39 protein-coding genes and 1 pseudogene are annotated in these 42,460 nt (G+C 39.9%); 25 read left to right on the top strand and 15 right to left on the bottom strand.

Features of this window, described 5'->3' with window-relative positions; genetic code table 11:
- From H5187_RS16585 to H5187_RS16565, 5 genes and pseudogenes are all read left to right on the top strand, one after another.
- Positions 1–266, top strand: a pseudogene (locus tag H5187_RS16585) (hypothetical protein); the annotation flags it as partial.
- Positions 256–378 carry a hypothetical protein gene (locus H5187_RS16580; RefSeq protein ID WP_259401735.1) on the top strand — a complete coding sequence of 41 codons (123 nt, stop codon included), beginning with the start codon at positions 256–258 and terminating at the stop codon, positions 376–378. The pseudogene H5187_RS16585 and the gene H5187_RS16580, both read left to right, overlap by 11 nt.
- Positions 368–1,975 (top strand): restriction endonuclease subunit S, encoded by a 1,608-nt coding sequence (locus H5187_RS24375; protein ID WP_220493293.1) that lies wholly within the window; start codon positions 368–370, stop codon positions 1,973–1,975. The genes H5187_RS16580 and H5187_RS24375 overlap by 11 nt, the downstream gene beginning before the upstream one ends.
- A gap of 51 nt (positions 1,976–2,026) precedes the next feature.
- Complete coding sequence (locus H5187_RS16570; RefSeq protein WP_182798065.1) at positions 2,027–5,368, top strand: type I restriction endonuclease subunit R; 3,342 nt, start codon at positions 2,027–2,029, stop codon at positions 5,366–5,368.
- 94 nt (positions 5,369–5,462) lie between these two features.
- Complete coding sequence (locus tag H5187_RS16565) at positions 5,463–6,197, top strand: hypothetical protein (protein WP_182798064.1); 735 nt, start codon at positions 5,463–5,465, stop codon at positions 6,195–6,197.
- A 195-nt stretch (positions 6,198–6,392) separates the two neighbouring features.
- Here H5187_RS16565 and H5187_RS16560 read toward each other — a convergent pair whose 3' ends face one another.
- Positions 6,393–7,319, bottom strand: a complete 927-nt coding sequence (locus H5187_RS16560) for a hypothetical protein (RefSeq protein ID WP_182719082.1) — start codon at positions 7,317–7,319, stop codon at positions 6,393–6,395.
- A gap of 45 nt (positions 7,320–7,364) precedes the next feature.
- Positions 7,365–8,006 (bottom strand): hypothetical protein, encoded by a 642-nt coding sequence (locus H5187_RS16555; RefSeq protein WP_182719081.1) that lies wholly within the window; start codon positions 8,004–8,006, stop codon positions 7,365–7,367.
- A 225-nt stretch (positions 8,007–8,231) separates the two neighbouring features.
- Here H5187_RS16555 and H5187_RS16550 point away from each other — a divergent pair, with 225 nt between their 5' ends.
- From H5187_RS16550 to H5187_RS16525, 6 genes are all read left to right on the top strand, one after another.
- Positions 8,232–10,253, top strand: coding sequence for an ATP-binding protein (locus tag H5187_RS16550; protein ID WP_182798063.1), 2,022 nt, complete (start codon positions 8,232–8,234; stop codon positions 10,251–10,253).
- 102 nt (positions 10,254–10,355) lie between these two features.
- Positions 10,356–11,123 (top strand): hypothetical protein, encoded by a 768-nt coding sequence (locus tag H5187_RS16545; protein WP_182798062.1) that lies wholly within the window; start codon positions 10,356–10,358, stop codon positions 11,121–11,123.
- 19 nt (positions 11,124–11,142) lie between these two features.
- Positions 11,143–12,117 carry a YafY family protein gene (locus H5187_RS16540; RefSeq protein ID WP_182798061.1) on the top strand — a complete coding sequence of 325 codons (975 nt, stop codon included), beginning with the start codon at positions 11,143–11,145 and terminating at the stop codon, positions 12,115–12,117.
- Between the two features lie 78 nt (positions 12,118–12,195).
- Complete coding sequence (locus H5187_RS16535) at positions 12,196–13,293, top strand: cell division protein FtsZ (protein ID WP_182798060.1); 1,098 nt, start codon at positions 12,196–12,198, stop codon at positions 13,291–13,293.
- 80 nt (positions 13,294–13,373) lie between these two features.
- A complete protein-coding gene (locus tag H5187_RS16530) occupies positions 13,374–13,700 on the top strand; it encodes a cyclic-phosphate processing receiver domain-containing protein (RefSeq protein WP_145242070.1) in 327 nt (108 codons plus the stop codon).
- Between the two features lie 25 nt (positions 13,701–13,725).
- A complete protein-coding gene (locus tag H5187_RS16525) occupies positions 13,726–14,442 on the top strand; it encodes a Sir2 family NAD-dependent protein deacetylase (protein WP_182798059.1) in 717 nt (238 codons plus the stop codon).
- A 204-nt stretch (positions 14,443–14,646) separates the two neighbouring features.
- Here H5187_RS16525 and H5187_RS16520 read toward each other — a convergent pair whose 3' ends face one another.
- Complete coding sequence (locus H5187_RS16520; protein WP_182798058.1) at positions 14,647–15,534, bottom strand: LysR family transcriptional regulator; 888 nt, start codon at positions 15,532–15,534, stop codon at positions 14,647–14,649.
- Positions 15,535–15,637: 103 nt separating this feature from the next.
- Here H5187_RS16520 and H5187_RS16515 point away from each other — a divergent pair, with 103 nt between their 5' ends.
- Together H5187_RS16515 and H5187_RS16510 are read left to right on the top strand one after the other, a co-directional pair.
- Positions 15,638–16,753, top strand: a complete 1,116-nt coding sequence (locus H5187_RS16515) for an FAD-dependent monooxygenase (RefSeq protein ID WP_182798057.1) — start codon at positions 15,638–15,640, stop codon at positions 16,751–16,753.
- A gap of 162 nt (positions 16,754–16,915) precedes the next feature.
- Entirely contained in the window at positions 16,916–19,837 is a 2,922-nt protein-coding gene (locus tag H5187_RS16510) for a TonB-dependent receptor (protein ID WP_182798056.1), read from the top strand.
- A gap of 62 nt (positions 19,838–19,899) precedes the next feature.
- Here the strand turns inward: H5187_RS16510 and dld are convergent, their stop codons facing one another.
- The 4 genes from dld to H5187_RS16490 all read right to left on the bottom strand — a co-directional run bounded on the left by dld (position 19,900) and on the right by H5187_RS16490 (position 23,596).
- Positions 19,900–21,588 carry a D-lactate dehydrogenase gene (dld, locus tag H5187_RS16505; protein WP_182798055.1) on the bottom strand — a complete coding sequence of 563 codons (1,689 nt, stop codon included), beginning with the start codon at positions 21,586–21,588 and terminating at the stop codon, positions 19,900–19,902.
- A 7-nt stretch (positions 21,589–21,595) separates the two neighbouring features.
- Positions 21,596–21,994 carry a ribbon-helix-helix domain-containing protein gene (locus tag H5187_RS16500; RefSeq protein ID WP_149981898.1) on the bottom strand — a complete coding sequence of 133 codons (399 nt, stop codon included), beginning with the start codon at positions 21,992–21,994 and terminating at the stop codon, positions 21,596–21,598.
- Between the two features lie 30 nt (positions 21,995–22,024).
- Entirely contained in the window at positions 22,025–22,582 is a 558-nt protein-coding gene (locus H5187_RS16495; RefSeq protein ID WP_149981897.1) for a DJ-1/PfpI family protein, read from the bottom strand.
- A 129-nt stretch (positions 22,583–22,711) separates the two neighbouring features.
- The gene (locus H5187_RS16490; protein ID WP_149981896.1) at positions 22,712–23,596 is read right to left on the bottom strand and encodes a LysR family transcriptional regulator; all 885 of its coding nucleotides are present in this window, start codon (positions 23,594–23,596) and stop codon (positions 22,712–22,714) included.
- Between the two features lie 114 nt (positions 23,597–23,710).
- Here H5187_RS16490 and H5187_RS16485 point away from each other — a divergent pair, with 114 nt between their 5' ends.
- From H5187_RS16485 to H5187_RS16470, 4 genes are all read left to right on the top strand, one after another.
- Positions 23,711–24,340, top strand: coding sequence for an NAD(P)-dependent oxidoreductase (locus H5187_RS16485; protein ID WP_182784700.1), 630 nt, complete (start codon positions 23,711–23,713; stop codon positions 24,338–24,340).
- A 474-nt stretch (positions 24,341–24,814) separates the two neighbouring features.
- Positions 24,815–25,741: a GGDEF domain-containing protein gene (locus H5187_RS16480; protein WP_182798054.1), complete on the top strand. Its 927-nt coding sequence runs from the start codon at positions 24,815–24,817 to the stop codon at positions 25,739–25,741.
- Positions 25,742–25,758: 17 nt separating this feature from the next.
- Positions 25,759–26,475 carry a Sir2 family NAD-dependent protein deacetylase gene (locus H5187_RS16475; protein WP_149981893.1) on the top strand — a complete coding sequence of 239 codons (717 nt, stop codon included), beginning with the start codon at positions 25,759–25,761 and terminating at the stop codon, positions 26,473–26,475.
- A 25-nt stretch (positions 26,476–26,500) separates the two neighbouring features.
- The gene (locus tag H5187_RS16470; protein ID WP_182798053.1) at positions 26,501–27,298 is read left to right on the top strand and encodes a response regulator; all 798 of its coding nucleotides are present in this window, start codon (positions 26,501–26,503) and stop codon (positions 27,296–27,298) included.
- Positions 27,299–27,342: 44 nt separating this feature from the next.
- Here the strand turns inward: H5187_RS16470 and H5187_RS16465 are convergent, their stop codons facing one another.
- Positions 27,343–28,935 (bottom strand): carboxylesterase/lipase family protein, encoded by a 1,593-nt coding sequence (locus H5187_RS16465; protein WP_182798052.1) that lies wholly within the window; start codon positions 28,933–28,935, stop codon positions 27,343–27,345.
- Positions 28,936–29,214: 279 nt separating this feature from the next.
- Here H5187_RS16465 and H5187_RS16460 point away from each other — a divergent pair, with 279 nt between their 5' ends.
- The 3 genes from H5187_RS16460 to H5187_RS24655 all read left to right on the top strand — a co-directional run bounded on the left by H5187_RS16460 (position 29,215) and on the right by H5187_RS24655 (position 30,432).
- Positions 29,215–29,631: a hypothetical protein gene (locus H5187_RS16460; protein WP_182740471.1), complete on the top strand. Its 417-nt coding sequence runs from the start codon at positions 29,215–29,217 to the stop codon at positions 29,629–29,631.
- Between the two features lie 129 nt (positions 29,632–29,760).
- The gene (locus tag H5187_RS16455) at positions 29,761–30,297 is read left to right on the top strand and encodes a hypothetical protein (protein WP_182798051.1); all 537 of its coding nucleotides are present in this window, start codon (positions 29,761–29,763) and stop codon (positions 30,295–30,297) included.
- Positions 30,298–30,432 carry a hypothetical protein gene (locus tag H5187_RS24655; RefSeq protein ID WP_259401734.1) on the top strand — a complete coding sequence of 45 codons (135 nt, stop codon included), beginning with the start codon at positions 30,298–30,300 and terminating at the stop codon, positions 30,430–30,432.
- 58 nt (positions 30,433–30,490) lie between these two features.
- On the opposite strand, the gene H5187_RS16450 is transcribed toward H5187_RS24655, so the two are convergent.
- A complete protein-coding gene (locus H5187_RS16450) occupies positions 30,491–31,171 on the bottom strand; it encodes an SDR family oxidoreductase (protein ID WP_182798050.1) in 681 nt (226 codons plus the stop codon).
- Positions 31,172–31,517: 346 nt separating this feature from the next.
- Here H5187_RS16450 and H5187_RS16445 point away from each other — a divergent pair, with 346 nt between their 5' ends.
- Positions 31,518–32,372 carry a mechanosensitive ion channel family protein gene (locus H5187_RS16445; protein WP_145242032.1) on the top strand — a complete coding sequence of 285 codons (855 nt, stop codon included), beginning with the start codon at positions 31,518–31,520 and terminating at the stop codon, positions 32,370–32,372.
- A gap of 253 nt (positions 32,373–32,625) precedes the next feature.
- Here H5187_RS16445 and H5187_RS16440 read toward each other — a convergent pair whose 3' ends face one another.
- The 5 genes from H5187_RS16440 to H5187_RS16420 all read right to left on the bottom strand — a co-directional run bounded on the left by H5187_RS16440 (position 32,626) and on the right by H5187_RS16420 (position 36,713).
- A complete protein-coding gene (locus tag H5187_RS16440; protein WP_182732116.1) occupies positions 32,626–33,159 on the bottom strand; it encodes a GNAT family N-acetyltransferase in 534 nt (177 codons plus the stop codon).
- Between the two features lie 3 nt (positions 33,160–33,162).
- Entirely contained in the window at positions 33,163–34,509 is a 1,347-nt protein-coding gene (astB, locus tag H5187_RS16435; protein ID WP_149981885.1) for an N-succinylarginine dihydrolase, read from the bottom strand.
- A gap of 64 nt (positions 34,510–34,573) precedes the next feature.
- Positions 34,574–34,804 carry a helix-turn-helix domain-containing protein gene (locus tag H5187_RS16430; RefSeq protein WP_182719062.1) on the bottom strand — a complete coding sequence of 77 codons (231 nt, stop codon included), beginning with the start codon at positions 34,802–34,804 and terminating at the stop codon, positions 34,574–34,576.
- A 362-nt stretch (positions 34,805–35,166) separates the two neighbouring features.
- Positions 35,167–36,177, bottom strand: a complete 1,011-nt coding sequence (locus H5187_RS16425) for a zinc-binding alcohol dehydrogenase family protein (RefSeq protein WP_182798049.1) — start codon at positions 36,175–36,177, stop codon at positions 35,167–35,169.
- Between the two features lie 104 nt (positions 36,178–36,281).
- A complete protein-coding gene (locus H5187_RS16420) occupies positions 36,282–36,713 on the bottom strand; it encodes a MarR family winged helix-turn-helix transcriptional regulator (protein ID WP_182798048.1) in 432 nt (143 codons plus the stop codon).
- 125 nt (positions 36,714–36,838) lie between these two features.
- On the opposite strand from H5187_RS16420, the gene H5187_RS16415 reads away from it, so the two are divergent.
- Both H5187_RS16415 and H5187_RS16410 read left to right on the top strand, forming a co-directional pair.
- Positions 36,839–37,267 (top strand): organic hydroperoxide resistance protein, encoded by a 429-nt coding sequence (locus H5187_RS16415; RefSeq protein WP_182719060.1) that lies wholly within the window; start codon positions 36,839–36,841, stop codon positions 37,265–37,267.
- A gap of 432 nt (positions 37,268–37,699) precedes the next feature.
- Entirely contained in the window at positions 37,700–39,820 is a 2,121-nt protein-coding gene (locus H5187_RS16410; protein ID WP_182719059.1) for a methyl-accepting chemotaxis protein, read from the top strand.
- Positions 39,821–40,089: 269 nt separating this feature from the next.
- On the opposite strand, the gene H5187_RS16405 is transcribed toward H5187_RS16410, so the two are convergent.
- Entirely contained in the window at positions 40,090–40,617 is a 528-nt protein-coding gene (locus H5187_RS16405) for a hypothetical protein (protein WP_182768099.1), read from the bottom strand.
- A gap of 52 nt (positions 40,618–40,669) precedes the next feature.
- Here H5187_RS16405 and H5187_RS16400 point away from each other — a divergent pair, with 52 nt between their 5' ends.
- Both H5187_RS16400 and H5187_RS16395 read left to right on the top strand, forming a co-directional pair.
- Positions 40,670–41,029 carry a DUF1294 domain-containing protein gene (locus H5187_RS16400; RefSeq protein ID WP_182740463.1) on the top strand — a complete coding sequence of 120 codons (360 nt, stop codon included), beginning with the start codon at positions 40,670–40,672 and terminating at the stop codon, positions 41,027–41,029.
- A 46-nt stretch (positions 41,030–41,075) separates the two neighbouring features.
- Positions 41,076–42,272 (top strand): iron-containing alcohol dehydrogenase, encoded by a 1,197-nt coding sequence (locus tag H5187_RS16395; protein WP_182798047.1) that lies wholly within the window; start codon positions 41,076–41,078, stop codon positions 42,270–42,272.
- Positions 42,273–42,460 lie beyond the last annotated feature (188 nt).

Genomic DNA, 42,460 nt, shown 5'->3' with positions numbered 1-42,460 from the left:
GAATAAATGATGGAATAAATGATGGAATAAATGATGGAATAAATGATGGAATAAATCATCAAACTGCTATTCCAAAAAATATTCAACCATTGTTAACGTGCATTAAGCACTCGCCTTCATTGCCTACAAAAGTATTTGCTAAGCAGCTTAATGTGGGCACGGCAACGGTTGAGCGTCATATTAAATGGTTAAAAGACCATAAGGTCATAAAGCGGATCGGATCAAAAAAAGACGGATATTGGCAGGTGTTAAACAATGAAAAATAATAAATATAAACAACTCGCATTTAGCCAAACGCTTTATAGCCAAATGAACCAAAGCGATGAGCTTGATAAAGCAATCCGTAAAAACGTGGAGGCACTGGGTTATGGGGAGTGATTGGGTTGAATACAAACTTGATGAAATAGCGATACTTAGAAATGGAGCCGGCATTAAACAGCAATTTTTTAGTGAGTCGAGTATTGCTATTCCATTAGTCAAAGTATCAAACTTTACATCTAACTCTGTTGATGTAAATGGACTAACGAAAGTTGATCATGAACATGCCAAGAAGTGGACCTCTCACACTCTTGATGTTGAAGACATTGTTGTCGCGACTGTCGGGTCTTGGCCACCAAATTGGTCTTCTGTAGTAGGCAAAGTAGTTCGGATTCCTCAGCTAGCCGCAGGTGCAATTCAAAATCAAAATACATGTGCAATTAATCCAAAAGATAATATGGATAAAGACTTTTTGTACTATGTATTAAAAACAGACTCATTTATAAATTATGTGATAAATGTTGCGCAAGGAAGTGCAAATCAGGCCCGAGTGCCTGTTAAAAAGCTGGGCGAGTTTAAATTTAAAGCACCATTTGATATTGATAAACAAAGAAAATTAGTTAATATTTTAGTTAATGCGGATAAAAAAATAGAGCTCAACCAAAAAACCAACCAAACCTTAGAACAAATGGCGCAAGCGCTGTTTAAAAGCTGGTTTGTTGATTTTGATCCTGTGTTCGACAACCTACTTGCGAGCGCTGATTTTAACTTAGAAAACCTTGAAACTAGTCAGCCTGACGAGCTAAAACAAAAAGCACAGCGCCGTTTGATGGCACTGAACAGCTTAGAAAATGCGGCCGAATGCAAAGCGTCACTCATTGCGCTCGCTCACGAGTTACAAGCACAGTTACCAACAAAAGAAGCAACACAATCAGCAGTGCAAGTATCAGAAAAAGCCGCTGAAACATCCGTTAAAGCAAACTTTAGCGCTAACCCTAACATATTAGCCCAACACGCCAACACCCACGCCCACTTCCCCAATGAGTTCGTACACAACGAACAACTAGGCTGGATACCAAAAGGCTGGGAAAAATCTCAAATTCAAGATCTTGCTAAAGTTGTAAAAGGCAAGTCTTACAAAAGTGCCGAACTTTCAGATTCATCGACTGCATTAGTTACTCTTAAATCTTTTAAGAGAGGTGGAGGGTACAGGCTAGATGGTTTAAAAGGATATACGGGTAAATATAAACCGGAACAAGAGGTTTTTGCAGGTGACTTAATTGTTGCATATACCGATGTTACTCAAGCCGCTGATGTTATAGGCAAGCCAGCAATGGTAATTAGTGACACTAAGTATGAGCATTTAGTGGTGTCACTCGATGTTGCTGTCGTGAGATGCTTTAATGAAATTCACAAGAATTATTTGTATGGTGTGATGAAAACAGATGCATTTCAAAATCACTCACGTTCTTACACATCAGGTACAACAGTATTACACTTGAAAAAAGAGGCCGTACCAGAATACTGTTTAGCATTACCTGATAACGAAATACTATCGGCTTTTCTTGGGGTTAGTGCACCACTTTATGAAAAAATAGATCGTTTAATAGATGAAAATAGAGCTTTAACTAAACTCCGTGACACTTTGCTACCCAAGCTCATTTCTGGTGAATTACAAATACCCGATGTAGCCACTGATGAAAAAGCAGTCGATTAATAAACTTAGCTAAGCGTTTAAAGGCCAATATAAAAAGAATAAGGATGTTTGATGAAATTTACTGAAGCCAAATTAGAACAAGCGGTGGTTGAGCTATTAGGCGAGCAAGGCTATCCGCATTTATTGGGCGGTGAGCTTAGCCGCAATAATAGTGATGTGCTGATAAAAGAAGACCTACGTGCTTTTTTAACTAAGCGTTACGCTAAAAATAATATTACCACCGGCGAAGTAGACTCAATAATTGCAAAGCTTGAAAAGCTGCCTGCCAGTGATTTATACGAGAGCAATAAAACCTTTTGTAAGTGGCTGAGTGATGGATTCTTACTAAAACGGGAAGTACTTACACGCGAGCGTGGCAGGGTAGCAGGTAGTGCAGCGCAAAAAGATTTGTATATTCAACTGCTTGATTACGACAACGTTGCACAAGGTATTAAAAGTAGCCTAATAGTAGGGAATGCTATGGCAGCTTTAGATAATATGGCTCTCGATAACGTGAATGAAGCCAGTGTGACTTACCAGCAAGACGACAATATTTATCGGTTTGTTACTCAATTAGAAATACAAAGCCCCACCAGTTACGACAACATTGAACTGCGCATTCCCGATGGTATTTTGTATGTAAACGGCTTGCCATTGGTGGTATTTGAATTTAAAAGCGCAATACGCGAACAAGCCTCTATTTTTGAAGCGTATGAGCAGTTAACTGTTCGCTATAGGCGCGCTATTCCGCAGTTATTTGTGTTTAATACCTTGTGCGTTATAAGCGATGGCGTAAACAACAAAATGGGTAACTTATTTGCGCCGTACCAGTTTTTTTACTCGTGGGGTAAGGTAACGGGGCAAGAGCTGACAGCGCAAGAGGGGATTAACTCGTTACATACCTTATTGCAGGGCTTGTTTGATAAAGCGCGCTTGCGCGATGTAATGCGCAATTTTGTATTCTTCCCTGATTCTGATAATAAAAGCGCTGGCAAAAAAGAAATAAAAATTGTGCCGCGTTACCCGCAATATTATGCGGCTAATAAGCTGTTCGAAAACATAAAACAGCATTTAAAGCCACAAGGCGATGGTAAAGGTGGTACGTACTTTGGCGCAACGGGTTGCGGTAAAAGTTACACCATGCAATTTTTAACACGCTTGTTGATGAAAAGCGTTGAACTTAAAAGCCCCACGATTATTTTAATTACCGACCGAACCGATTTAGACGACCAGCTTTCGCAGCAGTTTGGTAATGCTAAAACCTACATTGGCGATGACACGGTAAAAACTGTTACCAGCCGTACTCACTTACGTGAGTTATTAGAGGGCCGTAACAGTGGCGGTGTATTTTTAACGACTATTCATAAGTTTACCGAAGACACCCAGCTTTTAACTGACCGCACTAACGTTATTTGTATTTCTGATGAGGCACATCGCAGCCAAGTTAACCTTGATCAAAAAGTGGTGGTTGATATTGAAAAAGGTACGATTAAAAAAACCTTTGGTTTTGCTAAATACCTGCACGACTCACTACCCAATGCTACCTATGTTGGTTTTACTGGCACCCCAGTGGACGCGACTTTAGATGTATTTGGTGAAGTGGTTGACTCGTACACCATGACTGAGTCGGTTAAAGATGAAATAACCGTTCGTATTGTGTACGAAGGGCGCGCCGCCAAGGTGTGCTTAAATAACAGCAAGCTGGCAGAAATTGAAGCCTACTACAAAGAATGCGCCGAGGCCGGCAGTAACGAGCTGCAAATAGAAGACAGCAAAAAAGCCACCGCTAACATGAATAGCATTTTAGGCGATCCTGATCGCATTGCTGTATTAGCAAAAGACTTTGTTGAGCACTATGAAAAACGCGTTGAGGAAGGCTCTACCATTGCTGGCAAGGCGATGTTTGTGTGCAGCTCGCGCGGTATTGCCTATCAGTTGTATCAAGAACTAGAAACACTCCGCCCACATTGGTTTGATGTAATTGATACTGAAGATGCGCAAACACTATCCGATACCGAGCGAAAGCGCGCTATTAGCGAAGGCCGTATTGCTGCTCCTTCTGAAAAAGTCAAAATGGTAATGACGCGTGGCAAAGACGATGTTGCACGCCTATATAATTTACTTGGCAGTAAAGATGCGCGTAAAGAGCTTGATAAGCAATTTAAAAACAAAAATTCAAACTTTAAAATAGCCATAGTGGTAGACATGTGGCTAACCGGTTTTGATGTGCCATTTTTAGATACCATGTACATAGATAAGCCGCTGCAAAAGCACAGCTTAATACAAACTATTTCGCGGGTTAACCGCCAGTTTGAAGGCAAAGACAAAGGCCTTGTGGTTGACTACATTGGTATTAAATCGCAAATGAATAAAGCGTTAGCGCAGTATTCAAAAACTGACGAAACCAACTTTGAAGACATTACTGCCTCGGTTATTGAAGTAAAAAACCACTTAGCGCTACTTGCCCAGTTATTTCATAACTTTGACAGTAGCCCATACTTTAGCGGTGAAGCCGTAGCCCAACTAAACTGTTTAAACCACGCCGCCGAGTTTGCACTAATTACCGAAAAGCGCCAAAAGCGTTTTATGGATTTAGTTAAGCGGTTAAAAGCCGCTTACGATATATGCTGTGGTAGTGAAAAAATTAACGAAAACGAGCGTAACCACATTCACTTTTACCTCGCTATTCGCTCGATTATTTACAAGCTAACCAAAGGTGAAGCGCCAGATACCGCGCAAATGAACGCCAAAGTACGTGAAATGATAAGCGAAGCCCTACAAAGCGACGGTGTTGAGGAAGTATTTAAACTCGGCAATGAAGACGGCGGCGAAATCGACATTTTTAATGACGACTACATCGCCAAAATAGAAAAAATAAAACTCCCCAATACCAAAATAAAAATACTGCAACAAATGCTAGCTAAAGCCATTGGCGAGCTTAAAAAAGTAAACCAAACCCAAGGTATCGACTTTACTAAACGCTTTGAATCGCTAGTACAGCGCTACAACGAGCGAAGAGAAGATGACGTACTGGTAAGTAGCGTACTGGATGACTTTTCAGAAAGCATGGTTGATATGATTTACAGCGTACGCGACGAAATGAACGCCGGCGACGAGCTAGGCATTGATATTGAAGAAAAAGGCTTTTACGACGCATTAAAAATGTTAGCGTTTAAATACGACTTTGACTACCCCGAAGATAAACTCATTGAACTTGCCCAAGCGGTAAAAGTAATTGTGGATGACAAAGTTAAATTTGTAGATTGGCAAAACCGAGACGATATTAAATCATCACTTAAAGTAGAGCTGATTTTAGTGTTGGCTAAATTTAAATACCCACCAATCAGCCGCGATGAAGTATACAAAGAAATATTTGAGCAAGCGCAAAATGTGAAAGCGAATAAAGAGGCGTAGATCTTTATAACTTGAAAGGGAAATACTTTATAGCTAGGGCTGATTTTAGTATTAACTTTTTTACTACGTAATAAAAGAGCTTTGGAGATAAGTAATGTTGGAAAAAATAAAACCTTGGGTCTGTTCTTTTAGTGGCTGCGATGGTGGTAATCCAGAAGCTGATATTTGGTTATGTGGTATTGAGTGGGGTTTAGATTCGGCTGCTGCGAATGAGTACTATGAGCGACTGAAGCTGCAGATGCAAAGAGGAGTTGTACCAGTCAAAAAAACAGATTTTGACTGGGAAGATAGTATTAGTTATCCCTATGGTGTGCGATTTGCCAAGCTTTATCAGGCCATTCAACAACAACCAGTAGCGTCTTATCGTAATGTAAAGCAGTTATCTGGTCAGCGGCTGTTTAAACTTAATTTGTACCCTATTGCATTTAACTCTACCGCAGACGATTTATGGCATCAACATGGCTTTGATACTGTGACGGGGTTTGCTAGTAAATACCTATTTAATAATTGGTGTTTTTTCAATCGCTTTCCGTTTTATACTGCTCTTCGTAAACAATATCAGCCAAAATTAATTATCTGCACAGGAGTAAACTACCTAAAGGATTTCTTAATGTTCTTTGCAGGTGCTGATGGTGTTGACTCGATACAAAGTGAAATTATCAGTGTAGATACAGGAGAAAAGCGTACTTTATATTGGAGCAAAATAGGCAAAAGTTTACTAGTAGTAGTGCCTTTTTTTAGTGGCCGTTGGGGTTTAAATAGTGATGATCTGCTGCATGCATTCGGCAACAGAGTTACGCAACTACAACATGAAATAATACTGTCTTAATATTTGTACTGTAAGTACCACGAAAGTTTCTCAATACCGCGTACCTATTTTAAGCTTCTCATATATTTGCAAATACATTCAATATTTTTGGGGTATCCTCATCGGAGGCTGTTTTATAAAAGTATTTAGCTAATTTATATTAATTAGCTAAATACCAGGAGTGGTTTTTATGTGGTTGGATATTGATACTAGATATTAATCTTCAACGCTTAAAAAATCGTTCTTACCTTCTGACTCGTATAAGAAAGATAGAGGTAAGTCTAACCTTTCTTTAATTAGTTTAAGCCATTGAATATCTTCTTTTTCAGGAATGTTACCGGAAACTATCAATAATTCATCGCCTGGTTTTTGTGCTAATGGATACAGCTGATATCTCAGTAATTGGCCTATTGCGGCTTCAATGTCTTGTCTAGTTGAGCTTGTATGTTTTAACTCTGCAATTGTGTAAATATCGCCTTTTGTGAAAGTAACATCTCTGCGAAATAAGCCATCACGATCTTGAGCATTACATTTTATATTTTGACGTTGTAACCATTGTTGAAAACGTTGTTCCATTTGAGCTTCATTTAACACCATTGTATTAAATTCTGGGCACTTTCTTCTTATTTCTGTAGCAGTAATAGCATCTGTAATTGCCTCTTCATTAAGTTTAAGCATAGTGCTAAATTCTAGATTTTTTTTATCGAAGTCTCTGAAGTCAAAGTTATTAATAATCTGATCTATCATATTCAAAGATTCAGTTAATGATGTATGGTCAATTGGCGTAACTAATTCAATCGTAGAAAGATCTTTACTTTGACCTTTCGTAAGTGAAATATCAATAGATTGGAACCTAGCTGTATCAATGAATGAGGTAATTCGATCCTCTTTATTTAAAGGTACAAATCTTACTTTTATTTTATTTTGATTAGGTTTCGGAGTCACAGAAATACGACCAGCTTCTCCATTACTACCAAAGACTATTTTTACTGGTGAATCACGACGCCATTTTTTAGTACCTGCTTTATAGTAAGTAGATATATGAATAGCCAATAAATTACTGGATTTTTCAAAAGAAGGGTTAGCTCTAAACCAAGCTGCTGCTAATTCACTACTTGATAATTTTGATTCATCTATGTTCATATTTCGTGTCCTTTCATGTAATTCGAATAAAGTTTAAATACTTCCCTAAATCCAGATTTTTTCTAAGCATTTAGAGTTCATCCTATCGTTAATTTCTATAAATTTTAGGTATGCTTTTCCTTTTTTTAATGATTTGTCGTTGATGCCAAGCTGCGAGTTTTGATAAGTGATGGGCGTGACATTTATATAATGAAAGCTATCAAGTCTAATTAAAACCTTGTTTAAGCTGTCATTACTAATAATAATGTTGAGCTTTTTTGATATGAGCTCATGAAGCGGAATCAATTCAATATCGGCAGTGTCCATATTTGTGAAGTATACCTCTAAATTATCTTCACCATAATATTGATAGGCAAGCTCATTTGTACTACATATAAACACCAAGCCTTCACCTGCACTTATTTCATCCAAGATATGAAATAATCCTAAAGCTACTTTAATGTCAATTGGTTTCAAATTGGGGTTTGAAATCACATTATTAGTAAAGGACTCAAATCTATCGGGTGCCTTGTCGAAGGAAAATGCTTCCTCACCATTGTTATTTTTAGTATATTTTTGCAGTAGTGGTCTATGTATATAGATTTTACTATTTTTTAGGTGCTTTTGAGTGAGCTTAGTATTTTGATGCTTATTCTTTAAAACAATAGGGTTATCTTCCGAGCCTGGTTTTAAATTAACTTCTTCCATATAAAGTCCATTTCAACGTTATAGTCTATATGTTGCGATAATATTCATTATAAAACAAACACTTAGTTTTTTACGTTTGTTTTTCTAAATAAAAAAGAAAAACCTTTTTTATTTACTTTAAGTTCAATGGCTTATGCCGTTTTGTGTTTGCTTTTCTTACGTGATCTAAAAATATTTCACCCAGCTACTATGTACTCATTGATTAACAATAACTAGGTACATAGCATGAACACAACCCCCCAATTAAAACGTATTGTGGCACACTTTACCACTGAATTATTAGAAGAGTTCGACACAGAAGAGCTTTGGCAAGATAAGCTATTTAAAAAGGCTTTATGTAGCATTTCTGGTTTCAGCTATACAAATTTACAGGGCTTAGATGTTGATGATTTGATCACGCGAATAGATCATTTAGCAATCAACACAATGTCAAAAACGATACAAAAAAATGTGTATATATTTTGTAAAGCGTTTTCACTGCCAAAAGTGGTTACTCCTTTAGTTATTTTTTCGTGCTGTATGACGCTCAGTAAACCATTGCGCGAACTTGTTGAATACTTACGTGACGATTACGCGAGCGTTATTTTAGAAAAAATAGCTTACGTGCTTAGTATTGATGAGGCACTGCTTAACAAGCAAATTGGGTTAATTATTGAATCTGGCATGTATTCAATGGATATGGAGATATTTGCTGGGGAAGATGAGTTTTTAATATTACCAAACGCAATTGCTAAAAGCCTGCTCGAGGGTAAGTTAAATAGTGAAAGTGATATTTTATCTAACTTGGTCACTGCCTGTGAAGCTTCTGAACTTAGCGCTGCTGATTTATCGCACTTAGATTTAAATACTTTACTAAAAGCTACACAAAATGCGACTAAGACCGGTGGGCAACCATTGAGTATTTTATTTTATGGTGTGCCAGGTTCGGGTAAAACTTCATTGGCGAAATATTTAGCGCAAGCGTGTGACTCGCAGTTGCTTAAGGTGCAAGCTAAAGGTAGCAACTTAATAAACCCAACTAACGAGCTCGATAGTCGAAGCGCAAGCTCTGAGCTGCGTTTAGAGCACTTTAATGTGGTGAGTAAGTTGGTAGGTAAGCGTAAAAAAACAATATTGTTATTGGATGAGTGTGAAAACATTTTTGAGCGTGATTTATTCTCTAAAAGCTTCTCAAAGGAGCTACTTCATACTTATATTGAAAATCACCCAGTGGTTAGTATTTGGATAACTAATCATCTAGAAGATTTACCACAGAGCGTTATTAGACGATTTAATATTGTTTACGAAATTCCTGAGCTAAATAAAACGACTAAAGAAAAAATGATTGGCAAATATGTTAAAGGCTTAAGTGTTGGTAATAGTTTTATTAGTAAATTAGCTGCTCAACAAAATTTACTGCCAGCTCATATTGCTAAAGCAGTACATGTAGCTAGGTTATGCGGATTTAAAGCACAAACCGCGCGTCAATGCATAGAAGAGAATATTCAAGATACTTTAACTGCATGCGGCTTTTCGGCTCACGAGTTGACTTATCAAGCAGCGCAAAAGTTTAACCCTAAAATGGTAAACGTAGAGTCTGAGTATGCATCACTCGAGCAGGTGGAAGAGGCTGTAATAGAGTATTCAAGTTCACGCACATTGCTAACTGGCCCGCCAGGCACAGGTAAAACAGCCTTTGTGAATTATTTATGCGAAAAAGCTGACTTTAAACTTATTTCGATCAAAGCATCTGACTTACTAAGCAAGTGGGTTGGCGAAAATGAGCAAAACATTGCTCAACTATTTAAACAAGCTACACAAGAAGGAAGTGCAATATTTATTGATGAAGCTGATAGCTTGTTGTGTAGCCGTGAACAAGCAACGGCAAATTGGGAGGTACAAACAGTTAATGAATTATTATGCCAGATGGAGCAATTTCAACTCCCACTTTTTGCCGCAACTAACTTTGCTAAAAATTTAGATAAAGCGGTAATGAGGCGATTTGATTTTAATTTAAATTTAACCTATTTGACTCCGGTGCAGGCTAAGCAATTATTTAAAGATACATTAGGCCCTGGAGTGTTAAATAAGCATCTAATGCATGAGTTATTCGAGCTTACAAAGCTCACACCAGGTGACTTTGCGATTGTAAAAAGGCAAATGAAGTTTTCAAAAAAGCGAATGACACAAGAGCGAATGTTATCGATTTTACAAGAGCAAAACGACCTAAAAGAAGGTGGGAAGCAGAAGATTGGGTTTGTTATTTAGTTTTTAGAATTAGTTACATCTAATTATCGCTACAGAATAGTGGACTTCTCACAGCTTATAGCTTAGAAATAGTTAAAAGCTTTAATTCTTAAAAGGATATCTATGAAAGTTAATGAACAGTATGTCTATATATACAGAGACCCAAAGACTTCCAAAATTAAATATGCGGGGAGGGGCAAGTCTGCTACACGAGCCTCATCGCACCAAAAAAAGACACATAATAGTGAACTTGAGAATTGGCTGAAAAAAGCAAGCTATAAGCTCGAAATAGCAGGCCCGTATGAAAATGAACAAACAGCTATTGCTGTTGAAGAAGCATTAATTTCTACTCACCAGCCTGAATTTAATATGCGAAAAGAGTCTTCTAAGTACAGTTTTCGTCCTTTGGGTGTGCCAGAAAAATACATTACTAGGCTTGAGCAACAACCTTTAGAATATGACTGTTTGTTTAAAGGGAATACAGAGTCAATTATATTAGTTAAGGTCACAGATAAAACGCTAGGCGATAGAGTTGGGTATAATTTAGTAGACCCACCTAGTGATGATGCAATCGTCGAAAGAGTAGAAAAATATTGGCAATTAGGAAATGATAAATATCTAGGGACTTGGATTAAAGATAAAAAACTGTCTCCGACGTTAATACTTGGTATTACAGGGAGTCCTGGAAACCAAGTAATAATAGCCTCTCTTGAAGTTGATATTTCTGCATGGGATGCGGTTGAAGTTATGAAAAAAAAGCTCATAACAGTACCTTTAAAAGATCGATCAAAGTTAGATAAACATTATTTACGTGGGTATCGTATAGCTTTATCAGCTGACATAAAATTTGGACGAAGTATCCAAGAGCACTTTAGAGTAATTCAAAAATGACTACTTCCCACCTAATTTAATGATTTCACACCGTCATTTATCTATTCTAGAGCTTGTGCCAATTGCGCCAAGCTCTATCTCGATCCACCAGTTGCAGCAAAAATTGCTTGAACGTGGCTTTGATATTCCAACTCGCATGCTTCAACGTGATCTGCACTCGCTCTTCGAACAAGGTTGTTTTGGGCTTGAAAAAGACACGAGGAGTAAACCGTATGGTTGGTCTATCAATGCACAGTGGCGAGGTGGTAACGCAAAAGTAATGAGTAGCGAAATGGCTGAACACTATTTGTTGCTAGAGCAGTTACTACCGCAATCTGTCCCGAGTGATGTTAAGCAGTCAGTGCATATTAAAGCAGAGCAGGCGCTTAAACGTTTTAATGGGCATGTACCTGACTGGCTTGCAACCCTTCCTAAGCCTTCGTTAAAAGTAAATATTGATGCTCAGTTAGTGGCACAAATTGAGCATGCGATTAAGCATAAGCGTGCAGTGAGCGCTGAACTTTATAGGGTACTTTACGATGAAGCACATTGGTTGAAGTTTGCTGAGTTGAGTTTTTACAACTTAGTTGAGCAAGGCGGTGTTTTAATGGTGCAGTTTATGGTGGGGCAACTTCACGATAAATGCTACCAAATGCCGGTTTACCGTATTCGTAATGTACAGGTACTACAAAAAACACGACGTGGGCCAACTGCTGAGCAATTAAAATCGTTACGCAGTGCTATTAATAAAGGCATGAAGCAATCAGCTATTGAGTTAATTGTTAAAGTGCCCAGCCATTCGGCGGTTAATCAAGGTTTTATTGAACTTGGCGAGCTGATTGACAAGCAACATATTGACGATAAAAACGTATTACTCACCTACCAAACCATTGATACAGAGCAGTTAACTGATGAGTTGCTTAAATGTGCTCATTGGCTTGAGGTTATTAAACCTGAAAAGCTGCGGCAAAGAATTATTTCTAAGCTTAAAGCTGCTACTACAAACTACCTCTAATGACCTTAGCTAGTCTGGGTGCGTCAATTCTTGACGCACCTGTTTGCTATGCTTCTTTTAAAGATGAAAGGAGTGGTTATGTTTCAATTAATTGAGCAGCAAGATGGTTTATCTATTGGTGTATTTGGTATTGGTGGCTGCGGCTGTAATACGTTAAATAGTATTTATGAGCAGCGAGAGTCTGATCAGGCGCACTTGTACAGCGTTAATACCGACAAAGTGGTGCTTGAGCATACACAAAGTGATGAAGCAGTGCTTATAGGAGCTGAGCTCACTCATGGTTATGGCGCTGGGGCCGATCCTGAGGTTGGCCTACAGGCTGCTCAAGAGAGTAAAGAGCAACTGTTAGTATTAATAAATAGCTGCGATATTTTATTGTGTGCAACAGGGCTTGGTGGTGGCACCGGCACTGGCGCAAGCCCATTTATAGCGCAGCTTGCGCGTGAGCAAAATAAGCCAGTGATATTTGTAGCGACATTGCCTTTTAGCAGTGAAGGGCAGTTTAGAAGCAACATAGCGCAAGCAGGGCTGAATACCTTAAAAGAGTATGCTAATGCGGTGATCACGTTACCTAATGATCAACTTATTGAAGTGTTAGGTAATGATGTTGGCTTGTTTGATGCCTTTAAACACAGCAACCAAATATTGCATTCATTAATAAAATCGTTAATCGATATGCTGTGTTATCAAGGTTTGATTAACGTTGATTTAAACGACTTTGCTAAAATTATGGATTGCCAAGGCGATGCCGTATTAGGTGTAGGCAAGTGCGATCTTGAAGATGAACTTTCAAACGCGCTTGATGGGGCGCTTAATAATCCGCTGGTTAACCAAGTTGATATGTCATCAAGTACCGGCGTTATTGTGCAAGTAAACTGTAAAGATGAGATTTCACTGGGTAGTTATAATCTCATCACCGACACGGTTCGCCAGCAAGTTAGCCCTAATGCGTTAGTGATCTGTGGTGTGTCTAAAATTGAGAGCTTAGCAACTAATTACGAACTGTTGATCATAGCAACGGGCGCAAGCGCGAAGATGCTTGTTGAACCTAATGATAAAGCGCCTAATAGTGAACTAAAAAAGCCAGATGCTGTAATCTATAAACCTCAAGCTTCAGATATTTTTGATATACCCGCATTTATTCGTAATCAAGCCCCGCCGCCCTCCGGGAAATAACGGTTATTCACTATTTGTACTTAAAGGGTTGTTAGCTGTTGTTTTCAGAGTCTGAATACTTTTTTAAGTGGTATAAATCTATGAACGTATATTTAGATGATGAGAGGGAAACTCCAGCCGGTTGGTTACGAGCCTATTGGCCCGATGAAGTGATTAAACTTTTGAAGACCGGTAAAGTAAAGCAGCTCAGCCTTGATCATGATTTAGGAAATGATACTAAAGGCACTGGCTATGATGTTTTACTTTGGATTGAGCGGGCAGTGTTTATTGATGGCTTTGTACCACCAGCAATAACCGTTCATTCAGCTAATAGCTCAGCACGCATAAAAATGGAGCGCGCAATTACACAAATTAACTTACTGGCTAGAAATCAACAGGGCTCTAAACGCTGCTATAACGAGTCGTAAATCTTACAATTAAACAGGATTATTTATGACGATATTATATATCACTGGCGCAGGTGTAAGTGCAGCCAGTGACATCCCAACTTTCCGGGGGCAAGACGGTTATTGGACCATTGGCAGTAAAAATTATACACCGATGAAAATGGCCACTCGCGGGATGTATAAATTTAATCCTCACGAATTTTTAGCGTGGTATTACCATCGATTTACGACTTATAGAGATTATGGGCCAAATGAAGTACATAAATGGCTTAGTGATAAAAATGTGAACACCCAAAATATTGATGGGCTTGATGGCAAAGCGGGTAACAAAAACTACATCGCTATTCATGGTCGCCTTGATCAAATGACTCTCTATCAAAAAAATGGTTTGCCAGAACTAATAGCCGCACCGCGGTATAAAGTTGATGAAAGCCGCTTAAACGATTCGTTATTGGAGCTGTTTAACATTGAAAACAAAAATCCGAAGGTGAACCGTTCGTTTAAACCGTATGTGTTGTTATTTGATGAATACTACACTGAGCTTTACCGTTTTCGTGAAGCTAAACAACGCATGCTTAATGCAGATAAAATGGTGTTTATTGGTACCTCTTTTAATGTTGGCATTACCAATATGGCGCTTCAGATAGCTGCAGAGTATAACAAGCTAGTTGAAATTGTAGATCCTGATCCTGTGGCGCTCTCAATTGGAAACATCACATATAAAAAAATGGCGGCAATCGACTATGTACAAAAAATGGGATGATTTCTGTTCGTCGCACAGGGCAATTAATTAGTAAATGATTGCCCTGCGGTGAGGATAATCAAACCATTTAGTACTTTTTGGACAGAGGTTAAACGCCTCGATGATTTGAGTTTTAAAAGTTATCTTTAGCAAACCAGAGTATGAGGGCTTATACTTTCCTTCTTCTAGCTTACTTGTGCATCTAATTCTAATTGCATTGATATCTTAGGTAAGCTCAATGCAGTTAGACTTTAAGAATTCTAAAAATACTTTTACCTTTTCTAGCGGGTATTTTCTGCCTGCATAAAATGCGTATAACACCAGATCTTCTGGTTCATGGTCGAGTTTAATATTGATCAATGAGCCGTTGTCTATATCTTCTTGGCATGCATGAATGGGTAAAATGGCATAGCCGAGCCCTTTTAGTGCAGCGGTTTTGGCCATGTTGCCACTGTTTACTTTAAAATTAGATTTTACTTGCACTGCTTGTTGCTGTTTAAAACGCCAAGGCATACCTTGCAGTACTGATAAGCTAGTAATACAAGGAACTTTACTTAACTCATCTAGCGAGCGAGGCGGTGGCGCATTGTTGATCAGTTGTGGCGCGCCAACAATGCAACTGGGCCAGCGCAGCAGTTCTTTAGCAACCCAACCTGAATCGTCCAATGGACCACGGCCAAAGCGTAGCACCAAATCAAATCCCTCTAACAAGCCTTCGGTTGGATTTAGTTGCGTATCGCAACTTAGCTGTATTTGTGGGTGCACAGAGCAAAACTCTGCGCTTATTTCGGCTAAAAAAGGCAGATCAGGCATGATGATTTTAAGATGCCCGGCAAGAGAATCACCATACACAGACACCTCTTCTAGCGAGTCATTCATTGCTTGTATCAGTGGGGTGATAGATTGATAAAGTTGTTTACCTGCAGCCGTTGCAATCATTTTTCGGGTGGTACGTTGTAATAACCTTAAATTAAGTTGCTTCTCTAATAACGCGACATGGCGGCTAACATTAGATGTAGGCAATTGCAGTTGTTCGGCTGCGAGTTTAAAGCTCAGTTGTTCATATACGCACTGAAAGCTGAGTAACCACTGAAGTTCGATTTTATCAATCATTAATTAACTCAAAATATGGGATTAATAACGCAATTATTACTAATTTATCTTAAAAAATGACTTTGTGATAATGGTTATTCAGTTAATTATTGAGGTAAAGAATATGAACAGCAAGCGAATTGCCATTGTGGGTGCGGGCATGGGGGGGATAGCGCTGGCCATTCTTGCAGCACGAAAAGGTTATCAGGTGAACATATTTGAGCGCGATAGTGAGATTTCCTCTATTGGTGCCGGGGTAACGTTATGGCCGAATGCAATGTTTGTGTTACAGCAAATGGGCTTGGATAAACAGATCCAAGCGCTGGGCGGTATGCCTTTGTTTATGCGTCAGTGTGATCAGCATGGCACGGTGCAAAGTGAATTTGATATTGCAAAAGTAAATACACTCAGTGGTTTTTCTAGTATCAGTATATTGCGCCGTGATCTTATGAGTGTGTTGGGCCGCACATTAGCTGATTTAGGGGTAAACATACATTTTAACAGCGCAATAACCGTATCAGAGATTGCTCAACTAAAACAAGATTTTGATTTAGTTGTGGGCGCTGATGGGCGGATGAACTCGGTGGTAAGGCAATTTTTATATGCTGAAAAAATCACTCCTCAGTATCAGGGGTTTATTAATATTATTGCTATTAGCCAGTTAAAACCGGGCACTTTAGATAATGTGATCCATGATTTTCGCGGCCGTGGCGAGCGCTTTGGTATTGTGCCTGTTAAAGCAGACCTTTGTTATTGGGCTGCCGGGTGGAGTACAAATATTGATAAAGCGCGGCCGCTATCTGCTTGGTATGAAGAAATGCACCAACGCTTTTTAACTTGGCCAGATGCAGTACAGCAGGTGCTTAAGTCTTATGATGAAAACTCACTCAAACGAATATTTGTGCACGATATTGACCGTTTGCCATATTGGCATCAAGGTAATGTACTGATTATGGGGGATGCGGCTCATGCTCCTTTACCTACTTCAGGGCAGGGGGCATGTCAGGCGCTAGAAGATGCTTGGCATCTTGTACGGGTGTTAGAAAAGTATGATGATTTAGAGCACGCCTTAACGGCTTTTTATCAACAACGCATAGATAAAACCTCAGCCTCTCAACTTGTTGGTCGGCAAGTCGCGCAGAAAATTTTCACTACAGCAGCTGATACCAATGAGACACCAGCGCTAGGTATCTCTGCTCAGCAGTTAGTAACGTTATGGATGCAAGGCTTGAGTAATTAACCTATCGAGCTCTGTTATTTAGGTGCGAGCAAGGCTATTTATGAGGTGGTTATTTGCTCGCTTATTCAGTTACTTGTAAGTTGTGGTTAACAATCCATTAAGTCTGGCTGTGTACAATTGCCGCCTTTACAATTGTTAACCAGTAATGGACTCGTACATTCAATGTCAACCTCAACGTGTTACTCGCCTTTAGCAGCATCGCTGCGTTTTTCAGTTATTAGTTTATCGGTTTTTAGTGCTATGAATGCGGCGGCTGCCGAGCAATTAACAGGCACTCAAACAGAAAAAGATATGGAAGTGATTGAGGTGCGAGGTATTCGCTCTAGCATGGCTGAAAACTTAGCGGTGAAGCGTTTATCAAGTTCTGTGGTTGATGCCATTACCGCTGAAGACATTGGTAAATTCCCGGATAAAAACGTGGCTGATTCATTAGCCCGTGTGCCGGGTGTAGTGATTGAACGTGAAGGCGGTGAAGGATCAACGGTGAGTATTCGTGGTTTATCGTCTGATCTTACTTACACGCAGTTAAATGGTAATTTTATTGCCTCGTCACCAGGAGAGCCATCTCGTTCATTTGATTATGCTTTACTCCCATCAGCGATGATCGCAAGCGTTGAAGTATTCAAATCACCTGAAGCGCGACTAGATGAAGGTGGCGTCGGTGGTACAGTGTTAATGCATAGCCGCAAACCATTGGATATGGATGCTAATTCGGGCGTTTTTAATGTTGAAAGTACTTATGCAGATGTAACGGAAGATTATGAACCTCAGTTTACTGGTTTGTATTCATGGAAAAACGATAGCGATAGCTTTGGTTTTTTACTTGGCTATACCCGTCAAGAGCGCACCAACCGTACGCTCTCTGGTGGCACAGATGCCAATGTTTGGCGTTACACAGGTCAGCAAGCTGTTGATATAAATGGTAACGAGGTTAATAACAGTAATGACTGGGGCGCGGTGACTGATGCCAACGGGCAACGTTATGAGAATATGTGGTTTCCGCAGGTGGTGCGCAGCTCTGTTGTGAATGAAAAACGTGAACGTGAAGGCGTGCAGTTTTCGACTCAGTGGCGACCAACTAATCGCATTGAACTAGGTTTTAATTACTTTGGCTTTAGTTTAAAGCAACAACGCAGCGACTCGGTTGTTGATATGCCGGAATGGGCGTTAAATCCTGACTTTTTAACCGGTATTACACTTGATGAAAGTGGCACAATTGTCAATGGCATGGACTATAGTGCCATGGCCAGTGGCGTTGAAAAAGATATGCAATTGCCGTGGTTGCGCGGCAGTTATGTGGATGAAGAGTCAACCTCTGATACTTTTGATTTTAACTTAAGCTACGAAGGCGACAACTTTACAGCACGCTTTGTCGTTGGTAAAACTAAAGCTAAAGGCGGGCCAAAAGAAAGTTGGCAAGCAGCGTATAAAAGCTCAAACGCGGGTGAGGGGCAAAGTAATATTGAGAACGCCTCGCAAAGTGCCGCTTGGTCAATCAGTGATGACCGTATTTCGATGCTGATAGACCCAAATACACTCAATAACTTGCTCGCAGGTGTTGGCGGAGGTCGTGATGCAGGCTCATCGAACTCAAGTTTTGTACGTAGCACCTTAGCAGAAAAGTACTACCAAGCTGACGTTGATTTTTATGTTGATTGGGGCATATTGACCACCATTCGCACTGGTGCAAAATACCGTGATGCATCACTGCATCGCGAAACGGGCAACAACTTTTTCCTTGATCCAAGTTTTGATATTGCCGCAGGCGAGGCAAGCGCAGGGGGTATCACGCAATTTGATAGCTATCAATGGAATAATGGTATGCCACAGGCACAAGATGTGTTTAATGTGGAAGGTGAAAGCAATATTGCTGGTGGCTTTAATATCAATTTAATGCCAACTATTAATTGGCATAAATATCGCGATTATATTTACAGTAACTATGTGCCGTATACTCGAATTGAAGATAACTTTGTCTATGATATTGCCGAGCAGATCAGTGCGTTTTATTTACAAGGTGATTTTGAGTACAGAGATATACGCGGTAATTTTGGTGTGCGCGTTGTACAAACCAAGACTAGCAGTGCTTCAACCGATCTCTATACCTTTTTATTGGATGAAACCGATGACGAAACGGGCGAGCAAATCACCGGTGATGATCGTTTAGTTGAGCAATACCAGTTGATCACGCAGCAAACAGCAGACACCCACGTATTGCCGAGTTTAAATATTGCGTGGGATGCCAGTGATGATGTGGTGATCCGTGGTGCGCTTGCTAAAGTGATGTCGCGCCCCGATTACGGCGATTTGGGTAGTCAACAGCGTATTACTTATGTGTCGGACGAATGGGCAGATGATCGCGCCGCTTTTAATGAACAACCCGGTTTTAGTGGTAGTGGTGGTAATAAAAATTTAAAAGCGTTTGAGTCAGTACAAGCCGATTTATCTCTTGAGTATTACTACGCGCCAGGCTCTGCATTAGGTGTTGCGTTATTTCATAAACAGGTCGATAACTTTATCGTGCCACTGGTGATTGATTCACAGCGTGAATTTGCAGGGCAAGCAGGTCTTGTTGATGCTGGTACTATTAGTATTTCCCCGTATAGCACCGTAGGTAATGGTACTGATGCGGTATCAAAAGGGGTGGAAGTGTTTATTCAACACGCCTTTGATAGTGGCTTTGGTATTTACGCAAACTACACGTATAACAACACCAATCAGGCCGATGTAACAGTTGCAGGTGAAAAGTTAGCAGAGTCGCCATTAATAGGCAGTGCTGACTATCAATATAACACCTCCGTTTATTATGAAGGGGATAGTTTTAACATTCGCGCTTCGTACAATAAACGAGGTGAAACGGTGCTCGGTATTAACAGTGGTTTAAATGTCTACCAAGATCCATACCAGCAAGTAGATGTAAATGCAGCATATAACGTTACCGATAACTTAAGCTTTACCGCAGCGGTAATTAACTTAACGCAATCGGAGTCGGTAACACGTTTGGGTAAAGATACCGATGCGCGGCTACTTAATACTAGTTATTCAGGCCGCCGTTATTATGCTGGGATTAATTACAGCTTTTAAGTGTGCTAACAGCGCGATGTATAATCGCGCTTACTAGCTTACTAGCTTACTAGCTTACTAGCTTACTTAGCATAATCGCGCTTTTTAGACATGCCGCCAATGCCCGCATTAAAGCTATTGGTTGGATCTAAATTGCGATAGTTATCAGCAAGGGCTGGTTTTGCATCATAATGATGTCCTACATTATGCTCTGCGGGGTATTGCGCGCCGCGTTGCTCTAATAACTCAAGTAAGGCTGCTTTAATTGCTTTGCCGTCTTCACCTTTACGCACTAAGTAATCTTGGTGAAATACGTGACATAAAAAGTGCCCGTAATACAGTTTCCCTACTAATTTATTGCAGATGCTTGGCGGTAATTTTTCGAACCATTCGTTGTCGTTACGTTTTAAAGCGATATCCAGCGCGAGAATATCTTCGACTTCTTGATGATTTATTTTGGCATATTGCACAGCAGCACCTGCGGCAGCAAAACGTAGTAAGTATGCCGATTTAGCTTCTTGCTCACTACACTGAAAAAAATCAATTTGGTAGTCTTTTTGAACGTGTTCAAGCAATGCAAGAGTTTGTTGATGCGCCTCGCCTTTAACTGTCAAAATGAGCTGATGTTGATATTGACTATTCCATTGCTTGAGCTTATTGGGTGTTTGACTTGGGAACAGTTTTGCGAAGCAATAAACTAGTTTATCAATAGCATTTTTGGATATAAAAGGCAGTTTTTGACAGACGGAATCGAGCTGGCGCTTAATATTAAAAAAAGTAGGCAACCAATTGGTGCCAAGATGTTTAATTAATAATACTGTATCTCGACCATAATTATCAGCAAGCTCAAAAATATCACGGTGTAAATATTCGGCGTAAACAGGCAAGCTGGTGGCTTGCTCTAATAACGTTTTTCGTACCGCTTGCAACGCAGTGGAGGAATTAGTACCGAGGTAAAACGTCAGTTCTTGTTGATTTTTTGCGAAGGTATCTACTCGTACGGCAAATACAGCTAGTTTTCCCGCACAGCCGCTGGCTTGATGTAAACGCCGAGGATCGGCATTAAATCGTGCCGGGGTATCATCATCTGTTTTACGAACCCAATCGGCATATTCGCGATCAGATGCTTTCTTAGCTGTCGTTTTAACATCTTGGGTGCGGTATTTTTTATTTTGTAAATTAGTGAGTATTTGCTCTGGTGTATCGCCAAGTTCAATATCTAAATTATTAATTAAACTGAGGCTACCATTGCTATTTACTTGGGCGTATAAGGCAAGTTCAGTATATGCTGGGCCTCGCTCAACTAAAGCGCCACCTGAGTTATTACATACCCCACCGACAATCGATGCGCCAATACATGATGAGCCAATAACTGAATGTGGTACTCGGCCGTATGGGGCGAGGGCTTTTTCTAATGAGAACAAACTCGCCCCAGGGAACGCGACAATTTGTTGTTGCTCAGCTAATACTTGAATGTCGTTAAGGCGCGAGGTGTTGATGATCACCGTATTGCGATCGCAACCTTGTGTCGGTGTTGAGCCGCCCGTTAAACCGGTATTTGCGGCTTGCATAATAACGATGACCTTTGCACTTACACAGGCTTGTAAAATATGCCATTGTTGTAATAGTGTTGCCGGTTTTACTACTGCTAGTGCCGGACCGTGACCTTCTCTAAAGCCTTTACGGTAAGGAGCAGTTGCACGATCGCTCGTTAATACATAACGTGCGCCAACAATCTTTTTAAAAGATCGAACTAAGGAGGATTGTGACATGAAAACTCTAGTTAAGTGAAGACTTTAACGATGTATCTATATACTGGCTTTTGCGCACACTGGTACGCAATTTTTCTTGTTCTAAAACTTGTGTCGCGTCGATATCATTTAAAGGTATCGCATCTTCGCGGGTTAAGTTGCCATCGGCCACCAGCGATAAATAACGCGAACAACAGACACGTAAAAATGAAGTGAAATTACCAATGTCGTGATCAGCATCAAGAGATTCAAGGTACAGCTTAGTGATCATTTGATTAACGGTCATTTGATCACGAAATGCCACTTCTTCTAAAATATCCCAAAAAAACTCTTCTAAACGAATCGACGTAACAACGCCGTCAATCCGCAGTGATTTGGTACGACAGGTCCATAACCGACTGTCGGCATTAATAAAAAGTTGGCACATGATTAACCTCTTGATGCTGCTGAACTGCGATTATAGCAAGGCTACAAACTGTTTTAACATGGCAGGGTGTGCAGGCCATGCTGGTGCTGTTACTAGTTTGCCATCGGTAATGGCGCCATCCATTGGTAATTCAACGTACTCGGCACCCGCCATTTTCACTTCAGGTTGGCAAGCAGGGTAAGCGGATACTTTTTTACCTTCAATAACTCCTGCCGCTGTGAGCAATTGCGGGCCGTGACAAATAGAGGCAATGGGTTTATCCGCTGTAGCAAAATGCTGAATTATTTCAATTACTTTCGCGTTTAAGCGTAAATACTCAGGGGCACGGCCACCGGGTAAATACAGGGCATCGTAATCAGCGGCATTAATATTGGCAAATGTCGCGTTTAGCGCAAAGTTATGACCGCGCTTTTCAGTATAGGTTTGGTCGCCTTCAAAATCATGAATTGAGGTGGCGATAGTATCACCTGCTTTTTTATCAGGACATACAGCATCAACTTGGTGACCCATCGCCAATAATGCTTGAAAAGGCACCATGTTTTCATAGTCTTCTACAAAGTCACCGGTGATCATAAGTACTTTAGCCATGTTCTGCTCCAGATATTAATTGTGCGTAAACGTATCAGAGTGGAGATTAAGTGCACTCTAATACAATGAGCTCCTAGTAAAACATACACTAATCAGTAACGGGTAATATTCTAATACTACACAGTCATTTTATAGGATATCTTGTTGCCATCGCAGCGCTAAAAAATCAATAAACGCTCTGACCACATTTTGTTGATAATGACGAGATAAATACACAGCCCATAAATGCTGGCCAGGTGATGAAAAAGATGGATTCACTTTAACCAGTTTACCTTGCTCTAAATAGCGATTTGCCAAGTCACACGGCAAATTTGCGATCCCCATTCCTTTGATTGCTGCTTTTAGTAGCACAGACATATCATTAGCATTAATACTGCCTTTTACGGTGACTTTTTCATCCTCGTTATCACTAATAATATGCCATGTTGAACTACCGCTATGCACTAAACAATTGTGTTGCAATAAATCTTGCGGTTTAGTGATTGGACTGTTGTTCGCCAAATAAGTTGGGGAGGCGCAAATAGCCGTATTGATATACATAAGCTTACGCGCAATTAATTGCTCATCAGGCTCATGAGTATAGCGCAGTGCTATATCTACTCGCTCATCAACCAGTTGTGATAACCGATCTGAGAGTACTAGCTGAAAATGAGTATTTGGGTGTATAGCAACAAATTCTTCAATTGCATCAAACAACAGATTTTGGCCAAGTCCAATAGGGGCTGCGACTCTAATGGTACCAACCAGCTCGTTATTATGGTTATGTGCTCTACTTTGTAAATCCAATACGGTGCTGAGTATTTGCTTACAGTAGGCAAGCGCTTCTTCGCCCTGATTGGTTAAGCTGACTTTACGGGTGGTGCGGTGAAATAATCGCAAGCTCAGCCACTGCTCAATGTCTTGTACGTGGCGGGTGACTTGTAAGCGGCTGAGCTCTAAGTGAGCAGCTGCTTTTGTAAAGCTGCCACTGCGGGCGACTTCAACAAAGCTTTGGATTGCAGTTATCTTATCCATTAGCATCCTAAGGTGAACTAATGTGTATCTATAAGGTTTATTTATCATCAATTAATGAGCAAGTAAACTGATTACATCAACTCAGATGATTAATACTTTTTTAAGGATACAGACATGAATATTACTATTTTAGGCGCAACAGGTTGGATTGGTAGCCACATCATGGCGCAGGCAAAAGCTAATGGTCACAATGTGACGGCGGTTGTTCGTGATGCGGATAAGGTGACTGACGGTACAGCGGTAGAAGAGTTTGACTTACAATCTCAAAATGACATTGCAGAAGTATTAACGAACGCTGATGTGGTGATTGCCTCAATCGGTGGACGTGCAGCGGGTAACCATGAATTAGTTGCGCAAACGGCCAAGCGTTTATTAACTGCACTGTCAGGTAGCAGTACTCGTTTACTGTGGGTTGGTGGTGCAGGTAGTTTAGAAGTTGCGTCTGGTGTTACGTTAGTGTCATCGCCGGACTTTCCTGCTGAATATAAAGATGAAGCGTTGGCGCAAGGTGAGGCTCTCAGTGTATTTAAAGCAACAAACACAACCACACAATGGACGTTTGTAAGCCCTGCCGCGGTTATTTACCCTGGCGCAAGTGAAGGTCCGTATCGTATTGGTGGCGATGCGTTTTTTACTAATGAACAAGGTGAAAGCAAAATATCAGTGACTGATTACGCGATTGCTATGCTGGATGAAGTGCAAAATGCCGCGCATATTAATCAACGTATGAGCGTCGCTTATTAAGGGTTTTTCGCAGGGCTTACAAATAAAGTATGATTATTTAATGATACTTTTGAACCCACTTTTATCCTTTGCATTAACCAGCTTTAACCAGCTTTACCTGAGCCTTTTGCAACTTAGGTAAAGCTAAATCTAAAGGTTATTGCTAATGAGCAGCCGATTTTTTGAAGCAATGATATGGCAAAACCTATTTGCTCAGCTTAGTAATACCAGGATGTTATTCGCGTGTAAGCTTACTTTTAGCAACTATTTATTACTTTCACTTTTACAATGATCTCATGTCTAGACTATATTTGAACTGGTAACTGATTAATTATTTTAATTTTAGTGCAATCTTACAATCAGTTTTTGCATGCAAAGATTGCCTTTACTATTGATAAGTGATGCATTGTATTGATGATTAGCTATTCTGATATGGCCGAACGAAAACTTATTATTAGGTTCTTTTCCGTAATAGGTACGTTGACAACGCTTTGTATGGCAATAATCGCTTTGTTTAATAATCAATCTACTTTGGTTTACCCTCTATTAGGCTCATCAATTTTACTTGCTTCCCCTTTTTGCCTTGGTGATAGAGTCGAGATTTCCTCTTTAATTGTTTTGTATACTTTATATGCTTTAATGATTTATTTAGTACTTACAGGAGGGAGCCATGGTACTGGGCCTATTTGGATTTTTATTGTATCTCCGGTAACCTTTTTTGTGCGTGGTTTTAAACGGGGAATCATTGATTTAATTATTTTTGTAATTTGCGTAACTGGCGCCTTTTATTTATCGAGCTACTTTAAATTTTACAGCGGTTACTCGGTTTATTTTCCAATTCGTATTATTGCTTCTTTTATAATTGTTGCGTTATTGAGTGGCTTTTATGAATATTTTCGGCAAATGTATAGCCACCGTTTGATTGAACTTGTACATAAAAATGAGTATTTAGCGACTCGCGACCCTTTAACAAACTTGCCTAATCGACGTTATGCTATGGCGGAACTCGAGCAATTTGATGCCCAGCTGCAAACTGGGAGTATTATCATTGCGGATGTAGATAATTTTAAGGATATTAATGATCAATATGGTCACTCAGTTGGCGATGAAGTACTAAAGCACCTTGCTGATTTATTTGTTGCTCAGTTAAGTGAAAATGATATGGTGGCGCGCTGGGGCGGTGAAGAGTTTTTATTTTTTCTACGCCATAAAAATAAACAACAAGCGACACAATTTGCCAACGATATTCATTATGCTTTATCACAAAATCGTTTAGATATTGGTGTAAACCAGCTGGCTGTTACAGTGAGCATGGGGATCAGTAAACTAACTGCGGATGTGCCGATTGATAAAGCGATGCACAAAGCGGATGAATTGCTTTATCAAGCAAAGAAGCAAGGCAAAAATCAAACGTGTGTTTAGCGCTTATTGGGAACGCTATGAATACATTATATATAACCGGAGCCGGTGTGAGTGCCGCCAGCGGCATTCCTACCTTTCGAGGTGAAGATGGGTTTTGGACTATTGGCAGTAAAAACTATACGCCAATGGAAATGGCTACGCGTGCTATGTATGAAAACAACCCACGGGAGTTTTTAGCTTGGTATTATCATCGCTTTGCTACTTATCGCAACCACGGTCCTAACGAAGTTCATCAGTGGTTGAGCGATAAAAACCTGATCACACAAAATATTGACGGGCTAGATGGCAAAGCAGGCAATAAAAACTATATCGCCATTCATGGCCGGCTTGATCAAATGACTTTGTTTCATCATCAAGGCGATGATGTGAAAGCGCATACGACACCGTGGGATAATGTAGACGAAAGCCGCTTACATGAGTCACTGCTTGAGCTGTTTAACATTGAAAACCAGCAGCCAGTGGTGGATCAATCTTTAAAGCCTTTTGTGTTGTTATTTGATGAATACTACACTGAACTTTATCGTATTAGCGAAGCACAACAGCGGATGCTTGATGCCGATAAAATCGTTTTTATTGGCACTTCGTTTAGCGTTAATATTACCCAAATGGCGCTAGAAGTGGCACGCAATTACGATATCCCAATCGAAATCGTTGATCCAGAACCTGCGCATGTTATGTATAGTAATGTGAGTTATCATAAAATGACTGCATTAGACTATATTCAACGTAACTAAACATAGCAACACTGAAGAGATTTAAATGAAAGATTTAACAGCAATAGCCAATTTATCAATATTATTAGTAGAGCCTTCAGATGTTCAGCAAAAGCTTATTATAAAGTCACTTACTCAATGCGGTGTGTCACAAATTGAAACTGCTACTTCTCAAGCGCAAACGTTAACAATGCTGGAGAATTATCAGCCGGATTTGGTTATTAGCAGCATGTATTTTTCTGACGGTAGCGCTGACTCTTTATTGCAAAAAATCAGAGTAACCCCTGGTATTGAGCATCAAGCTTTTATGCTGGTATCAACAGAGCGCAATAAAACCTATCTTGAACAGTTAAGGCAGTCAGGGGTATTAGCTATTTTACCAAAGCCATTTAGCGCTGAGGCAATTACGCGTGCGTTAAAGGCAACCTTAGATATCATCACTGAAGAAGAAGTTGAGTTAGAGCATTTTGATGTAACGCTATTGCGTGTACTTGTGGTTGATGACAGTCGTTTTGCTCGTAAGCATATTATTAGGGTCTTGGCTGGAATGGGAATACCGACGCCTGTAGAAGCCGAAAATGGCAAACAGGCGATTGAACACCTTAATAGTCAATCATTTGATTTAATTGTTACTGATTACAATATGCCAGAAATGGATGGCAAAGAGCTAACGGAGACCGTAAGAAGCTCGAATGCTTACTCGCATATTCCTATTTTGATGGTGAGTTCTGAGGCAAACGACACTCATTTAGCTAATATTGCTCAAGCTGGTGTAGATGCCATATGTGACAAGCCATTTGAACCTGCCACAGTAAGAGAGCTGCTATTTAAAATAATGTCTTAGATATTCACCTAAATGACTTAATAGCAAGCTGAGTTACTTCAACACTATTTTATTGAGGCTTTAGCTTGTGTTACATCAAGACGAGCTTCAAGAGGATCTGGTGAAAAAGTCGCAGTACCTTGTTTATTCAGTTGTAGGATATAGCGCTCATCTTCTTTAAATGCGCGCCAAGCAGATAACCCCGGCCCATTGGGTGTGCCGTATTTAATAAAATTAGTAACGTAACGATGCATTGTTTTAGCCGTTTGTTTGTCTTGCTCGGTGGTAATATGGCCATACTTAGTTGTTACTGTATTGAAAAAGTAAGGTATTTCAGTCGCGTGCGCTGCGCCTTGTGCAGTAACTGTTTGTGCTACATAGCCAAATCGGTAAATAAACGCGGGCTGTGAAAATTTACTCACTTGTTGAGCAACAAAACGAGCAGGTTCTTGCATTAAGAGGTCTTGACCAGTTTCATAATTAAGTATTGCGAGATCTGTGTTGCCTTTACTGTCATAAGCTTGTTGGGCTTGCTCAGCGCGTGAGCCAAAACTTTTAAATAATGCTTCCTTTGTGCTGTAAATTGCAAAGCCAATATCTTTATCTGTGGTGCCAACCATAGTGGGAACATGGCTAAAGTTACCTTCGTTGAATGCTTCTTCGGTCGATGAACTAACTAATATACCGTCTAAAATGGGCCCGCCAACATAGGTGGGCGCTTCTGGGGAAGGGGTCATATTTGCTAAGTTAAGGCCATCAACAAGCTGCTCGGCGGTTAGCGCACGCAGTGCGTTTAATGCTGCTTTATTATCGCCTGTTATACCGTGCTGAGCTGCAAAGTTAACTCCCACTTGCTCAGCTGATAGGATATTTTTATTATCACTGGTTAGTGGCAGTTGATTAAAAAGCTCTCTGCCACCACCAGACATTATAATAGCTTTATTGAATAATCCTTGTGCAGCAGAGGTTTGCATCATTGCATGCACCGACTTACCGCCCGCAGATTCGCCCATCAGTGTGACTTGCTGAGGATCACCACCAAATTGGCTGATGTTACTTTTGACCCAGTTTAATGCTGCAATTTGATCCATGAAGGCATAATTGCCAAGAGCATCATTTTCAAAGCTACTCAGTGCTGGATGAGCAAAAAAACCAAACCGGCCAAGTCGATAATTAAAGCTGACAAACACCACACCTTGCTTTGCAAAACTTTCACCGGAATACACACCAGGAGATGAACCGCCATTGACAAAGCCACCCCCATAAATCCACACCACTACTGGGTAAGGCTGTTTACTCTGTTTTGCAGGCTTAAACACATTCAAGTATAAACAATCTTCAGCTGGTGGGGTTCCCAGTGGTGCAGCATCGCCTGCAAATGGTTTTTGCATGCAATCTGCTGCGAATTCGGTAGTACTTTTTACACCTTGCCAGTGAGTTACTGGTTGCGGTGCGCGCCAGCGCTTATCATTTATCGGCGGAGCAGCAAAAGGGATCCCTTTAAAAGAAATCACTTTACCCGAATCAGTACCTTGAATTTTGCCGCCAGTTACATCAGCAATGGTATTTTGGGATGGCTCGGAGCAAGCTTGTAGAATAAAAATAGTAGCGATCAGTGATGGAATAAAAAGCAGAGATTTAAGAGAACGCAATACCATTTTTAAGCCCTGTAATGGTTGTTTTAATGTCTATAGTTATCAGATAGTAGCATCTAGACTCGTATAATAAAAAGTGGCTATACAGAGAATAATCAAATGCTATACCGAGAGACTCGTTGTATTTATTAGATTATTAATTCATCAATGCTAGACTTATTGCTACATAAAAATACTTTCGTTACTCAAGCAAATAACTTACCCAAATGTGGGTTATAAAAATGCTAGCATTGCAGTGCTGCCAATAGCTAGATCCAAGTGTATGTAAAGGAATACGTTGATATGCAATACATTGAGTATATTACAATACTTGCTGTGATATCTATCAGTGGTTGCAGTGATATTAAAATAGAGAAGCAGTGCTTTGAGCCCATTCATTATCAAGCAAATAAATTATTTCAAAGTAGTGAAATTCGTGTCGAACCTATATGGGTTGGCCATCCTCGAAACGACTACTTAAAAGATCACAACGTAGAGGGTCATCTCAGCCCTTACGGCGGGTTTGAAAAGATATCAGCCTCTAGTCAGCTTACTCTTACCGGAAATATATATAAGATAACGCCAAATATAGGTGAGCGTTATATTGGCAGAAATTCAGAGTATCTTTTATTTGAAGTCACAGTTGATGCAAAAAAGTATGTGATCTCTGATCAGATCCCTGAGCATATCCAGCTACCTTTACGGTGTTTTTTTAATTAATGGCGTGTCTATATAGATAATGTTATTTCGTTGGCTGCTAGTGGTGCTTATCTTGTCACCTACTTGCATAGTTAAAAACATGGAAAGTCGTTGTTCAAAAATTTAATTTAAATAAGGAAATGTTTAACAATGAAGTATTTTAAAACCCCTGAATTTTTGCATGAAGTGTTTGGCGAAAAACAATCGATTTTAGAGATCACCGGTACTATTTTGTTTGCTTTAGTCGGCAGTTGGGTTATTTATTCGGTTGCGGAGATTGAACTCGATAATTGGCGAGCAATCTTAGCTTTTATATTAATTGCTGACGTATTAGCAGGATGTATTGCTAATTTCACTCTTGGTACCAATGAGTTTTACACAAAGCGTCCTAAAAATAGGCTGATTTTTATTGCCATTCACGTTCATATAATAGTGATTGCGTGGTTACTTTCACAGCCACTAGATACTGCACTGCTTATGTGGGCATATACGATAGTGGCAGCATCTGTTGTTAATGCGTTACATGGTAAATCAATACAGGGTTTTATTGCTGCAAACTTAATGTGTTATGGCATCTTTTTGTTGATTTACTTATCGCTGCCAACGTGGTTTTTGATGGTGAGTCTATTTTTTATGATCAAAGTTTTATTTAGTTTTGCTGTTGATCACTATCGGCAATCAGCCTAGATGAATCCACTTAGGTATAAAAACCAGTACAGCTTAATTGTTGATGCTCTGCAAAATAAAGATGCGTTAAGTGAGTCGCAAGTTATCGCATCAATTAACCGATTAAAACAGGCGCGTTTAAGTTGCAGTAATTAATTTACTGCTTGGATCAAATTAAATGCCCTGTTAAGGGCATTTATTACTGTCGAGTCCGTTAATTACTCGGCATCAAAAATAACTCTCGTACATTGCAACGTGGGTTTGCCTCTATAGCAAATAGTACCGCCTCGGCTACGTCATTTGGGTCGAGTTTGTCGGGTTTTGCTTCATCAAAAAAAGGCGTATTGACCATGCCTGGGGCAATAGTGGTGCAGCGTCCTTGCCATGGCTTCATTTCTTCAGCTAAGTTTTGCCCAAAACCGTAAGCAAACCATTTTGTTGCGCCATAAACAGAGCCTTTAAGGGCAATCCGTCCTGCGGCGGAGCTGGTTAAAATAAAGTGTCCTGTGGTTTTTCTTAGGTGTGGCAGAGTGAGTTTTGCGGTGTAAAGCAGTGCGTTGATATTAATATCAATCATTGTTTGCCATTGCTCAGGATCGCCCTCTTCAACACCTGGCGTTTGAACACCCATACCGGCATTGGCAAATGCAACATCAAGGCGGCCAAAGTATTTTACACCTGCATTAACTACGTTTTCAAGCGATGAAAAATCAGTGGCATCTGCGCAAACGGCTAATGCGTTATCAGCCCCTAACTCTTCAACCAGCGCATTAAGTTTGTCTTCACTGCGAGCGGTCAAAATTACTTTATGACCGTTTGCGACTAAGGTTTTTGCTGTTGCTTCACCAATACCACTGGAAGCGCCTGTAATAAGTACAACTTTCTCTTTACTCATGACTTACTCCTCGATTAAATCTGAGACTAGGTTTGATACTCTTAGTAGTGATGGTAACAGTGAAGGATTAACCTCCATTGAATGCTTATTACACCAACTTGCTGGCTTGCTTTAACTATATGATTTTTAATTGTTTTTAAAGATTAAAATAAAAAGTTAGGTTTATATTTATTATGCTATATAATCGCGCGGTTTCGCTTTGAGGCCAGCTTATTTTTTAGCAGGCTACAAATCGCAAATGGTTATAGCAGCTCACACTTATTGGCTTATAACAATGTGGTTTTAACCTTGTGTAAGCTATGTTAAACCTTGCTCAATTGCAGCAATTACTTAGTGGAAATAAACAGTGAAAGATAAGTTATTAGTGTTTTGGCAAAATCATTCAGAAACCATAATGACTCTAGGTTATAAACTGATTCTAGCGTTGGCTATTGTTATAGCTGGTGCTCTAATTGCGCGCTCTGTTAAAAGAGCGATCCAAAACTCTAAGTCGCCTCTTAAGAAAATGGATAAAACCTTACTACCAATTTTATCGAGTGTGCTGGGCTACTTGGTGTATATCATTGCAGGGTTGTTTATTTTAGATATTTTTGGTGTTAATACAGCCAGTTTAATTGCACTTATGGGGGCCGCTGGCCTTGCGATTGGCCTTGCGCTAAAGAATACCCTCAGTAATATTGCCGCAGGTATTATGTTATTAATACTTAGGCCATTTAAAGTTGGTGACTTTGTTGATGCCAGTGGCACAACGGGTACTGTGAGTGAAATTAACCTCTTTACAACTATTTTTAAAACCAATGATGGCCTGTATATCGCTTCGCCAAATGGCAAAGTGTGGGGTGGCAATATTAAAAACTTCACTCGCAATGGTAAAAGACGCATGGATATTGTAGTAGGTATTTCGTTTGCTGACTCAATAGATGATGGCTTAAATGTACTTAAAGAAATAGCCGCATCAGAAAGCCGATTATTAGCGGATCCAGCACCTAAGGTGATGGTGACATCGATAGCTGAAAGCTCAGTGAATATTCAATTACGTGCGTGGACAGTTAACGGTGATTATTGGCAAACAGTCTGGGATCTTAATAAACGCGTAAAAGAGTCTATTGAGCAAGCAGGACTGACAATTCCATTTCCGCAGCGTACGTTACATATATCGGAGTCGATGGCATCGGCAATAACCGTTAACAAGGATGTATAAATAACAGATAGTGATTTAATATATTAAATAGCAATCTGTCAGCTTAACGCCAGTTAATTAATATTGACTGGCGTTTTCTTTTTGTGCTCATTGAAAACATGCTGATAAGTTCGTCTACTTGATCCCATTTTATCTGTTCTGTCAACGTATCAGCAGCGATTTAAACGTTATAGTAAATGCCTTTATGGTAGGTTACAAAAACGAAGTGACTGCTGATAACATTATAAGGTTGTAAGCGATTGACGAATTTAACTCACTTAAGTAATTTATAAAACAGCACAGTACTTTGTAATTCGCCCGATGAACTAAGGGCAAACTGTGGTATTTCACCGGCTTCTATATAGCCTAATTTTTCATATAAAAGTGAGGCAATATCGCCTAAGCGGGTATCCAGTACCAGTAGCTTTAATTGTTGCTGCAGCGCACTTTTTTCAAGGGTATGCATAAGTTGTTTTGCAAATCCTTGGCCTTGGTATTGGCTATGTACCATTAGCTTTTCAACCTCACCGCGGTGAGCGCCATTAGCTTTTTGACACAGCGATAATTGCACTGCACCAATTACCTCAGATCCTTCGGTGATAACAAATAATTCGCGGCTATCATTTAATAAATCGCATTCAATACTGTGCCAGTAGTGATCTGCTTGTGCGCGCGTCAATGGCGCTATAAAACCAATCGATGCACCATTGTTAACGCTATCAACCAGTAAATGATTTAGCGATTGCTGATATCCCGCTAGTGAACTGATTTTATGTATTTGCGTATCTACAACGCTTGTATCTTGCATGGTTTATCCTTCTAATTGAAATGGATACACAGAGCCTAGGTGCAGATGTTGAGTTAATTCATCCAGCGCTTGCCAGCTTTCACGTAACAAGTTTGGATCTGCAAAATCATCATTACTAAGTTTGTCACGATAGTGCTTATTTGCCCAATCACATAGTTGTTGGTACTTACTATCGTTTAAAATAACCGCAGGATTGACTGCCGCGAGTTCTTGCTGATTTAGCGCTACACGTAAACGTAAGCAAGCAGGGCCACCACCATTTTGCATGCTTTGTTTTAAATCAAAAAATTGCACTTGATCAATTGGATTGTCTGCAAGGATCATTTCTTCAATATAACTGTTAACTGCCTGATTGTTTTTACATTCTTGTGGAGCAACTAGTAACATTTTGCCATTGTTTAAACTAACCAGTTGGCTATTAAATAAATAGCTAGTTACAGCATCTTGCACGCTTACTTTGGCTGTTGGCACCTCAATAATATGCAGTGTTTTGTCGCCAATATATGCATCTTTTATTTGTTGTAGGGCGAGAGGCTGATTTAAGAAAGCTTGCTCGTGACAGAGTAATACATTGGCGTTACCCACCGCGATTACGTCATTATGGAACACCCCTTGATCAATCACCTCAGGGTTTTGTTGAATCATTAATTGGCTAGATGGTTTTAGCTGATGTAGTCGGCATATTGCTTGTGATGCTTCAAGTGTCTGCCTTGCAGGAAATTTAACTGGCTTAGGCAGTGCGCTGTTAAATGCGCTGGCACCATATACAAACAGCTCCAAACCTTGAACACCATGCTCGTCGCCTAAGCGAGTATGGTTAGCCGCGCCCTCATCACCAAAAAAACCTTGATCTGGCAAATGGGTATGATGACTAAAGTAGCCTTCGTTATTAAACATGGCTTTAAGTAATCGTGTTGTTGTTTGAGGCTCAAGGGAGCGATGAAATTTGTTATTCAAATTAGCAGCAGTAAAGTGAACTTTGCCATCAAGTGTGTCGGCTGATGGTGATACAGTGCCGGCATTGGCAGTCCACATTGATGATGCTGAATAACATGCGCGAACTAAAACAGGATCAGCTTTAAACGCTTTACTGATCACTTGTTCTGCAGTGCCTGTAAATCCTAAACGACGCAATACATTTATATCAGGGCGGGCATGTGGGGCAAATACCCCTTGAGTTAGTCCCAAGTCATGCATAGCTTTCATTTTCGCTAAGCCTTGCAGTACCGCCTCTTTTGGATTGGAGTAACTTGCCGCATTATTTAATGATGCTACGTTACCGTATGATAATCCCGCGTAGTTATGAGTCGGGCCTACAAGGCCATCAAAATTAACTTCTACAGCTGTCATAGTTATCCTGCAATTTTACTAATTTTAGTGTATTTAAACTATACAGAAAATAATCAGTAGTAGGTTAATTAAAATTAGCTAATTCTAGCTCTACGCTCTGCAAGTTTTGTTGCAAACGTTTTTGTGCTGCGAGTAGGTAGCTTTTTTGCTGTGCTATTTTTGCTTGTTGTTGACGCAGTGCTTTATAGATAACTCGTTTGGGCAAATCATAGTGCTCAGAGGCTTGGCTAATTGTTAATTGATGCACCGACAACTTTTTAAGCGCTTCATCTAAGTGCGGGTAGTTACTTAACATATTCACGCTCCTTTTCTGCGGTGGTATGTGGATCATTAGCATGGTGAATATGCCAAATGCTTATATCTAAGCGCCATAGTAAATACAACATATGATAAATATTAGTCATAGCTCGCTCCCTGTAGACGAGGTAAATGAAGGTAAAACTCAGATTAGTGAGTTACTCTTTTGTAAGGAAGATCTGTGCCAGTCTTAATAATTATTTTTAGTTAAAACAAATCAATAGCTTAAGGTTTTTTCGTTGTTGTATGATTGAGTATAAGCACTAATGTAGTGAAAAATAATGATGGCTTTGCACTTTGCTGGAGCAGAAGGGGAATTATTTGCGCGTTCAGATGAGCGCGCAATAATATTAAGTAAGTTTAAAACCCTTCAAGTACCAGCTTACCGCGAGATTGATGAGATTCTAATATTGCGTGCGCTTTGAGCAGGTTTTCTATATTAATTTTTCCTAAATGTTGGCCTAAGGTAGTTTTAATGATGCCGTTATCAACTAGCTCTGCTAATTCAGTAAGTAACTGATGTTGCGCTATCATATCGTCAGTTTGGAACATTGAACGAGTATACATAAACTCCCAATGTAGCGAGATACTTTTGCGCTTGAGTTTTAAAATATCAAAACTTGCTGGGTCGTCTATTAAAGCTAATTTACCTTGTGGTTTGATCACTTTAATAATTTCATCAAGATGTTGATCGGTATGAGTGAGGCTAACGACATAATCAAATTCGGCAAGATTATGCTCTGTTCGTTGTGTATCTAAGCTTTGTGAGTGATCAAGCACTTGATCAACACCTAGCGCATTTAACCAGCTAACACTATCTACGCGTGATGCTGTGCCTATCACCGTTAAGTTGGTTAGCTGTTTAGCCAACTGCACTAAAATTGAGCCAACACCGCCTGCGGCACCAATAACTAATAATGAAGCTGGTTTTGCATTGTTGGAACGTGATATTTGCAAACGATCAAACAGTAATTCCCAGGCTGTAATACTGGTTAGCGGTAACGCAGCAGCTTGGGCATTGTTCAAGGTAGTAGGCGCACGGCCAACAATACGTTCATCAACTAGTTGAAATTCAGCATTACTGCCTGAGCGCGTTAAATCACCGGCGTAATAAACCCGATCGCCCAGATTAAATAAACTTACCTTATCACCAACAGCTTTTACGATCCCAACAGCGTCCCAACCAATGACTTTATGACCTTGTTCAGGGCTAACATTTGCGCGGATCTTCGCATCGACAGGATTAACTGAAATTGCTTTTACTTCGACCAATAAATCGTGACCGGATGCTGTTGGAATAGGTAACTCGATGGCTTCGAAAGAATGATTACTAAGTGTTTTGGTTGCTGTTTGGTATCCAATGGCTTTCATGAGTTGCTCCGTTAAATTGTTTTGCTGCACCCACTATAACGCAGTTTTATAATAGAAAAAGAGTGGGGTATGTATACACGAATCTCTCTCAAAATTTTTGATAATTAACTTAAGTCAGTATTGAGTTTATCAAGTAAAGTAATTAGTTGTGTGGCTTCTTGCTGTGTAATAGATGGAAAACAGCAACGAATTTGCTCAGGGATGTTCGCTGCTTGTTGTTGCAGCTGTATGCCATGTTTGTGTAACTTTACGACTCGCTTACGTTTATCTGTTTCATCTTTAACCACGGCTAATAAGCTTTTATCGGTCATTTTTTTCAAAATTTGTGTCATGGCGCCGCCATCTATTGCGGTTTTTTCCAGCAGCTGTGCAATACTGATCTCATCTTCTTCCCAGAGCGCCATCATCACCACATACTGTGGATAGGTCAGCTCAAGTTCGTTTAGTGCATCTCGATAGGCACGTACCACTGAATTGGAGGCCATATACAGACGATGACAAATTTGATTATCTAATTTCAATTGTGGATATTTCATAGTAGCTCTCGAATGATGATACTGCATTTTAATTTGCATGCAAAATATTTGCAATGCTCAATAAACTACTTTATTATTTTGTACGCAAAGTAAATTTAGTCCCAACCTTAAATAAGGAAAACATTATGAAAGAATTACTACAAGTCGCGTACACAGCTAAAGCAACTGCAACGGGTGGCCGTGAAGGGTCTGCAAAATCAGACGATGGCCGTTTAGATGTGGCACTTTCAACTCCAAAAGGGTTAGGTGGCGATGATGGTCAAGGTACTAACCCTGAGCAGTTGTTTGCAGCGGGTTATGCAGCGTGTTTTATTGGCGCATTAAAATTAGTTGCAGGCCAAGCTAAAGTTAAGTTACCTGCTGACACCCGCATTGATTCAGAAGTATCGATTGGTCCAATCGAAGGTGGTTTCGGTATCGCTGTAAAATTAGCTGTTTTTGTAGGTGATGTAGATAAAGACACCGCAGAAGCGTTAGTGGCTAAAGCACACGAAGTTTGCCCATATTCAAATGCTACTCGTGGTAATATCGCAATTGAATTGTCGGTTATCTAACTTATTGTAAATTTGAATAATTTATATTTTAAAAGGCGCATTTTTTATTTTAAATACGCCTTTTTTGTGGCTGTTTTTTATAATTATGAGCTTTTTAGAACGCCATTTATAACCAAGACGCGTTATTGTGATAATTCGTACTTAATATTCAATCCTCAGTTTGTGCTACCCGACAACCAACATCCCCCATTTTTATTTTGCCATATTAAGACTATTTATAGAGTGCAAAGTCATTGCCAAGCGTTTACACAAATAGTTCAGCAATGATCAACTCGATGTCTAAATTGGTTTTGTTATCGCGAAAACTTTTTAGCTACTGGTAAAATTAAATAGTATTAGCGCAGCGTTAGTATGTTTTTTTCAACAAAATAGATTAACTTATGAATAATTGAACTAGAATGTAAACGTAGTTTTAATTAAAGGATAAGTGGAATGCGGCAATTAGCGTTGGCGAAAAAGTTACTATGGCTTACTTTAGGTAGTATTTTTATCACCGTTGTAGTGCTATCGAGTGTGCTTTGGTGGCAATTATCAAGCAGCAATAAAGTGTTATCAGCACAAGCTGAAAAATTGATAGTTACTGAGGTAGAAGAAAAGCTCACCAGCAATGCTGCTGTGTACGGTGAAAAAATCGCAGGATTTATCAACGAAGCGTATCGAGTGCCTTTTTCACTCGCAGCAATACTTGGTAATGAATCAGCTAAAGATGCTTTAACGCGTGATTCAGTGGTACAGCTTAATAGCTCTATTATAGAAGGTAATTCAATACTTTCTTCAATCTACTCGCAATTTGAAGCTAATGGTTTTGATGGTAACGATCAACAGTATAAAAATGGCTATGATCATTCAGTCGCAGGCCAAGGCACCTTAGAGATTTACTTCACTCGCAGCCGTGAAGGTGTGATTGAACAGCAAGTTGTTGAAGATGCAGCAGAAAAATACGTTACGACCTTAAACGAATTTGGCCAACGTGAAGCTGAATGGTACTTATGTGCTAAAGACACTAAAAAGCCGTGCATAATGGAACCCTATCTGTACGAAATATCTCCCGGCAATTCTGAAATGATGACTTCTTTGACTGTGCCAATACTTCGCGACGGTAAGTTTATTGGCCTCAGTGGTGTTGATATTACACTGCCAGTTTTTCAAACCATGACCGAGCAGTTATCAAAAGAATTATATAATGGTCAGGCGCGAGTTACCCTATTAAGTTCGATGGATTTAATTGTGGGTAGTAGTCATAACAAAGACAAACTTGGCCGTCCGCTAAAAGAAGCCGTCTCAGCCTCGGTGTTAAAAAATTATACTAGTTTGAAAGAACGCTCTGGAGTACAAAAGGGTGAAAATGAATACTTAGTCAATTACCCAATAGATATTAAACTTGCTGGTCGCCAGTGGACTTTATTAGTTGAAGTACCAGCAGAGCTTGCACTGCAAGGGCCACAGCAGCTCAGCGCGAGTATGCAAGAAAATGCCAATACACTAGGTGGGCTAATTTTAATATCAGGCTTAGTGATTGCTGGCGCTGCCTTTATTATTATGACTTTAGTTGTCAAAAGCATCGTTGCACCGCTGCAACAAATTCAGCTACGGGTTGATAATTTAGCCAGCGCGGATGGGGATTTAACACAAACGTTAACGGTTGACACTCATGCTGAGTTAATAGCGCTCGCTGTTGGGTTTAATGCATTTTTGGAAAAATTACGTGATTTAATTGCGCAACTTAAAGATGTATCAGGGCAGACTAAAGAGCAGGCGCAAATTGCCGCACATGTAGCCGTTGATACTAAGCAAAATGTGCAAGCTCAGTTTCAAGAAATTGAAAGTGTAGTAACGGCAATGAATGAAATGAGTGCCACCGCCCTTGAAGTTGCCCGTGCTTCAGAGCAATCAGCGCAACAGGCAGATGAAATCAATTCATTAGTGGTCAGTAGCGAAGCGAGTTTATCGTCTGCGGTATCACAAGTGAAAACGATGTCTGAAGAAATAAAGCAAGCCAATCAAGCCGTAGCCAAGGTGGCGGCGCGTAGTAACGATATTACACAAATTTTAGATGTGATCCGCACTATTTCAGAGCAAACTAATTTACTCGCACTTAATGCTGCGATTGAGGCAGCTCGCGCTGGTGAACAGGGGCGAGGCTTTGCTGTCGTAGCCGATGAAGTACGTGCTCTGGCATCTAAAACTCGTGCGTCAACAGATGACATTAGTGGCTTAATTGACAACTTACAGCTTGAAGTGGGTAATGCCTCAACAGTGATTGAAAAAGGGGTTGTGCGAGCACAAACCGCGGTTGATGAAACCACCGTTGCCTTTGATGCTTTGCACAGTGTGGTAATTAAAGTGGAAGAGATCACTAATCAGATCACCCAAATAGCGACGGCTGCTGAGGAGCAAAGCTCTGTAACCGAAGAAATTAATCGTAATTTAACGCGGATATCTGATGCCGCATCACAACTTGCTGATTTATCAACTCAAGCCGGCGATGGTAGTCAAATGCTCAATCAGCTCGTTGCACAGCAAGACGATGAACTGAATAAATTGAAAACATAATACCTTCAATACGATTAAATTGGTTTTGTATAAAATCGGTATAACTTAACCGTTCGCTCAAACTAGCAACGCCACTTCGGCGTGGTTAGTTTGAGTTACATTATCAATTCTAAACTAGATCAACTCTAATCTAGCTGTAGAAAATAATACAAAACCAAACAGCGGCAAAAGCATTTCAACGGGCTACCTCTTTTAAATTAGTTATGTCTTTTTATATGGTAAGTCATCAGTCCAGCCAATTGATTCACTCGATTACTGTTATGCCGTTACTATTTAAAAATAACCTGTTTGTTACTGCGAATGTAAATACGTTTTTCAGGTTTTGTCCATTCGCCTTTTTTTAAATAAGAGGTAGAGACAACAAACTGCTCATCTTTAAAATTACTGGTTGATTTTACTTTTGTGATGCCTTCTTTTGAACCTGTTACGGTTTCGTATGCTACAAATTGCGTAGGGCTCAATACTTTCATGGTGCCTTGTGTGTAAAACCCTGCGGTGGTGAAATAATAAAAAACTAATGACTGCTTTTTGCTATCCCAAAATATCATTGATTCGCCGCCATATTCACCTTCATTAATGGAATGAAGGGTACGAATTGCTTTCCCATTGAGGGCTCGCTCCCAGCGACCTACATCCTGAATCTTTGGCTTATTATCGGCAACATTGAAATCAGCTTGCCATGTGCCGAGGTAAGGTTTAAATACTTCAAGCTCTGGTGCTAAGTCAATCGTTTGTGCACTAATAGTACCAGCGTAGATAAAGCAAAAAGATAGTAAAAGTGTTTTTAGGTATGACATAATTGTGCCTATCATTATTAGTTTTTCAAATTGTAGTATAGGCGAGAGTCCGTTGATTAAAAAAACATTATTGCTTTTTTCTGTTAGTTTTCTAGTTGTATTAGTGATTGGTGGGCTGCTTGATTATTGGCCATATTTGGTTGCCAGTGTTTACTGTACTATGAGCAGTATTACGTTTTTAGTTTATAAATGGGATAAGCGTTTGGCGATAGAGTCAACAGATCGGCCTATTAGAGTGCCGGAACGTAGTTTACATATTTTAGCATTAATTTGTGGTTGGCCGGGAGCACTGATCGCTCAGCAATGGTTAAGACATAAATCACAAAAACGTACTTTTATTGCGTTACTTTGGCTCACTATCATTATAAATACTTCTGTATTAGGGGCTGCCTATTATTGGCAATTGCTTTAAATTGATGCACTATCAGGTAACCTAAAAATAACAAAAGTCCGATTTTATGTATTTTTTATATCGCTGCTATCATTTTATTTTAAAATGTATTGTTATTTTTATTGGTATTCCTGCTCCGCGTTTGTATCAAGGTTATAGCGGGTTTAAGCAATGGCTTGCATTACTTAATCCTAATAAACCTGTGTTAGTTGTAACTGACAATACGTTAAATAATTTAGGCGTTGTTGCTCCCATTTTAGCTTTGCTGGATGAGCATGCAATCTCTTGGCAGCTGTTTAGTGACGTTGATGCTAATCCAACGATTAGCAATGTTGAAAGTGGTTTAGCACTTTATCAGCAATACACATGCCAGAGTATTATCGCCGTTGGTGGCGGCTCAGTAATTGACTGTGCCAAATTAATTGGCGCACGTGCAGTAAGACCTAATAAATCAATTAAGCAGTTAAAAGGCTTGTTTAAAGTACTGAAAAAACTGCCCCCGTTATGTGCCATTCCAACAACCGCAGGTACTGGCTCAGAAACGACCGTTGCTGCGGTGGTAAACGATCCGCAAATGCAAACAAAATATGCCGCCACTGACTTTGCTCTTGTACCAAGTGATGCAGTTTTAATTGCTGAGCTAACACAAACGGTGCCTGATTTTATTACCGCAGCTACAGGTATCGATGCACTCACGCATGCACTTGAGGCATACATAGGCACTAATGGCCTTGCTTTTAGTGATGACAAGTCATTGCGAGCAATCGAACTTATTTTACAAAATTTATTAACAGCGTATAAAAATGGTAATGACTTAGTTGCGCGGGAAAATATGTTACTCGCTTCATTTTATGCAGGACAAGCGTTTACCCGAACATCTGTAGGTTATGTGCATGCTATAGCGCATCAATTTGGCGCGCAATACGGCACAGCTCACGGTTTAGCAAATAGTGTGGTATTGATGCATGTGCTGAAATTTTATGGTTCCAGTATAGATAAAAAGCTGGCGGCTATTGCTGATCATTGCCAATTAACACAATCACACCAAAAACCAGCAGAAAAAGCGGCAATACTATTAAACACCTTAGAGCAGTTACTTATTGATCTAGCGATCCCTCATCATTTAAAAGAGCTAAAAGTAGCTGATATACCAAAGCTTGCTGATGCTGCAATTGTAGAGGCTAACTGGGACTATCCAGTACCAAAATTTATGAACGTAGCTCAATGCCAAGCCATTATTCATAAAGTAGTGAGTGATATGTAATAAATGAAAACCTTCCCATCAGTACCGATAGGAAAGGTTTAAGCGCGTTAAATTAGCGTTTTAGCCTAAGGGATCCCCAAAAATAATTATTAAGTTTCAATTACATCACTCACATCCATATTTTTCCAATCGATTTGCACTACTACCTGTACGAAATAGGCTAGTCCTTCCAAATAATCTCGCCGTCG

The sequence above is a fragment of the Pseudoalteromonas sp. SG44-1 genome (assembly GCF_014164315.1).
GTDB lineage: Bacteria > Pseudomonadota > Gammaproteobacteria > Enterobacterales > Alteromonadaceae > Pseudoalteromonas > Pseudoalteromonas rhizosphaerae.
The sequence above is the reverse complement of the archived record's forward strand: the minus strand, read 5'-3'. Positions and strand labels throughout refer to the sequence as shown.

What these genes read in the sequence shown, in the direction of transcription:
- H5187_RS16395 (WP_182798047.1), top strand. Translation starts at nt 41,076, where the DNA reads ATGTATTTTTTATATCGCTGCTATCATTTTATTTTAAAATGTATTGTT.
- H5187_RS16440 (WP_182732116.1), bottom strand. Translation starts at nt 33,159, where the DNA reads ATGCAAGATACAAGCGTTGTAGATACGCAAATACATAAAATCAGTTCA.
- H5187_RS16515 (WP_182798057.1), top strand. Translation starts at nt 15,638, where the DNA reads ATGAACAGCAAGCGAATTGCCATTGTGGGTGCGGGCATGGGGGGGATA.
- H5187_RS16475 (WP_149981893.1), top strand. Translation starts at nt 25,759, where the DNA reads ATGAATACATTATATATAACCGGAGCCGGTGTGAGTGCCGCCAGCGGC.
- H5187_RS16545 (WP_182798062.1), top strand. Translation starts at nt 10,356, where the DNA reads ATGAAAGTTAATGAACAGTATGTCTATATATACAGAGACCCAAAGACT.
- H5187_RS16495 (WP_149981897.1), bottom strand. Translation starts at nt 22,582, where the DNA reads ATGGCTAAAGTACTTATGATCACCGGTGACTTTGTAGAAGACTATGAA.
- dld (WP_182798055.1), bottom strand. Translation starts at nt 21,588, where the DNA reads ATGTCACAATCCTCCTTAGTTCGATCTTTTAAAAAGATTGTTGGCGCA.
- H5187_RS16580 (WP_259401735.1), top strand. Translation starts at nt 256, where the DNA reads ATGAAAAATAATAAATATAAACAACTCGCATTTAGCCAAACGCTTTAT.
- H5187_RS16525 (WP_182798059.1), top strand. Translation starts at nt 13,726, where the DNA reads ATGACGATATTATATATCACTGGCGCAGGTGTAAGTGCAGCCAGTGAC.
- H5187_RS16485 (WP_182784700.1), top strand. Translation starts at nt 23,711, where the DNA reads ATGAATATTACTATTTTAGGCGCAACAGGTTGGATTGGTAGCCACATC.
- H5187_RS16550 (WP_182798063.1), top strand. Translation starts at nt 8,232, where the DNA reads ATGAACACAACCCCCCAATTAAAACGTATTGTGGCACACTTTACCACT.
- H5187_RS24655 (WP_259401734.1), top strand. Translation starts at nt 30,298, where the DNA reads ATGAATCCACTTAGGTATAAAAACCAGTACAGCTTAATTGTTGATGCT.
- H5187_RS16500 (WP_149981898.1), bottom strand. Translation starts at nt 21,994, where the DNA reads ATGTGCCAACTTTTTATTAATGCCGACAGTCGGTTATGGACCTGTCGT.
- H5187_RS16520 (WP_182798058.1), bottom strand. Translation starts at nt 15,534, where the DNA reads ATGATTGATAAAATCGAACTTCAGTGGTTACTCAGCTTTCAGTGCGTA.
- H5187_RS16460 (WP_182740471.1), top strand. Translation starts at nt 29,215, where the DNA reads ATGCAATACATTGAGTATATTACAATACTTGCTGTGATATCTATCAGT.
- H5187_RS16555 (WP_182719081.1), bottom strand. Translation starts at nt 8,006, where the DNA reads ATGGAAGAAGTTAATTTAAAACCAGGCTCGGAAGATAACCCTATTGTT.
- H5187_RS16450 (WP_182798050.1), bottom strand. Translation starts at nt 31,171, where the DNA reads ATGAGTAAAGAGAAAGTTGTACTTATTACAGGCGCTTCCAGTGGTATT.
- H5187_RS16565 (WP_182798064.1), top strand. Translation starts at nt 5,463, where the DNA reads ATGTTGGAAAAAATAAAACCTTGGGTCTGTTCTTTTAGTGGCTGCGAT.
- H5187_RS16420 (WP_182798048.1), bottom strand. Translation starts at nt 36,713, where the DNA reads ATGAAATATCCACAATTGAAATTAGATAATCAAATTTGTCATCGTCTG.
- astB (WP_149981885.1), bottom strand. Translation starts at nt 34,509, where the DNA reads ATGACAGCTGTAGAAGTTAATTTTGATGGCCTTGTAGGCCCGACTCAT.
- H5187_RS16510 (WP_182798056.1), top strand. Translation starts at nt 16,916, where the DNA reads ATGTCAACCTCAACGTGTTACTCGCCTTTAGCAGCATCGCTGCGTTTT.
- H5187_RS16415 (WP_182719060.1), top strand. Translation starts at nt 36,839, where the DNA reads ATGAAAGAATTACTACAAGTCGCGTACACAGCTAAAGCAACTGCAACG.
- H5187_RS16455 (WP_182798051.1), top strand. Translation starts at nt 29,761, where the DNA reads ATGAAGTATTTTAAAACCCCTGAATTTTTGCATGAAGTGTTTGGCGAA.
- H5187_RS24375 (WP_220493293.1), top strand. Translation starts at nt 368, where the DNA reads ATGGGGAGTGATTGGGTTGAATACAAACTTGATGAAATAGCGATACTT.
- H5187_RS16560 (WP_182719082.1), bottom strand. Translation starts at nt 7,319, where the DNA reads ATGAACATAGATGAATCAAAATTATCAAGTAGTGAATTAGCAGCAGCT.
- H5187_RS16530 (WP_145242070.1), top strand. Translation starts at nt 13,374, where the DNA reads ATGAACGTATATTTAGATGATGAGAGGGAAACTCCAGCCGGTTGGTTA.
- H5187_RS16465 (WP_182798052.1), bottom strand. Translation starts at nt 28,935, where the DNA reads ATGGTATTGCGTTCTCTTAAATCTCTGCTTTTTATTCCATCACTGATC.
- H5187_RS16540 (WP_182798061.1), top strand. Translation starts at nt 11,143, where the DNA reads ATGATTTCACACCGTCATTTATCTATTCTAGAGCTTGTGCCAATTGCG.
- H5187_RS16480 (WP_182798054.1), top strand. Translation starts at nt 24,815, where the DNA reads ATGGCAATAATCGCTTTGTTTAATAATCAATCTACTTTGGTTTACCCT.
- H5187_RS16490 (WP_149981896.1), bottom strand. Translation starts at nt 23,596, where the DNA reads ATGGATAAGATAACTGCAATCCAAAGCTTTGTTGAAGTCGCCCGCAGT.
- H5187_RS16405 (WP_182768099.1), bottom strand. Translation starts at nt 40,617, where the DNA reads ATGTCATACCTAAAAACACTTTTACTATCTTTTTGCTTTATCTACGCT.
- H5187_RS16410 (WP_182719059.1), top strand. Translation starts at nt 37,700, where the DNA reads ATGCGGCAATTAGCGTTGGCGAAAAAGTTACTATGGCTTACTTTAGGT.
- H5187_RS16430 (WP_182719062.1), bottom strand. Translation starts at nt 34,804, where the DNA reads ATGTTAAGTAACTACCCGCACTTAGATGAAGCGCTTAAAAAGTTGTCG.
- H5187_RS16570 (WP_182798065.1), top strand. Translation starts at nt 2,027, where the DNA reads ATGAAATTTACTGAAGCCAAATTAGAACAAGCGGTGGTTGAGCTATTA.
- H5187_RS16425 (WP_182798049.1), bottom strand. Translation starts at nt 36,177, where the DNA reads ATGAAAGCCATTGGATACCAAACAGCAACCAAAACACTTAGTAATCAT.
- H5187_RS16535 (WP_182798060.1), top strand. Translation starts at nt 12,196, where the DNA reads ATGTTTCAATTAATTGAGCAGCAAGATGGTTTATCTATTGGTGTATTT.
- H5187_RS16470 (WP_182798053.1), top strand. Translation starts at nt 26,501, where the DNA reads ATGAAAGATTTAACAGCAATAGCCAATTTATCAATATTATTAGTAGAG.